Origin of the sequence: Helicobacter pylori, assembly GCF_011175115.1 — a bacterium.
Classification (GTDB): domain Bacteria; phylum Campylobacterota; class Campylobacteria; order Campylobacterales; family Helicobacteraceae; genus Helicobacter; species Helicobacter pylori_DF.
The window spans coordinates 87,586-145,256 of record NZ_SHOW01000001.1; the positions used below are offsets into that span (position 1 = coordinate 87,586).

The following is a 57,671-nucleotide window of genomic DNA, read 5'->3' on the forward strand; positions in this document are numbered from 1 at the left end:
TAGAGCCTTTAGTGGAAATGGTCAATTCTGTGGATATTTGGGACACGCAAGGTTATGGCTTTGAATTAGGCAAGGTGTGCATGCGCATGATCACTCAAAGCTCTGAATTGAACCGCTTCATGTTTGATGATGAAAACCGCGATTATAAATTAAAGCTTTTAGAAGAAGTTAAAAACTATTTGTTTTTAGAAAACGCCCCTGTAGCCTATGATAACGATTTGTTCAGGCTTAAAAAAATCGCTCTAGGGGGCGACCCTACTACAGAAACGATGGACAATATCTCTTCAAACGCGCAAACGCATTTGCTCTCTTTAAAAAAGCATGATTGCAGCGTTTATTACCAGGATAAAAAAGGGTTTTTAAGCTATTCTATGGGGGGTATTAGCGTGTTGGCTAACCTTTTTTTAACGCAAAATCCGGATTTTGATTTTTATATGGATGTGAACGCTAAAGGGAATGTGAGCTTAAGGGCGAATGGGAATTGCGATGTGTGCGAACTCAGTCAAATGTGTTTCAATGGGGGCGGGCATAGGAATGCGAGCGGGGGCAAGATTGATGGCTTTAAAGAAAGCTTTAATTATAAGGACATTAAAGAGCAAGTTGAAGAAATTTTCAATAACGCCTAACGCTAAAGTTAGCTGTTTGTAAAAAGCGTTGGTTATAAAAACTAAGAGTTTAAAACTCTTTTTGAAAGGTTTAAAAATTTCTATTTTATCATTTTGTATAAACTCATTCCTTTAAGGTAAAGGGGTATTTTAAAAACTATTCCCCTATATTCCCCTACAAACCCCCTAACCCCCAAAAGACCGCTTAAAAAGCTATCGCTTGGTTAAAATCAAGCCCTTTTATTATTGATTGTAAAAAATGTTTTTTTAATATTTTTAGGTTTTTTAATCCGTAATCACAGCCAATAGTGGTTTAAATTATCCCTCTATGTTATTGTTTTTATGTTGCGGGTATTTGGAGCATGTTAGGGTTTGGGGTAATAGCGGGTGGTTATCTTAAAAACGAGATAACCAACTATGAAACGATTAGTCATAGTTTTAATGGTTCTCGCAACGCCACTACACTAAAATTTCAGCACAAGCTTAAAATCTTGCCAGCGTTTTCTTTGTGTATTTTTCTTGTGTCCCATAAAAATCCCACAAAAATAAGACTTTGTCAATATCCAATGAAAACAGAGCCAAATCTTATATTTTTGTATTTTGATGGATATTTAAATCCATGAATTGATATGAATTTATTTGAGTGTTTTTTAACCAAAATACCCCACTAACCCAACTACAGATAAAATAATCACACCACCCAGCCAAACATAATATGATATTATTGCTATCGTTATTAAAATATTGTCAATGATCTCGCACCCACTCCACCCCATGACAACCAATCGCATTTTTTAGCAAAAAATTACGAAGTTTATTCTTCACATGCCGGTTTGGGGTAGCAAAAACGATAGCCTCTGCGCCTCACGGTTTCAACCGTGGAAATCCCCAAGGGTTTATCCATTTTTTGGCGGATTTGATTGATAGCCACTTCAATCACATTAGGGGTAACCATTTCAGGCTCTTCCCAAATAGCGTCTAAAAGCTGTTCTTTGGAGACGATTTGATCCCTATGCCTGGCAAGATGGGTCAGCACTTCAAAGGGCTTCCCTTTAACTTCAACCTCACGCCCCTTGTAAATAATCTTTTCTTCATCAGGGCTAATGGTCAAATCCCCAATTTCAATCACATTAGAACCCCAAAATCTCAAACGAGCCTCAATCCTTGCGACTAAAGCTTTAATGCTGCGGTAAGGCTTAGCGATATAATCGTCCGCGCCTTGCTCAAACGCATGGACTTCTTCTTCGCTTGTAGGGTTATCCGAAGAAACTAAAACAACGATAGAAGAATGCTTCTCCTTGATTCTAGAAACAAAACTTAAAGCGTTTTTATCGCTAACCATAACTAAGTCATAATTCCTAATATCCATAAGGTATTCCCCATCCTCTAAACTCTCTGTTACATCAGCCATAAAGCCTTTAACATTTAAGCCCTTTTCAATTTCTCCACCTAAAACAGAATTTTTTTCAATCAGTAGAACGCGCATGGTGTATGGACTCCTGCATTTAAGAGTAATTCAAGCACTGATTATATCATAATTTTAAATTAGTTTAAGAAAATATTAATAAAAGTTATCGCTTGATCAAAAACCCTTGATTATTGGTTGTAAAAAATGCCTTTGAGCGTTTTTATGGACAATTTTTAAAATCATTTGCTAAAAATCACCATTTTATTGTATAATTACAAATCCAACCATTCCTTATGGTTTGGTTGGCACCGCTAAGATTGAAGGGTCACCTCCCCCTCCTTTCCCTTTGTCTTGGCGGTTGTTTTTAACTCCTTGTTTTAATCCCTGTTTTTAACCGCTTGATTACGATTTTAAGATTTTGTTTAACTAAGCTTGATTTTTAGGTAAAAGCCTAAGGTATGCGATCTCGCTAGGGGCTAAAAACCTTAAAGGAATCCCCCAATACCCTGCCCCACTGCTCACATAAATTTGAGTGGTGGGGCTGTGCTTGTATAAACCATGTAAATAGGTTTGCGCCAACTTGACTAAAAGGCTAAAGGGAAAGATTTGCCCTGCATGGGTATGCCCTGAAAGCACTAAATCTACAGAGTGGCTTTCTTTGAGGCTTCTAATTTGTTTGGGCTGGTGGGCTAAAAGGATCGTGGGCTTACTCTCATTGCGCTTTTTTAAAGCTTTGTCAATATCAGGGGCAAAATTTTGATGCTTCCGTGCGAAATAATCATACACGCCGCACAAATTGATCCCCCCTAGATTCACGCATTCATTCCCTAAAATCGTCAAATTAAGCGTATTAAGAAACGATAAAATCGGCTCTATGCCATGATAATACTCATGATTTCCTGGCACATAAAAAGTGCCATGCGTGCTTTTAAGGTTGTTTAAGGGCAGTAAAAAAGATTTGACTTTTTCAATGCTTTCATCCACTAAATCCCCCCCAATCAGCACCATATCCACTTCTTTTTGATTGACTTCTTCTACAATGTAATCAACAAAATCTTTTTGCAACAAACTCCCCACATGCATGTCTGTGAGTAAAATAATCTTTAATTCTTTATCCAGCTTGTCTAAATAAATAGGGGTTTCTTTGATTTTAGGGCGGGCCAACCCTTCATAAAAGCCGCGCCAAAAATACCCTAATAACGCCAGATAAAACCCTAATTTTAAAAAGTTTTTTAAACCTTTACGCCTTGAAGGTAAGAAATCTATTTTTTCTACAGAGTAGGAAAACCCGTAAAAACTTAAAGAAAAAATAAACACAATAAAAGACACAAACGAACACGCTGAAGTCAAAACAAACAAATGGCTAGGCATAGTATTTCTATAAAAAGCAAAAGCCGCCTCGCCCGCACTCAAAAGGATAAAAAACCCTAAATAAGCGTATTGAGAGATTTTCTTTAAGGTTAAAAACGATTTCAACATCCTAAAAGAACTATAATTCAAAAGACACAAAACCAATAAAAACGCTATGGAGATCAGCATACCACCCTTTTTGTAGTCATAATGTTCTACTATATTAGCATATTAACGCTAATACACCCTTTAGGTTTCATCGTGCTATTTCCTTTTTTATCAGTCTCAATCCACACAGAAAAGAGAAAAGTATCCCTCCATTTAAAAGAGTGTGAGTTTGGATATAATAATAAAAAGTGTGCTTAAAACCATGAAAAAGGAGATGCGATGCAATTAGACAATGATTCAGAATTCGCTAAAAAAATCTTTAACCCTAACAGAGCGTTTGCCAAGCAAGCCAGGATTAAAAACATGTGCGAATATAAAGATTTAGTGCATGAAGCCAATGAAGATTATGAACATTTTTGGGGCGAGTTAGCCAAGCAAAAACTCACATGGTTTAAACCTTTTGATAAGGTTTTAAACAGCGATAACGCCCCTTTTTTCAAATGGTTTGAAAACGGCAAAATCAATGTTTCTTACAATTGCATAGACAGGCATTTAAAAGACAAAAAAAATAAAGTAGCGATCATTTTTGAAGGGGAAATGGGGGATTATAATGTCATCACCTACAGAAAACTCCACTCTGAAGTCAATAAAACAGCCAACCTTTTAAAAAACGAATTCAATGTCAAAAAAGGCGATAGAGTCATTATCTATATGCCTATGATTGTAGAAAGCGTTTATATGATGCTCGCATGCGCTAGGATTGGAGCGATCCATAGCATCGTTTTTGCTGGGTTTAGCCCTGAAGCCTTAAGGGATAGGATCAACGACACTCAAGCTAAATTAGTTATCACAGCGGACGGGACTTTTAGAAAAGGCAAACCCTATATGCTCAAGCCAGCCCTTGACAAGGCTCTAGAAAATAATGCCTGCCCTAGTGTGGAAAAAGCGCTCATTGTGATACGAAACGCCAAAGAGATTGATTATGTGAGAGGGCGCGATTTTGTCTATAATGAAATGGTCCATTACCAATCCGATAAATGTGAACCTGAAATGATGGACTCTGAAGATCCTTTATTCTTGCTCTATACAAGCGGATCAACCGGGAAACCTAAAGGCGTTCAACACAGCAGTGCAGGGTATTTGTTATGGGCGCAAATGACGATGGAGTGGGTTTTTGATATTAGAGATAACGATAATTTTTGGTGCACCGCTGATATTGGTTGGATCACAGGGCACACTTATGTGGTTTATGGACCTTTAGCTTGCGGGGCAACGACTTTGATACTAGAAGGCACGATGTCTTATCCGGATTATGGGAGATGGTGGAGGATGATAGAAGAATACCGCGTGGATAAATTCTACACTTCCCCCACCGCTATAAGAATGTTGCATGCTAAAGGCGAAAACGAACCTTTAAAGTATAATTTAGAATCGCTCAAAGTTTTAGGAACGGTGGGAGAGCCCATTAACCCTACGGCATGGAAATGGTTTTATGAAAAAATCGGTAACTCAAAATGCAGTATCGTGGATACTTGGTGGCAAACAGAAACAGGCGGGCATATCATCAGCCCTTTACCGGGAGCTACGCCTATAAGGGCCAGCTGTGCAACTTTACCTTTGCCTGGAATCCATGCAGAAGTTTTAAACGAAGACGGCACCAAAACAAAGCCTGGAGAGCAAGGGTTTTTATGCATCACTAAGCCATGGCCTTCTATGGTAAGAAACATTTGGGGCGATGAAAAACGATACATTGATAGCTATTTTTCTCAGATCAAGTTGAATGGGGAATATGTCTACCTCTCTGGAGATGGCGCTATCGTGGATGAAAACGGATACATCACTATTATTGGGCGCACAGATGATATTGTGAATGTGAGTGGGCATAGGATTGGCACGGCTGAAGTGGAGAGCGCTATTTCTAAACATGAAATGGTGGTTGAATGCGCGGTAGTGGGTATCCCTGATGCGATTAAAGGAGAGGGCTTGTTTGCGTTTGTGGTGCTGTGCGATGGGGCTAAATGCAATCTTGGCGAGAGTTTAGAATTGCTAAAAGAAATGAATCATATCTTATCCGTTGAGATTGGAAAGATCGCGAAATTAGACAATGTCATGTATGTGCCGGGTTTACCTAAAACCAGAAGCGGGAAAATCATGAGAAGGCTTTTGAAATCTATCGCCAAAAAGGAGCCCATCACTCAAGATTTAAGCACGCTAGAAGATGTGAATGTGGTTAAAGAAATAATGAGCATCGCTCAAATGGAGGAATGAAATCTAAAAAATGCTTTTTGGCGTTTTTTAGCTAAATAATAAGAGTCAATTTTAATCAAGCATCTCTTATAGAGTGCAGAAACGCTACCGTTTCGCGTTATTTCACCACTCAAAAAGCGTTTTAACTTTCTTTAAATCTTTATATTCCACGCTTTTGATAGCGTGATTCTCTAATTCAAAATCCGCGCTCCAATCGTTAGCGTCTTTAAGGACAGCTTGAAAGCTTTCTTTATTTGTGAGTTTGACTTCCACTTTTTCGCCTAAAGAAAGCTTGAAGTGTTTAGGGGTTTTAAGCGTTCTTTCTAACCCCATAGAGCTCACTTCTAAAATATAAGCGTCTTGAATAAAATCGCACACATCTAATAAGGGCGAAATCACCTCGCTCACTTGCTGGCAAATATCCAAGCTGACCGCCCCATTAGGGTTTTTAAGGCTCACCCTTAAAACATGCTGCTCATTTTCTTTAACCAAGCTCACATCATAAAGCAAATAACCCAAGCTTTCAATCACGCCCTCTATTTTCTCTTCTATTCTTTTAGTCATTATCTTTCCCTTTAGCGATTTCATTAAATATGGCGTCTAGGCGGAGCTGCTTTTCTAAACTATTGTCTAAAACAAAACTGAGTTTTGGGCATTTAAACCACCCGCTCGCTTGCAAAACAAATTGCCTGATCAAACCCTCAGCTTTTTTTAGTTTAGAAAGGATTTTATGATCTGATGAAAGCACAAACACCAAAGCGTGGTGTTTCCCTTTAGAGCATTCCACCTTAGTAACGCTTAAAGAATTCAACTCGCCATCATTCAAGCTCGCTAAAGCTTCTTGCAACAATTCTAAAAGATTGGATTCTAAGCGTTCTTTATGGGCGTTCATTAGAGGGTTCTTTTTTTATGGATTTCTTTATAGGTTTCAAACACATCGCCCACTTTAATCTCATTATAATTTTCTAGCATGATCCCGCACTCATAGCCCTTAGAAACTTCTTTCACATCATCTTTAAAGCGTTTCAAAGAAAGGATTTCGCCGGTGTGAATCACCACGCCATCCCTAATCAAACGTGCCTTAATGCCACGGGCGATCACCCCATCGCTCACCACACAACCGGCTATCGTGCCAACTTTAGGGATATTAAAGGTTTCCCTCACTTCCGCTTGCCCGGTATGCTCTTCTTCAATGATAGGACTCATCAAGCCTAATAACAACGATCGCATTTCTTCAATCAAGGCATAAATCACCGTGTAAGTTTTAATGCTCACATTGTATTCTTTAGCCTTATTTTTCACATTACCGGTGGGGCGGATGTTAAAGCCTAAAATCACGGCATGCTCACTGCTAGAAACTAGGCTCAAATCATTCTCAGTAATGCCCCCCACCCCTGAATGGATCACTTGAATCGCTACTTCTTCGTTATTGAGCTCCAACAAGCTGTTTTTAATGGCTTCTAAGCTTCCTTGCGTGTCCGCTTTAATGACTACAGGAATATTTTTCAATTCCTTATTAGCGACCATTTCTGAAAGCTCATCAAAAGACACTTTAGTGCTTTTACTCAAGGCTTTTTGGCGTAAATAAGTCGCCCTCTTTTGAGCTTGCAAGCGCGCGATAGAATCGTTTTCTACCCCTATTAAAACAGATCCCGCAGGCGGCACTTCGCTCAAGCCTGTGATGAGAGCCACCATAGAGGGTTTTAAATTTTGAATGCTCTTGCCTTGATCGTCAGTCATCGTTCTTACTTTACCAAACGCCGTTTCGGCAAAAAAACTATCCCCCACGCTCAAAGTCCCGCTTTGGACAATCACAGTGGCCACTGCCCCACGCCCTTTTTCCACGCTTCCTTCTAAAACAACCGCTCTAGCGCTACCCTCTTCTATGGCTTTTAATTCCATAATATCCGCTTGGATAAGAATGGTTTCTAATAGATTGTCAATGCCATCACCCGTTTTAGCCGAAACAGGGATAAACTCATACTCTCCGCCCCAATCCACAGGGTTATAGCCAAGCTCAGCGCATTCGGCTTTGAGTTTGTCCGGATTCACATTAGGCTTATCCATTTTATTCATCGCAAAAATCACAGGCACATTAGCAACCTTTGCATGCTCTAAAGCTTCAATAGTCTGTTGCTTCACCCCATCATCAGCCGCTATCACAATCACTGCAATATCTGTAACTTGAGCCCCACGATTACGCATCTGGCTAAAGGCTTCATGCCCTGGGGTGTCAATGAAAGACACCCACTTATCATTCTTTTCTACCATGTAAGCGCCAATGTGCTGAGTGATCCCCCCAGCTTCCGTGTGAGCGACTCTTTTATCACGGATTTTATCCAGCAGTGAAGTTTTACCATGATCCACATGCCCCATGATAGTCACCACAGGCGGGCGCTCTTTTTTCACCCCCTCTAGCACTTCTTCTACTTCAAATTCTTCTAAAGTGTTTTGAACAGAAATTTCTAAATGGAACTCTTCGGCTAAAATCTCTATGCTATCCTTATCCAAAAAGTCGTTTTTAGTTACCATAAGCCCTAAATTAAAGAGGGTTTTAATCACATCAGCCAGATTCAAATTCGCTTTTTGCGCGAATTCATAGACGCGCACTTCTTCAGGGATTGAAATCGCGCTTTGGATCACTTTTTGGCTGTTATCGTTACGGAATGCACGCTTTTTCTTGGATTGTCGTTTGATCCCGCTTTCATTCATCCAAGGGTTTTTTCTTTGGACACGCACCCTGTCGTTGATATTTTGGCGGATTTCTTTTTCTTCTTCTTCCTTATTGAGATTATCTTGTTCATGCAAATCAAACAATAAGATTTCATCGGTTTCATCATCATAAATATCATTGCCCTTAAAATCCCTCGCATCGCTCAAATCAATTTTATGGGATTTGTTGTTTTTGGCTGTGGGGGTGGCTTTGGGCTTACTTGGTTTTTTGGCTTTTTTAGCCTCTTGTTTGTCTTTTTCTTGCCATTCTTTTTTAATGTCTTCAAAAATAGCCGCCGCGCTTTGAGTGGGTTTTTTGCTTTCAGCTACGCTGTTTTCAGTTTCATTTTCTGTTTCATCGTTGCGTTTAATCACCCTAAAACCGGTACGCCTTTTAATGTTTTCATGGCGTTTGATCTCTTGCTCTTGCTTTTTAACTTCGCTGATTTCTTTTTTAACATTATTAACATTATTAACATTATTAACATTATTAATATTATTAGCGTTATTGGCGTTGTTAGCGTTACTTTGGGTGAGCTTGCTTAGGGCTTCTCGGCTTTTTTGGATTTCTTGGAGCTTTTGCTTGGCTTTTTCTATTTGAGAGTGGCTAACCGCTTTAGGGGTGTTTTCTACAGGGGGCGTTTGGTCTTCAAAAGTATTGACAATCTCTATCCCTCCTTTTTTTTTGGCAATGGGCGCAAGAGCTTCTTTTTTCTTTTCTTTAGTTTTTTTGGGCTTTGGCTGGCTTTTTGTTTCTTCTTTTTTAGGCGTTTTGGAAACCTTTTTGTTAAGAGGTTTGGGTGTAGCGGTTATATTCAAATCATCTTTATTGTCTTGTTCAGGATTTTTAGTGGGTTTATTGGCTTGTATTTGTTCTTTAATGCCATCCACAATGTATTTGTATAGCTTACCGGCTTGCTCTGGGGTCATTTTAGAATTTGTCTTAAGCTCTAAACCAATGTCTTTGGCTTGCTCGATCACATTTTTAAGCTCTTTTTGGGTCTTGCCAAGCTCGGCTAAAAATTCTTTTAAATCAACCATACCACTCATGCTATGCTTCTCTCCTTAATCCAAGTAATGATATTTTTGGTATCTTTTGGGGCGTTCTTTATTTTTGAAACCGCTTTCAACAACTTTTTTTCTCCATTTTTCAAACAATTTCCACACACATAAAAACTACGACCCTTCCCGTCAAACTCCACAATTTGATTTTCAAAGCTTTTCAAACGCAACAAACCCTTTTGAGGTTGGCGCATTCTGCACGCCACGCACATGCGGATCTTAATTTCAGTCTTTCTCAATAAGGACTCCATCATTGTCAAAATCTAAAACCGCTACCCTAAATTTAGGGAATTTCTTGCTCAAAACCTGCTTTAATTTAGGGGCGTCCTCTTCATAACACATGTTAAAAAACGACGAACCGCTCCCTGAAAGCGTGCTCATTAAGGCGTTATTTTCTAAAGCGAGCTTTTGGATCGCAAACAACACGGGATAAGTTTGCATGCGCTTATACTGGTGCATCCTGTCTTTAGAACAACAACGCAACAAATCCCATTTCCCTTGCGCAATCGCCATCGTCATCAAACTCGCATGCGAAAGGTTAAACACGCTTTCTTGCACGCTGTAACGCTTGGGCAAGAGGTGGCGCGATTGCTTGGTAGAAATGACCCTATTAGGGATCACCATCACCGCTTTTAAAAAAGAAGGGATTTTGGTTTTTAAACTTATCACTTTCTTTTTTTCCACAAACGCCGCATTATACCCCCCAAACACCGCCGGGGTGATATTATCCGGGTGGTTTTCATAAATTAAAGCGGTATTGAGAATGTTTTCTCTATCAAAAGGAAACCCTAAAAACGCAAACGCTGAAGCAACCGCACCCACAATCATTGCCGAGCTAGACCCCATGCCCCTTGTAATAGGGACTTTATTATGCAATAAAAATTTAAACGATCCGTCATTCCCATGCTTTTTTAAAATCTCATAAAACACTTTGGTGAAAATATTGTTGGTTAAAAACTTAGGAATCCCTTCACCCTCCCCAACCAATTTCACCGCATGAAAACTGCTAGGCTCAATAAAAAAACGATTGCGTAAATTCAAACTCAAACCCAAGCAATCAAAACCGGGACCTAAATTCGCACTTGTTGCAGGAACACTCACTACCAAATTTTAAACCCCTATTGTTGATACCCTTTCATTTTTAAAACTAGCATTATACACTAAATAGGAGGCAAAATGTAAAACGGCGTGTTCAATTGGGTGAATTTGTCTTTCTCTAAAAAAGAGGGTAACTTGAAATCTTTTGGCGCAATTTTCAAATCTTTAAAATCGGTCAGGCTTTCCCTTTCTTTTGAAACAAAGTATTTATTGACATACGCCAAAATGGGCGTGTTGTCGTTAAAATCAAAGCCTGTAGTTGAATAGAGTTCAAAGCCATGGATTAAAGCCAAAGTGTGTAAGAAAACATGCGTGAGTTTTAAACTAGTGAAACTGCCTGGCCCTTTAGCGTAATAAACCCCTTTAATCGCCGGTAAATCAGGGTAGATCGTGGGGTAAATGGCGGGGTTTTTAAAATCTTCAAATAATTGTGAAAAAACTCCCACTAAAGCTTCGCTTGTTTTTAGTTTGGAAGTGTAAGAAGCACATAAAAAATTGTTTTGATACACCCCAAGCAAAACTCTCTCGCCTAAAGAGATAAGTGCTAAATCCAATTCCAAAAAATAAGCCCTATTTAGGATTAAGCGAAAGCCTTTTGCAACGCAAATTCTTTAGCCGGATCCGTAGCGATCAAAACTTCGTAATTTTTAGCGTCCGCTAAAATGGCTTTAACCAACATGGAATTGAGCTTATGGCTCCCTGAAAAAGAAGTGTATTTGCCCATCACAGGCATGCCTAAGACCATTAGATCCCCCATAGCGTCTAAAATCTTGTGGCACACGAATTCCTTTTCGCACCTCAAGCCCTCTTTATTCAAAATGCTGTTTTCATCCAGCACGATGCAATTATTCAAACTCCCCCCTTTAGCCAAACCAATGGATCGCAAGTAATTCACTTCTTGCAAAAACCCAAAGGTGCGAGCTTTAGCGACTTGCTCTTTGTAAGCGGTTTTACTAAAAACGAAATGATGGGCTTGCTTAGCGATAACCGGATGGTTAAAATCAATCGCAAAATTCAAAGAAAGTTGGCTGTCTGGCTCAATTTTAACAAATTTATCGCCCTCTCTAACCTCAATAGCTTGCTTGATTTCCATCACCTTTTTAGGAGCGTCTAATTCTTTAATCCCTGCTTCATCTAAAAGCATGCAATAAGCCAAAGCACTCCCGTCCATGATAGGGATCTCTTCGTTATCCACAGAGATTTTAAGATTGTCAATACCATACGCATGGATAGCTGAAAGCAAATGCTCAATCGTAGAAATTCTAGCGTTATCCTTACCCAACACGGTTGCCATTTTGGTATCCACGATGTTTTCAGGTTTTAAGGGAAGCTTCACGCCTAAATCAGAGCGGTAAAAAACGATGCCTTGATTTTCTCCTAAAGGCTCTAAAACAAGCTTCACAGGAACGCCCTTGTGCAAGCCTATCCCTACTAATTCCACAGAGTGGTTAATGGTTGTTTGTTTCATAATACTTCCTTTATTTCTAGTATATCGTCATTTTTAGTGATTATTTTAATATTTTTATTTACCAAAAGCCGTTCAACCTCTTTTAGAGACAAAATTTTATTTTGAAAAACGATTTGAGCGCTCTTGACTTCTTTCAAAATCAAGCACTCTCCAAAGCACACAATCGCCCCTTCGCAAACCCCATAAACCGACACACAGCCCTCTGAAATAATCTTCGCTCCATTGTGGATATTACCCAAAAAAATAAGGTGATTAGCGCTATAAATCTCTTCCCCGCTCCTGATATGGCGCTCATAAATCGTTGTTTTAGGTTCTGTTTTAGAATGATTGGGTTTTGAATGATTGGTTTCTTCTTTTAAAGGCATGGTTTTGATATAACGCCCGTTTAAAGCGCGATTCGTTTCTAAAAACAAAAGCTGGTGTTTATGCAAAACGGCTTTGACTTCTGATTCAATATCGTATTTAAATATAATGAGAAAATACTGCAAAAGGGCATGGTTTTTTTCTAAAAATTCCATGACCGCCTCAGGCTCTTGCTTTTCAATTTCAAACGCATGCACGTTTTTTTGATTCGTTTTTAACATGACTATCCTTTCATTAAAAGCCGTTTGGCTTGCTCTATGGGGGCAATGATATTGGTTTTTATCCATTGCTCATTAAGCCATTCATTAGGCCGAACAAAAACCCCTTGCAAAAGCATCCCTAAATGCAACCCGCTCCCTAATTTCAAACCACTACTCCCTACGCTTTCATCATCTTTTAAATGCGCTAAAAAAACGCACAAACCTAAGCCATAGCAATCCATTAAACTATTACCATAAAAATCCAATTCCCCCTTAAAAACCCTCTTCACCGATGGATCAAACGCTAAAGATAAATCCTTACTGGGTATCAAATCCACCCCTAAATGCAAGAATTTAAACAACACCTGATTGTCCTTTAAAAACCGCCGATTTTCTAAAAAATTGCTTGTCATTTTAAAAGGCCCATTCAAGGGTTTTAGCGCTTGAAAATGGGAAAAATCCTTATAAAAATCCCCCTGTTCTAAAGCGATCTTTTGGATTTTTTCTAAATCTTTTAAGTGCGTGTTGGAAAATATTTCTAATAAAGTTTGTTCAGTGTGATTTTGAAATTTTTCTTGCTTTGCAACCTTATCTTTTAAGGCGTTTAAGTCTATATCCCTTTCCCTCAAACGATGGGTTTTTCGTTTGAACAATAAAGGGGTGGTATTAGAGTTATAGGCTTTATCTTTAGCGACAATGAACGCCTTAAAATCCTTATTCTCATAAGACCAAGGCACTAGAGCGATAAAGACATTACGCTGTTTGAATTCTAAAAGCCTGAACGCTTTAAAATCCTTTTTTTTGACGCGCACAAACGCTTGAGACAAATTCTTATCCAAAGCCTCAAAGATGACTATCGCGCTCCCTCCATAAGCGATGCTTGGGGAACGAGATAAAATCGTGATTAAGGGTTTTATCGTATCAATACACACTTCTTGTTTGAAAGACGCCTTATTGCCATTGAAAAAATTAGCATAGCTCCAATCATTAGCTTGAATTTCATATAAAAGGCACTTGTCTTCTAACCCCATGATTTCAGGCCTAATTAAAGGCACTTCTAAAGACTTGGGTTTATCCAATACCAGACTTTCTTTTTTATATAAGATCAAATTGTCTTTTGTGGTTACTTTTATCTCATAGCGTTTGATGCCCTTTGGGGCTGCTATTTTAATCTTAATGGGTTTTTTTAGATCCCAAAAAAGCGCTTCATTATTGTCATTGAGCACACCCTCTTTGTTGCTTAAACTAAAACTTAAAGCTTTGGTTTTTGTGATTAAAGCGTTAAAAATCAAATAACCCCCTAAAATCAAAACGACTAACGCTAAAATTTTAAACCCTAACCCCAAAATCAAGCCTCAAAAAATGAACGCATAATTCACTAATAAAAAACTGGATCGTTTGAACTGGTTGTTAGCTGAAATCAACAATCGTTCATCATTTTCTTTATTGTGATAAATCGCTCCCTCTTCTACTCCCATTCTCAAATAGCTAATCGGTAATTTTGCGCCAATCTCTAAGCGGTGTTTCCTATAAAGCGTTAAACTCACGCCCACATTAAAAGTATAATCCACTTCAATCAAAGATTTCCATAAAAAATTAGGGCTTGAATAACCCCCTACTACCAAATTCCTCCCGTTTTGATTAGGCTTGTCTTGATAAAGCATAAGCCCTATCCCAAAACCCGCATAAACGCCTAAAAAATGCTTTTTAGTCTTAAAATCTAAAGGCATGTCAAACAATAAATCGGTATTCATAGCCCCTAAAATATAAAAAAACGAGCCTACAGACTGCTTGAGCGCGTTCTCTCTTAACGCCCCTCCCCCAAGCAATAAATCCCCATAAAATCGTGTCCCAAAATAAGGCACAAAGTATTTTTGATACCCGAATTTAACGCTAATCATAGAAACAGGAGCGTTAATATTGATATTGTTTTTAAACGCACTAGGGGCATTCGCACCGTATTTATCGTTCATCTCCCCTTGATAAGACAAGTTAAGTTCCCCATAAGCATACCCACCCCCTAAAAACACCCCACTCTTATCATCGGCTATGGAAAAAGATTTGAGCAATTTTTTTCTTTTCTTTGAAGAAATCTTTGGGTAAGTTCGCTCTAAATATTCTTCTTCAAACTTATCCTTATCCATCTCTTTGGGTGAAACCCCTTTTTCGGTGAGCTGTCGCTTTAAATTGTTTATTTTTTCGTCTAATTGTTGGTTTTCTTCTTCTAAATTGTCATAATCTGTCGCTTGAAGTCCTATAATGAACGCCAGATAAACTAACCAGTATTTGAGTTTCAACCCTTGAGCCTTTACAATAAATAGTTGTAACTAATATAATAAATATTAGTGCTTTTAAAATAATATAAAAAGGTTTGCGAAGTTTCTTTTAAGGGAGGCATTTTTAAGGCTAATTCAAAACGGTGTTTGAGGTTAAGCGTCATGCTCACCCCTAAATTTAACACCAATCCAAAGGCGTTAGGCTGTGAATACCCTCTAATCTCTTTTAAATTTTGATACATCCCATTCCACCCCACTCCAACGCCTCCAAATATCCCTAACGCAAACCTTTTTTCTTTGTCAATAGGCTTATCCATCAATAGATCAATATTCAAGCTTGCAGTTTGATAAGAAGCCAAAGAATCGCTTTTAAACCCTTTCATCGCCCCCCCTAAATATTCCCCATAAAAGCGTAAGGCGCTAATCCCGTTAGCGAAATACTTTTGATACCCGCTCCTTAAACCATACAGCAAGGGAGAAGCCTGAATATTGCTTAAAAGTTCAAACTTCTCATAAGGATGAGCGCTAACCCCTATATCGCCAAGGATCACGCCTATAAAAAAACCGCTCTTATTTTTAGCCATTTGTTGGAATAAGATGGATTCATTCTTTTCATGCAATTCCCCTTTGAGCATGTAAAGCTGGCGTTTTTTCTTATGGATTTCTTCAAGCAAACTTTTTTCATCAATCTTTTTTGCCACTTCATTTTTTTCTTCAAACTCTAGCGTTCGGGCGCGTTTTTCTTCCAAAAGAATGGGAGCGTCTTTAGGGGTGTTTTCTTCAGTCGTGTTCGTTTCAGTCATGTTTTCTTTGGCGATATTCTCTTCAGCGCGCAAGCTTAAAATAAAACCAAAGCATAAAATGAGATTTCTTATTTTTTTAGAACACATATTGATACCCAATGCTTGCTATAGCTCCCCACCAAGTCTCTTTTGAAGAATTGGATTGCAAAAAAGGGAAATTATTCAAAATTTTAAATTCAAATTCAATGCGGTTTTTTTCTAATACCGTTAGAGCCAATCCTGCGTTAAAAGACATCCCCCATTCCGCCGTATAATTCACCCCATGCGCTACAACCCCCAAGCCTAAACCCATATACCCCCCCATATAAAGGTATTTCCCCACAAAAGGCAAAGGAAAATCCAATAAAAAATCCCCATTCAGCATGACCGATTGAAACCCCACGCTCCCAAAGCCCGCTTTCTTAGGAGCCCCTCCATAATATTGGATATAAATACGCCTGCCAATGATATTTGGCTTGACCAAGCGCGCAAAAAACGATGGCCTGAAAGTTTGATAGCCAAAACGCAAGCCATAAGCGAACAAATAATTTAAAATATTCCCCGTGATGCTAGAGCTATTGGTTTTAACCATGATTTCATGATTGTAAAAAAACCCGGTATTGATCCCTAAAATAAGCCCGCTTTTAGCGTTCGCTCTTTTTAAGTCTCTGATTAATTCTTCAACTTCTTTATCTTCATAGGCTTTATAATACTTGATATACTTGTAGTATTTTGGGTCTAGGGTGTCATAATCAAGTGCGTTCAATCCTGCACAAAATCCCATTAAAGACCATAAAATAACATGTTTTTTAAGACCCAAAATCGCTAAATCCCTTGAATTGTTTGTTAAAAGTTTCTTTCAATTATACTAAAATAATTAAAATGACCGGTTAAAATGGAGTAAAATTTTTACCCACCCCAATAAAGTCATGCTACAATGCCACTATATTTAACACTTAGGATTTCTAATGAGCATGCAAACCGCCCCAATTAAAAAAACCACTCTCAACCACCTCCAAGCTAAAAAAAATCAAGAAAAAATCATTGCTATTACCGCTTATGACGCGCTATTCGCTCAAATATTTGATCCGCTAGTGGATGTGATTTTAGTGGGCGATAGTTTGAATATGAGTTTTTTCAATCAAAACGACACTTTAAGCGCGAGTGTGGGAATGATGCTCTATCACACTAAAGCCGTGTGCGCGGGCGCTAAGACTCCTTTTATCATCACAGACATGCCTTTTGGAAGCTATAAAGATGAAAAAACAGCCCTAAAAAACGCCATTAGAGTTTATAAAGAAACCCAAGCGAGCGCGATCAAATTAGAGGGGGGGAAAGAAAAAGCGAAACTGGTTAAAACGCTCACTGATGAGGGCGTTATCGTGGTAGGACACATCGGCTTGATGCCCCAATTCGTGCGCCTTGATGGAGGTTATAAGATTAAGGGCAAAAATGAAGAGCAACAAAAAAAGCTTTTAGAAGACGCGTTGAGTTTAGAAGAAGCCGGAGTGGGTTTGTTGGTTTTAGAGGGCATAACCACCCCTATCGCTCAAACGATCACGCAAAAAATCAAAATCCCCACGATCGGCATAGGGAGCGGCAAAGATTGCGACGGGCAGATTTTAGTGTGGAGCGATATGTTAGGCTTTTTTGATAGCTTTAAGCCTAAATTCGTGCGAGAATACCTTAAAGGGAAAGAATTGATTCAAAACGCGATTCAACAATACGCTGATGATGTGAAAAAGGGAAACTTCCCTAACGAATTAGAAAGTTACCATTAAATGAAAGAACGGATAGTCAATTTAGAAACCTTGGATTTTGAAACTTCTCAAGAAGTGAGTTTGCGCCCCAATCTTTGGGAAGATTTTATCGGTCAAGAAAAGATTAAAAGCAACTTGCAAATTTCTATTTGCGCGGCTAAAAAACGCCAAGAAAGTTTGGATCACATGCTCTTTTTTGGCCCGCCCGGTTTGGGTAAAACTTCAATCAGCCATATCATCGCTAAAGAAATGGAAACCAATATCAAAATCACCGCCGCTCCCATGATAGAAAAAAGCGGTGATTTAGCCGCCATTTTGACTAATTTGCAAGCTAAAGACATTCTTTTTATTGATGAAATCCACCGGCTTAGCCCAGCGATTGAAGAGGTTTTATACCCGGCTATGGAAGATTTCAGGCTGGATATTATCATAGGCTCAGGCCCAGCCGCTCAAACCATTAAAATTGATTTACCCCCTTTCACCCTTATTGGCGCTACCACTAGAGCCGGAATGCTCTCTAACCCCTTAAGAGACAGATTTGGCATGAGTTTTAGAATGCAATTTTATAGCCCTAGCGAACTAGCCCTCATCATCAAAAAAGCCGCCGTTAAACTCAACCAAGACATCAAAGAAGAAAGCGCTGATGAAATCGCTAAAAGGAGTAGAGGCACGCCAAGGATCGCTTTAAGGCTTTTAAAAAGGGTACGCGATTTTGCGCTAGTCAAAAATTCAAGCTTGATGGATTTGAACATCACTTTGCATGCCTTGAATGAACTAGGCGTGAATGAATTGGGCTTTGATGAAGCGGATTTGGCGTATTTATCTTTGTTGGCTAACGCTCAAGGACGACCGGTGGGTTTGAACACGATTGCAGCGTCTATGAGAGAAGATGAAGGCACGATTGAAGACGTGATTGAGCCTTTTTTGCTCGCTAATGGTTATTTAGAGCGCACGGCTAAAGGTAGGATCGCCACGCCTAAAACCCACGCGCTTTTAAAAATCCCCACTTTAAACCCCCAAACTTTATTTTAATCTTGTTTAGAAAGAAAATTACACTACAATAACGATAAAATTTTAAAGGGTGTGAAAGTAGATTATTATGTTTGGCATGGGCTTTTTTGAAATCCTTGTGGTGTTGGTTGTAGCGATTATTTTTTTAGGGCCAGAAAAATTCCCCCAGGCTGTCGTGGATGTGGTGAAGTTTTTTCGTGCGGTTAAAAAAACGCTCAATGACGCTAAGGACACTTTAGATAAAGAAATCAATATTGAAGAAATCAAAAAAGAAACCCTAGAGTATCAAAAACTCTTTGAAAATAAAGTGGAGAGTCTTAAAGGCGTTAAGATTGAAGAATTAGAAGACGCTAAAATAACTGCAGAAAATGAGATTAAAAGCATTCAGGATTTGATGCAAGATTACCAACAAAGCCTAGAAAACAACGCACCCCCTAACCATTCCAATAAAGAAGTTTCCAATGAAGAAGCCTTAAATAAAGAAGTTTCAAGCGATGAACCTCCTAAAGAAGTCCAATTAGCAACCGATAACAACGCCAAAGAACACGACAAAGAAAAAGAGCATGTTTGAAGATTTAAAACCGCATTTACAGGAATTAAGAAAGCGTTTGATGGTTTCTGTAGGAACGATTTTAGTGGCGTTTTTGGGGTGCTTTCATTTTTGGAAAAATATTTTTGAATTTGTTAAAAATTCTTATAAAGGCACGCTCATTCAGCTCTCCCCTATTGAAGGGGTCATGGTAGCGGTTAAAATCAGTTTTTCAGCCGCTATCGTCATTTCCATGCCCATTATCTTTTGGCAATTGTGGCTCTTTATCGCTCCAGGGCTTTATAAAAATGAAAAAAAAGTGATTTTGCCTTTTGTGTTTTTTGGGAGCGGTATGTTTTTAATGGGGGCGGCGTTTTCTTACTATGTGGTGTTCCCTTTTATCATTGAATACTTAGCCACTTTTGGGAGCGATGTGTTTGCGGCTAATATTTCTGCGTCCAGTTACGTGAGCTTTTTCACGCGCTTGATTTTAGGTTTTGGCGTGGCGTTTGAATTGCCTGTTTTAGCGTATTTTTTGGCTAAAGTGGGCTTGATTACCGATGCGAGCTTGAAAGCGTATTTTAAATACGCTATTGTAGTGATTTTTATTGTAGCAGCGATTATCACTCCCCCTGATGTGGTGAGTCAAATCTTTATGGCATTGCCTTTAGTGGGGCTTTATGGGCTTTCTATTTTGATTGCCAAAATGGTCAATCCGGCTCCTAAAGACAACGAAAGCGATCACGAAAATGACACCAAAGAGCATACAAAGAGCGAGTCGTAGTTGAGAGAATTTGATTTAGAAAGCTATGATTATTATTTGCCTAAGGAATTGATCGCAAATTATCCCGTTTTGCCCAAAGAAAAGGCTAAATTACTCGTCTATGAAAGGCGTTTGCAAACAATCACGCACACCACTTTTGAGCATGTTTTAGACTTTTTCCCTAAAAACGCCCTTATTGTGTTGAACGACACTAAAGTGATTAAGGCTAGGCTTTTTGGATCTAAGCATGCCTTTTTGCCATCAAAAACGACCGAAGTGTTTTTCCACCGCTTTTTTAAAGGCAACACCGCTCTGACTCAAATCAAGGGCAAGATCAAAGCGGGGGATAAGATTTTTTTTGATGAAAATTATTACGCTGAAGTCTTAGAATTGCTTCATAACGGCCAGCGCTTGATCGCTTTTTATGACAATCAAACCCCCTTAAATCAAGAAAATATCTTAAAGCTTTTAGAACAATACGGGCATATGCCCTTACCCCCTTATATTAAAAGAGCGGATGAGAGTTTGGATGCGCATGAATACCAGAGCGTGTTCGCTAAACACATCGGCGCGGTGGCTGCCCCTACGGCGTCATTGCATTTTTCTCAAAATACCTTAGAAAAATTATTGAAAGATTTCAAGCACGCTTTTTTAACCTTGCATGTGGGGGCCGGGACTTTTCTTGGTGTAGAAACTAAGGATATTAGAGAGCATCAAATCCATACAGAAGTTTTGCATATTCCTAAAAAGAGCCAAGAAATTTTGCAAGAATCCCAAGAGATTTTATGCATCGGCACGACCGCTTTAAGGAGCGTGGAATACTTTAAGCGTTTAAAAAACCCTAATCAAGAATCGTTTGAATGCGATATATTCTTGCATCTTGCCAATCCTATCCAGCATGTCAATTATTTGCTCACTAATTTCCATTTGCCCAAATCAAGCCTTTTAATGCTTGTGAGCGCCATGATAGGCTTAGAAAAAACCAAAGAAATCTACAAAATAGCCATAGAAAAGAAGTATCGTTTTTATTCTTATGGCGATGGGATGCTGATTTTATGAACCCCTTATTGCAAGATTACGCGCGCATCCTTTTAGAATGGAATCAAACGCACAACTTGAGCGGTGCGAAAAATTTAAGCGAGTTAGAACCCCAGATCACAGACGCTCTAAAGCCCTTAGAATTTGTCAAAGATTTTAAAAGCTGCTTGGATATTGGGAGCGGGGCGGGACTTCCTGCTATCCCTTTAGCCCTTGAAAAACCTGAAACGCAATTCATTCTTTTAGAGCCAAGAATAAAAAAAGCGGCTTTTTTAAATTACCTTAAAAGCGTTTTGCCTTTAAAAAACATTGAAATCATTAAAAAGCGTTTAGAAGATTATCAAAATCTTTTACAAGTGGATTTAATCACTTCTAGAGCGGTCGCTAGCTCTTCTTTTTTGATAGAAAAAAGCCAACGATTCCTAAAAGATAAGGGGTATTTTTTATTCTATAAAGGCGAGCAGTTAAAGAATGAAATCGCTTATAAAACCACTGAATGCTTTATGCATCAAAAGCGTGTTTATTTTTACAAATCAAAGGAAAGTTTATGTTAAGAATCTTAATCCCCTTACTCATTATCGCATGGATTTTATGGCGTTTGTTTTTGAGGCAAAAACCCCACAAAAACGACCACAGAGACAACCACTCTTACACGCAACAAACCCCCAAAGAATTAGAAGATCACATGATTGTATGCTCTAAATGCCAAACCTATGTCTCTAGCAAAGACGCTATTTACAGCGGAGCGGTAGCCTATTGCAGTGAAACTTGTTTGAAGGATAAGAGGTAAACATGCTTATTTTAGGACACCCTTTAATCCCTAGCGCTCGTTTTGTTTTCATTAAAGACACCGATGCTATTCATTCCAACACCAATAACGATATAGTGTGTTTTGAAGCAAACCCAAAAAATTTGGAATTAGCTAAGTATTGCTGTGAAAATGGTGTCCATTTTAGCGTGATCTTTTTATCGCACAAGATAGAGACGGACGCCTTTTTTTTATTCAACGCTTTCAAACCGCTCTATTGTATTTTTAAGGATATTAAGCAAGCCATACTCGCCCAACAACACGCCACTAATTACTTGTTAGATAGCAAAATCTTGTTTTCTATGGATTTTAACGATACAGAGTCGTGGGAAATTTGCGCTAAAAATCAAATAGATGGCGTCATTTCTAAAGATTCACTCCTTTTGAAATAAGCCCTTTTTAAACAAATCTTAGTTATAATAAGCCCTTTTTAAGGGGAGATGTCCGAGTGGTTGAAGGAGCACGCCTGGAACGCGTGTAAGGTGCAAGCCTTCGAGGGTTCGAATCCCTCTCTCTCCGCCATTTAAAAATGCCACGAATGCGAAACAAAAAACAAAAAGCTCCTTTCAAACAAACTGCGTCTTTCAGGGGTTAGAAAGATTTTCATGCCAATTTCCACATCCACCTTATGATACAAAACGATCGTGCGAAACTGCACCCCAAATTTCCCGATAGCCCTAAAATAAGTGTTATGAAAATTGAAATCTTTCAATGAATCCCAAGTATTCACCACCAAATCTTTGACCTTATTATTGAGTATCCATGTGTTAGCGGCCAATTGCAAACCAAAGAAAAAAGCCCAGCGGTTGATAGGGTTTTTAGCGTAAGCGACCATAAAATCCCCTCCCACCCCATAAGTGAACATGTTCGCTTGCAAAGTGGAATCATTATTGAAAAGCACATTACCATAATCTATAAAGAAATAATACCTAGAATAAGCCCAATCGTTTTTAGGATTCACTTCATAGCCTTGAAGGATTGAAGCCCCTTGTAAAAGTTTGTTGGTGTTTAAGGGACGCATAAACACCGTGCCTATTTGATAAGAAGAAGACATGTAACTCAAATTTTCAGCATTTAAAATATTTAAAAAACTTATACCCAGTATTAAAATTCTTAAATAATACACTTACTTGTAAAATCCTTGTCTTTCTTTTTTCAAACCATCCAATACCCTTTATCGCGCTCAAAAGTTATTTTATTACTTTTAAACTATTATGATAGCAAACAAACTGAATTTTTTTACAAATGAGAACGCTCATTGAACGCTCCATTTAGCCAATGATTATTGTCGGTCAAGGTAATTTTAATCAAAACATGCTATTATTTGGAATGATTTATTATTATAAGGCGTTAGAGACGCTTTGGCTGTTTAAAAAGAGCCTAATTTAAATGCAATCTTAAAAGGAGAAGCACTTTGAAACTACTGGTAGTAGATGATAGCTCAACTATGAGAAGAATTATTAAAAATACACTTTCACGCTTAGGCTATGAAGACGTTTTAGAAGCTGAGCATGGGGTGGAGGCTTGGGAGAAACTAGACGCTAATGCGGACACTAAGGTGCTTATTACGGATTGGAACATGCCTGAAATGAACGGGTTGGATCTCGTTAAAAAGGTGCGCTCTGATAGCCGATTTAAAGAAATCCCTATCATTATGATCACCACAGAGGGCGGTAAAGCTGAGGTCATTACGGCTTTGAAAGCGGGCGTGAATAACTACATTGTGAAACCTTTTACCCCCCAAGTTTTGAAAGAAAAATTAGAGGTTGTTTTAGGGACAAACGATTGAGTGTTAGAATCAATGTATTATGAGTTTTTCTTTATCTTCCCTAAGGAGCGAGAGCTTTTTGAGAGCTTTCTTTTAGACACCACACACCTAGCCTTAGAAGAATCAAGCTTAGAAAATTTAAAAGCGTTTGACGATAAAGAAACCATTGAATTTATAAGCCAATCCAGTTGGCGTTATTTCGCCACTCATGACCCCCTAAAGGAAAATTTAAAAGAAAATTTAAAAGAAAAACCCCCACACCTCAAAAATTTCGTTATTTTACGCTCTGAAAAAAATTTGAGCGATTCGCTTTTTCCGGCGTTAAAAGCGTTTTGTTTGAATTTAAAACAAAACCTGCAAAGCGAGTTTGATTTTTTCTACCTTTCACGCAATCTGGCTTCAAAAGACTGGCTAGAAGCCTACAAACAAGCTATTTTGCCGGTGCAATGCGCCAAATTTTACATACACCCTAGCTGGCACCAAAAACCAAGCCATACCGCTATAGATGATTGCATAATGATCGATCCGGCTTTGGCCTTTGGATCAGGTCATCATGAAAGCACTTCTATGTGTTTGGAATTGCTCTCTGATCTTGATTTAAAGCGCAAAAACGCTTTAGATGTGGGTTGTGGGAGCGGGATTTTAAGCATCGCCTTAAAAAAACAAGGCGTTAGCGCTTTAGTAGCTTGCGATACGGATAGTTTAGCCGTTGAAGAAACCCTAAAAAATTTTAGCTTGAATCAAATACCCCTATTAGCGCAAGATAAAGTCATTTATGGATCTACGCAAAAAATTGAAGGGCGTTTTGATATCATTGTGGCGAACCTTGTCGCTGATGTGATTAAGAGTTTGTATAGTGAATTTGTGCGGCTTTGTAACCACACTCTTATTTTATCAGGGATTTTAGAAACCCATTTAAACTCTGTTTTACAGATCTATTATAATGGGTTTGAGGTTTTAGAGCAACGACAGCGTAACGAATGGGTCGCTCTAAAATTGCTTAAAAAACAATCAATAAATTAAGGATTATAATGAAACCAACGAACGAACCTAAAAAACCTTTTTTTCAAAGTCCCATTGTCCTTGCGGTTCTTGGAGGGATTTTACTCATTTTTTTTCTACGCTCTTTCAATTCTGATGGCAGTTTTTCGGACAATTTCTTAGCTTCTAGCACTAAAAATGTGAGCTACCATGAAATCAAACAGCTCATCAGCAATAACGAAGTGGAAAATGTGAGTATCGGTCAAACTTTGATCAAAGCCAGCCACAAAGAGGGCAACAATCGTGTGATTTATATCGCTAAACGAGTGCCTGATCTAACCTTAGTGCCTTTGTTAGACGAGAAAAAAATCAATTATTCTGGTTTTAGCGAATCTAACTTTTTTACCGACATGTTAGGGTGGCTCATGCCTATTTTAGTGATTTTAGGGCTATGGATGTTTATGGCAAACCGCATGCAAAAAAATATGGGTGGGGGTATTTTTGGCATGGGGAGCGCGAAAAAACTCATTAACGCTGAAAAACCCAATGTGCGTTTTAATGACATGGCAGGCAATGAAGAAGCCAAAGAAGAGGTGGTAGAAATCGTAGATTTCTTAAAATACCCTGAACGATACGCCAATTTAGGGGCTAAAATCCCTAAAGGCGTGCTGTTAGTAGGGCCTCCAGGAACCGGTAAAACCCTTTTAGCAAAGGCAGTAGCCGGCGAAGCGCATGTGCCGTTTTTCTCTATGGGAGGGAGCAGTTTCATTGAAATGTTTGTGGGCTTAGGGGCAAGCAGGGTTAGGGATTTGTTTGAAACCGCTAAAAAACAAGCCCCTAGCATCATTTTTATTGATGAAATTGATGCCATAGGTAAGAGCAGAGCGGCTGGAGGCATGATAAGCGGGAATGATGAAAGAGAGCAAACCTTAAACCAGCTCTTAGCCGAAATGGATGGTTTTGGGAGCGAAAATGCGCCTGTCATTGTTTTAGCCGCAACGAACCGCCCTGAAATCTTGGATCCGGCCTTAATGCGTCCAGGGCGCTTTGACAGGCAGGTTTTAGTGGATAAGCCTGATTTTAATGGCAGGGTAGAAATCTTAAAAGTGCATATTAAAGGCGTGAAACTCGCTAATGATGTGAATTTGCAAGAAGTCGCCAAACTCACCGCAGGGCTTGCAGGGGCGGATTTGGCGAATATCATCAATGAAGCCGCGCTTTTAGCGGGACGAAACAACCAAAAAGAAGTCAAACAACAGCATTTAAAAGAAGCGGTTGAAAGAGGGATTGCTGGGCTAGAAAAGAAAAGCAGGCGTATCAGTCCTAAAGAAAAGAAAATCGTCGCCTACCACGAAAGCGGGCATGCCGTGATTTCTGAAATGACTAAAGGGAGTGCTAGGGTGAATAAAGTTTCTATCATTCCAAGGGGCATGGCGGCTTTAGGCTACACCCTTAACACGCCTGAAGAAAACAAATACTTGATGCAAAAGCATGAACTCATCGCTGAAATTGATGTGCTTTTAGGCGGGAGGGCGGCTGAAGAGGTCTTTTTGGAAGAAATTTCTACCGGTGCGAGCAACGATTTAGAAAGAGCGACTGATATTATTAAAGGCATGGTGAGTTACTACGGCATGAGCAGTGTCAGCGGGCTTATGGTGCTAGAAAAGCAACGGAACGCCTTTTTAGGAGGCGGTTATGGAAGCAGTAGGGAATTTAGCGAAAAAACCGCAGAAGAAATGGATCTTTTCATTAAAAACCTACTAGAAGAACGCTATCAGCATGTCAAACAAACCTTAAGCGACTATAGAGAGGCGATTGAAATCATGGTCAAAGAATTGTTTGACAAAGAAGTCATTACAGGCGAAAGGGTGCGTGAAATCATCAGCGAATACGAAGCCGCCAACAATTTAGAAAGCCGTTTGATCCCTTTAGAAGAGCAAGCGAGTTAAGAGTGCGAGCTTACAAACAGATTTTTGATAAGGGTTTAAAGCCTTATGATAAACATTCTGTTTGTTTAAAGCTTTTTTTTAGATTTTGTTTTCTAAAAACCCGCACTTATCAACAGCGTTATAAAGCGTTTGTTTTAACGCTCTTTTTTTGTGAGTTTCTTAACGCTTGTAAGATTTTTCTTCTCGCAATTGATTTTAAAATCGTTTTTATTCCTAGTCTAAAAGCCAAGTTAAAAAGAATCTCTAATGCCTATTAACCCTCTCTATCTTTTCCCCAATCTTTTCACCGCTAGCAGTATTTTTTTAGGCATGATGAGTATTTTTTACGCTTCCAGTTACCAATTTGTCATGGCATGCTGGTTAGTGGTAGCGAGTCTTATTTTAGACGGACTTGATGGGCGTGTCGCAAGGCTTACCAACACCACCAGCAAGTTTGGTATTGAATTTGACTCCTTAGCTGATGTAATCGCTTTTGGAGTCGCCCCAAGCCTTATTACTTACTTTTATGTGGGGTATAATTTTGGGCGTATAGGCATGGCGGTGAGCGCGTTGTTTGTGATTTTTGGGGCGATACGATTAGCGCGATTCAATATCAGCACCAACACAAGCGATCCCTATTCTTTCATCGGTATCCCCATTCCTGCGGCGGCGGTATTGGTGGTGCTTTGCGTGTTATTAGATAACAAATACCATTTTTTAGAAAGCAATACCGAAAAGTTATTTTTGGGCTTTATTGTCTTATTAGGGGTGCTTATGGTGAGCAATATCCGCTACCCTAATTTTAAAAAAGTCAAGTGGAATCTCAAGCTTTTCATCTTAGTGTTGATCTTTTTATCGTTAGTGTTTGTGCGCCCTTTAGAGGCTTTGAGCGTGTTTATGGGGCTGTATTTGATTTATGGCATCATTCGGTGGCTCTTTTTAATGGTAAAAATTATTTTTAATAAAAATAAAAGCGCATGAAAGAATCTTTTTACATAGAGGGAATGACTTGCACGGCGTGTTCTAGTGGGATTGAACGCTCTTTGGGGCGTAAGAGTTTTGTGAAAAAAATAGAAGTGAGCCTTTTAAATAAGAGCGCTAACATTGAATTTAACGAAAATGAAACCAATTTAGATGAGATTTTTAAGCTCATTGAAAAACTGGGTTATAGCCCTAAAAAAACCCTCACAAAAGAAAAAAAAGAATTTTTTAGCCCTAATGTTAAATTAGCGTTGGCGGTTATTTTCACGCTTTTTGTGGTGTATCTTTCTATGGGGGCGATGCTCAGTCCTAGCCTTTTACCTGAAAGCTTGCTTACGATTAACAACCATAGTAATTTTTTAAACGCTTGCTTACAGCTTATAGGCACGCTCATTGTCATGCATTGGGGGAGGGATTTTTACATTCAAGGGTTTAAAGCCTTATGGCACAGACAGCCTAACATGAGTAGCCTTATCGCCATAGGCACAAGCGCTGCTTTAGCTTCAAGCTTGTGGCAATTGTATTTCGTTTATACGAATCAGTGGTCTTATGGGCATTATTATTTTGAAAGCGTGTGCGTGATTTTAACGTTTGTGATGGTGGGCAAACGCATTGAAAATGTTTCTAAAGACAAAGCTTTAGATGCTATGCAAGCTTTGATGAAAAACGCCCCAAAAACCGCCCTTAAAATGCACAATAACCAACAGATTGAAGTTTTAGTGGATAGCATTGTGGTGGGGGATATTCTAAAAGTCCTCCCTGGAAGCGCGATTGCGGTGGATGGCGAAATCATAGAGGGCGAAGGGGAATTAGATGAGAGCATGTTAAGCGGTGAAGCGTTGCCGGTTTATAAAAAAGTCGGCGATAAAGTCTTTTCAGGGACGCTCAACAGCAACACGAGTTTTTTAATGAAAGCCACGCAAGATAACAAAAACAGCACTTTGTCTCAAATTATAGAAATGATCCATAACGCCCAAAGCTCAAAGGCAGAGATTTCTCGCTTAGCGGATAAGGTTTCAAGCGTGTTTGTGCCAAGCGTGATCGCTATCGCTATTTTAGCGTTTGTGGTGTGGCTCATCATCGCGCCTAAACCTGATTTTTGGTGGAATTTTGGGATCGCTTTAGAAGTGTTTGTATCGGTTTTAGTGATTTCTTGCCCTTGTGCTTTGGGGTTGGCTACGCCTATGAGTATTTTAGTGGCGAACCAAAAAGCGAGTTCTTTAGGCTTATTTTTTAAAGACGCTAAAAGTTTAGAAAAGGCAAGGCTAGTCAATACGATCGTTTTTGATAAAACCGGCACGCTCACTAACGGCAAGCCTGTCGTTAAAAGCGTCCATTCTAACATAGAATTATTAGAGCTATTGAGTTTAGCGAATAGCATTGAAAAGAGCAGCGAACATGTCATTGCTAAAGGGATTGTAGAATACGCCAAAGAGCATGACGCCCCCTTAAAAGAAATAAGCGAAGTTAAAGTGAAAACGGGCTTTGGCATCAGCGCTAAAGTAGATTATCAAGGCGCTAAAGAAATCATCAAAGTGGGTAACAGCGAATTTTTTAACCCTATTAACACGCTAGAAATTCAAGAAAACGGGATTTTAGTGTTTGTGGGTAGAGCGATCAATGAAAAAGAAGACGAGCTTTTAGGGGCGTTTGTTTTAGAGGATTTGCCCAAAAAAGGCGTGAAAGAGCATGTCGCTCAAATCAAAAATTTAGGCATTAACACCTTTCTTTTAAGCGGGGACAATAGGGAAAATGTCAAAAAATGCGCGCTTGAATTAGGGATAGATGGTTATATCAGCAACGCTAAACCACAAGACAAACTCAACAAGATTAAAGAACTTAAGGAAAAAGGGCGGATCGTTATGATGGTGGGCGATGGCTTGAATGACGCCCCTAGCCTTGCTATGAGCGATGTGGCGGTGGTGATGGCTAAAGGGAGCGATGTGAGCGTGCAAGCAGCGGATATTGTGAGCTTTAATAACGACATCAAATCGGTTTATAGCGCGATTAAATTAAGCCAGGCGACCATTAAAAATATCAAAGAAAATTTGTTTTGGGCTTTTTGTTATAATAGCGTGTTTATCCCTTTAGCTTGTGGGATTCTTTATAAGGCTAGTATCATGTTAAGCCCGGCGATTGCGGGTTTAGCGATGAGCTTAAGCTCTGTGAGTGTGGTCTTAAACTCCCAAAGGCTAAGGAATTTTAAAATTAAGGATCATTGAATGAAAGTTACTTTTCAGGTGCCAAGCATTACTTGCAGCCATTGCGTGGATAAAATTGAAAAATTTGTGGGCGAAATTGAAGGCGTGAGCTTTATTGATGCGAGCGTGGAAAAAAAGAGCGTGGTTGTAGAATTTGACGCTCCAGCGACACAGGATTTGATTAAGGAAGCCTTACTAGATGCGGGGCAAGAAGTAATATAATAAAGGTGTGTGATATAGAAGTATCGGGTTAAAAAACGCAACATTCAGAAGGGTTGTTGTCTTTTAATACTTTGTTTGGGTGTTTTTACGCCCTTCAATGATGATTTATCATAACAATAAGGGAAAGAAATTATCGCATTTTCCTTTTCTCATTTCCATTTTTGATACAAACGAATCTGCTTGTTCAAGCCGCTAATTACACCACCAATAAAAGAAAGGGAGCTACGAGACAGATTGCTTCTGCATTGCGAACGAATCAGTTCACAGATTTTAACAAACAACATGCATAGCTCGTCAGGTTTCATGTTGCCAATAAGGCATAAGCCTTGTATGTATTCAATAGGGACAAGAATATGGGAGTGTTCGTCTTTTAAGTCATTGCCTAATCGCTGTGTTAAGCTATCCATGCCCTTTTGGATTACCTCATGCATTCTTTCTAAAACACAATATTCCCTTGCTGAAAAAGAACAAGATGAACGCATGCTTGTAAAGTCTGTTGCTTATTTTGCATAGCCTCTTTGTTAAGTCAGGTAATGATAAATAAAGATTTCTAATGTCTGGCATGACTATCCTTTATTTGCGGCTATCATATTTTATCAGGCGTTGCTTTAAAACGCTATGAGCTCTTTTGGCAAGATTCACCCATTCCTACACAAATTTCACTAAGATCATCCCGCTAAACGCGTTGTTTTTGTAAAATTCTATGCGATAGATCCTTTCTTGCTTGTCCAGTGAAAAGCGTTTTTGAAAATCTTTAAATTTAATCGTATAGCCCGTTTCATTAGGCTTACTTTCATTAGAAACGCTAAAACCAATCACATTCGCACGGATATTGTCCATAGCATGGATATAAAAACTCTCTTTCACTTCAATCACGCTCCCTATCTTAACCATTTGATCCTTATTGTCAATTTGCATTTTCACTTCTTCTAAAGAATGATCAAACTCTATGTAAAAGGGCGATAATCGTGTCATGAGCTTGTTGCCGTATTTTAAAAACACTTCTTGCTTGTTTTTGACTAGCCCTACAATGTAAGCGTTGCTCTCTATGGGGATTTGTGGGATTTTAGTGTTGCTAGGTAAAGGGAAATGATTGAGTTTAGGACGTAAGTTAAAAAGGGGCATTTTAGGCAGAGAGCCGATTCTTGCCCATAAGCTTTTATCGTTGATTAAGGCATGCACGCTGTTAGGGTTAAGCTCAAAATCGCGCTTAAAAGGGATATTGAGCTGATTGAGTAAGCCCTCAATGGCTTGCAAATGGTAAAACACCCTTGATTCTAGTGGGAGTTCTTTGCTGGCTTCATTGGCAAAAGCGCTCTTTTTTTGGTTGATCGCATAAAAAGTTAGGGCTTTTTGCATTTCTGTATCGCCTTGAGCAGTGTGCGTGTTTTTTAAATGGTATTTTTCAATGGGGCGCAATAGATGGGCGTTAATATTCTCAATCGTATTGTTAGCAAAGGCAAGCAAATTAGGGAATTTCGCCCCCTTAACCTCATCTTGATCAATGATAAAGCAATTCCCCCAACGCTTAGGATTGAGCATCGCATCAATATAAACAGGGCGATAATACCCACCGCCATCATGCAAATGCAAGACAGCATCCACGCTAGGCTTTGCAATCAAGGATTTGATTTCTTGGATAGTGGGGTATTCAGGGTCATTCTTGTCTAAAGCGGCGAATTTGCGGTTCATATCCCCATACAAGCCCCTATGATTTCTTAACATGGAAGGCTTATTCAATACCGGAACCACTTCCACCAAGCCTTTTAAAACGCTATAGTGCATTAAAAACAAATTAGTCGCATTAAACCCTCCAGGCTCATCGCCTTGAATCCCTGCTAAAAGCAACAAATGGGGGGCTTTGTCTCTATCCTCTACATTTGTAGGGGCTTTTTCTATCGTTTCTATCGCATGCAAAAACACCCAAGAATACAAGCCCCACACCAAAAGCCATATTTTTTTCATCCAATCTCTCTACTCTTTGAAACTAAAAGATCGCTAATTATACCTAAAAACCTTTTTAAGGGTGTTTTTTAAAGTTTCTATGAAAAAGGAACGAAAAATGCTTGTGAATGATCAATTCTATTTAAAAGGTTTTTTATGGATATTTTAAAAACTCTTCAAAAGCATTTGGGCGATGTTGAAACAAGCGATTTCAAAACCAATGCGATAGAAAAATCCCAACAAATCGCTAAATTCAGTAGAGACATGAAAAATATAAACGAGAGCGTTGGGGCGTTACAAGTCTTGCAAATCGCTTGCAAAAAGCTTTTCAATAAGAGCATGGGTTTAGAAGATAAAGACGCTTTGCAAGCTTCTATCATCAAACAAGAATTGCAAGAAATTGTAAAAAATTGCCAGTTTTTAGCCTCCCCTTTGTTTGACACTCAGCTCAACATTGCCATTAACGATGAAGTTTTTTCCATGATTGTGGATAATCCTTTGGATTTATTGGAAAATGTGGGCGGTTTTCAAGCTTATTTGGAAGAAAAATTAAACGAAATTAAGGAATTATTAGGTTATTTGAGCGAAAGCCTTTCAAACCCTAAAGCCTTTACGCCAAGTTTTTCAAATAAAAGCCTTAAAGATTTGTTGAGCGATAACTTGAGGGCTTAAAATCTAGCCTTCTAATTTAGAAAATTTGATTTTCCATAAGAAGAATGAGCCTAAAAACGCTATCACAAATAAGCCCACCAAGTAATAGCCCAAGTCTGTAAATTCCAAGCCTTGTAGGGCGCTTAAAAGGCGGTTTTCAAATTTTAAATGGAGTTTCTCGCTAACAACTTGAAAAAGCTCAATCAACCCAATAAAAAGCGCGATAAATACGCTTAAGGCGGTGATGGAGATGTTATAGTAGATTTTCCTTAAAGGGGTTTTGAACGCCCAATCATACGCCTTGAGCATGAACGCCCCATCTAAAGTGTCAAACAAACTCATGCCAGCGGCAAAAAGAATGGGTAAAGAGAGCATGCCCACCACACTCACTTTAATCGCGCTGCTAGAGAGAGCCAAAAGCGCGATTTCACTAGCGGTATCAAAGCCTAGCCCAAAAAGAAAACCCACAGGATAAATGTGCCACGACTTGGAAACGAAATTAAACAAGGGCTTAAAAAAGCGGTTGAGTAAGCCCCTACTCGTTAAAAGCCGTTCAATCTCTTCGTTTTGTTGCCGGCTCAAGCTTTCATTAGAATGCGATTTTTTGAAGATTTTTAATAGATCTATTAAAATAATCGCATTCAATAGCCCTATAATGAGCAAAAAAAGCCCAGAAACTAAAGTCCCCACTACCCCCCCTATTTCTTCTAGCATCGGCGTGTGCTCTTTAGCCCAAGCGATCGCAAACGCGCTGATGATGGTCATTAAAATCACCACGCTTGAATGCCCCATAGAAAAGTAAAACCCCACACCATAGGCGTTTTTGCCTTGTTGGGTGAGCTTTCTAATGGTGTTGTCTATGCAAGCGATGTGATCCGCATCAAACGCATGTTTTGCCCCTAGCATGTAAGCCATAGACGCCGCCGCATAAAACGAAGCGTTATTAGCCATAAAAAGTAACGCTAAACCCAATGCATGCAAGAACACAATCGCCAAAAAATAGGGAAACCACAATTTCATAACGCGCCTTTTTGTAAAAATAATATTTTTTGAATGATTGTAATATATTTTGTTAAATTAGAAAAGATTTGTTTTTTGTTTATTTTCTGCAAATTGCCCTAAAAAATTTTTAAGGGGAATGAGAGATTTTGAGTTAAAATCAATCGCTTCTTTTAGTTTTTCATATTCTTCTTTGTATTTTTCCTTTATTTTACCTTTACTATCAAAAATATCTAAATTCTCTAATCCAAGTGCTTCTAAATAGGCATGCCACTTACTTTTTCTTATGTTCTTAATCGGTTTATAATATTCTTTACTTTTAATGCATTCTAAGTATCCTTCAAAGCATTTAAGAAATTCATCGTGTTTAGCAATTTCTAATAATAGGGTTTCTAAATCGCCATCATCTTGATTGTTAGGGAATAAAAAGATTTGTTCTTTTGGAAAATCAATCCCTTTTTCTTTGAATTCTTTACGAATATGCTTAAGCTTGTTATCAAAACCTGCATCTCTTTCTTGGTTCTCTTTTTTTATGTCTGCATCAAAAATAATGCACACTTGTCTATATTCTTGGTTTTTATTCTTTAAAATATTCTCGATTCTTTTACAAAATTCATCTGAGAATAATTTATCTTTACCTTCTACATGGATTATATCAAAATGAGCTTGATCAAAATGATCTTCATTTTTCCAAACATCAAGACACCAACTTAGAAATTTTTTATCACTTTCTCCTTCTGTATAAATGAGTGTCTTTTTACTCATAATTATTTTCCTTAAACCTTTCTTTACCTCCAAAAAGATTGGCACCATTCTTGAAATAAAGAGATAAATTTTCTCCATAATAAGGCTCTGCAACGATTAAATCATCGTATTGTTCTAAGCAAAACAACTTAGTTTGATGTGCAAAATCCTTTTCTTTGATAACTTGATTTAAAATTTCTATAAATTCTTGGTTGTGGGTAGTCATAAACACTTGCAAATTACCATCTTTGTTGTCGTTGATAAAATCAATAACACACCTTAATAATAATTTCATGCGAGAAAAGTGTAAGCCATTCTCTACTTCATCAATATAAATCGTTTTTGCGTTATCAACCATAAAAACACTTACAATATACAAATATTTCTTCAAACCATCGCCAAATACAGATAGTGGGACTTTTTCTTTGATATTTTTCACTTTTAATTTGAGTTGGTTGTTGGTGTTAAAGCTAATAGATTGGATATTGTTATCAAATTGATTAAGATGTTTATTTAATTCTTCTTCTAATTGGTTGTTACTGCAAATTTTACTCACCGCTTGAATCATATGAGCTTGCCTGTAAACAACATCGCTAGGTATTATGGTAGCGCTTTCAAAGGGTAAAAGTTTTTGCAATTGATTAGGATCAAAATTCTTAAATTGCCTGTTGTAGCCTGACTGATTAGGAATTGGTGGGAAATTAGGAACTTTAGCAATATTTAAATGATCGTTATAGATTTCTTCATTATTTTTTTTAAGAGTGAAATTAAGCTGAGAGGGCATTTGAGTTTGTTCTGCTGTAGGTATTATTTGCGACTCTATTACCTTTTGGTTTTCACTGGCTATGAATTTTATTTGCAAGTCCAAGGTCTGATTGTTGTCTAAAGTTGTAACAATTTGTATTTCTTCCTTAGTGTCTAAACCATAAAACATTAAGCTTTTTGATTCTGATGTTAAAGGCTCTTTGCGTATATTGTCATAAATTTCTAATACATTAGTGCATGGGTGCATGGATTTACCTACCAAATAATACAACGCTTCTAACAAATTGGATTTGCCCGCATTGTTTTGGCCGGTGATAATATTAAGTTTGGTAAAACCATCAATTTGAGTGTCCTTAAAAGTCTTAAAATTTTTAATGCGAACAGATTGAATCATCGAACCCCTTTATCCAAACAAAAATTGATGCTAAATTTTCATATTATAACGCATGCGATTACGAAAAAATTTAATAGGAAATAAATAAGAAATCATAAAAATAAAAACATTATATAAATTATCCTATTTGGATTAGTTTTTCCCACCCAAAAATTTGACCCATTCGTCTCTATCAATCAAAAGCACTCCGTTAGCTTGAGCCAGTTTTTGAGCGGCCTGCGTGAAGTAGCTGTTGGTGATCACGCAAGCTTTTTCGCAAGCGTAGTAAGCTTTAGAAGAGACCACCTCTTGAATGGCTTTGGGCGAAACTTTATGCGAGTAGCGTTTAGCTTGAACCGCCCATTTGACGCCATCTTTTTCTACAATCAAATCCGCTCCATAATCGCCGCTTTTTTGAGTGATTGTAACTTCAAAACCCTTTGAAGTGAAAAAGATTTTGGAATATTCTTCAAATTCAAAGCCGTTCATGGCGTCTATTTTTTGCAAAATGCGTTTGAGTTGGCGCTTCTTATACGAAGAGATAACGCCTTGAAAAAGCACTAATATTGAAAAAACGCCAAGAATTGACAACAATTTTAAAAGCAAGTCATTAGCTGAAGTAGCTAATTTCAATTCTAAGGCTTTTTCCAATAAAACATGCCAAATTAAATAAATCCCTACTGAAAACAAAATGACAAAAATAAAGAATAAAATCTTTTTCATGCCTTAAAGCCACTCTGCATTTTCTATAGCGTTCAAACGCTTTTCTAAACCCTCCATAAGAGAATAGTAAGCCTTATTAAGGGCTTTGATTAAAGCGTTATGATAGGATTTGTCTTCTTGGGGAAAAAGAGAGGGGTTATCGCCCAAACGATTGGCGTAATAAACAGGCACGCTGAAAACGGTGGGGATCAAAAGGGTGTCAAACGGGCAAGCGGTTTGCGGGACGCATTCTAAAATCAAGCTCGCTTGAAGGTTTAAAAAACGCATGACGGATTTTGGGTCAGCGTTAGGCTCAATCGTCTTTTTAAGCCTTTCTTTAATGGCTTTTAAATCTTTAGGACTCTCTTCAAAAGAAAAAAAAACATTGCCTGAAACATTGAAAGTGAAAGCGCTTTTATCTTTTAAAAAATAAGCGATTTGCTGGGCGAGTGCTTTTTTAAATTCTTTTTGGTAAAAGGGCGGCACAAAATGGGCGTTAAAAAAGATTTTAGGGAGGGTTAAAGTGGAAGCGGTTTTTAAAGCACTATTTTTGGGGTAATTTTTATATTTTAAATGCAGAGTCGTTTTGTTGAAAAACTGACACCCTAGTAAAATAAAAACAACACCAACGCTTAAAACCCTTAGCATTCTGTCAAACGCCCATGCTCTAATTTCACATGCTTAGTGGCTAATTTTAGCGTGCTTGGGTTGTGCGAGATGAGAATAATCAAGCGGTTTTGTTTCAATTCTAAAATGCTTTGTTTAACGCTCTCTTCTGTGTTGTTGTCCAAAGCGGAAGTGGCTTCATCAAAGATTAAAACTTGAGCGTCTTTATACAAAGCTCTTGCAATGGCGATCCTTTGGCGTTGCCCGCCGCTAAGGTTAGTGCCAAATTCATCTAAAACGCTTTCTATCCCATGAGGCATTTTTTCCACAAAATCTAAGGCTTGGGCTTTTTTTAGGCATTCTTTGATCTTTATTTCATCAATTTCTAAGCCATACGCCACATTTTCAGCCACGCTCCCGTTAAAGATAAACACCCTTTGAGTGACAACGCTAATCTTTTCCCTCAAGGATTTTTGAGTGATGCTCTCTATTTTTTGATCATTGATGAAAATTTCGCCCTTGCTTGGCTCATAAAGGCGCAAGATTAAATTCACTAACGAGCTTTTACCGCTCCCGCTTTCGCCTTTTAAAGCGATGATTTCATTTTGCTGGAATTTCAAACTAATATCGCTTAAAACATAACGCTCTTGATCTTCTAGCGCATAAGCCAGCCATACCTCTTTAAATTCTATGGTGTGTATGGCGTCATCCAGCGTCAATTCCCCATCAATAATGACCGGCTCTCTTTCTAAAATCTCATGGATCCTATCGCTAGCGACTAAGGCTTCTTGAAAATTAGAAACAATCCTAGTTAGGCGTTTGATCGGCGTATAAAGCATAAAAAGGGCCGTGATGAAAGAAAAAAACGCCCCCACGCTAATATGACCCTTAATGACTTCATTCCCCCCTAAATAGATCACTAACGCTATCGCAATAGAGCCTAAAAATTCCATTAAAGGCGAAGAAATTTCAGCCACGGCGATGTTTTTGATACCGATTTTAAAAAACGCTTCATTTTCTTTCACAAAAGCCTTATGCTCTAATTTTTCGCCATTAGAGATTTTAATCGCTTCCACATTGTTAAAGACTTCGCTCAAACGAGCGGTGATTTTGGCGTTGCTCTCTTGGTGGGCTTTAGCGAGTTTTTTAACCTTACGAATGATTTTACTGATAGGAACGGCCGCTAGTGGCATGATCACTAGCCCCACTAGCGCTAATTTAGGGCTTTGATAGATCACCACCCCCACTAATCCAATAATCGTTAGCCCTTCTCTTAGGCTCTCTGAAAGGTAATTGGACAAACTCGCTCTGATCAAACCTATATCATTGGTGATCCTTGCGATCAATTCGCCCTTTTTAGTCTTGTTAAAAAAATCCATTTCCATTTTGAGAAGGCTTTCTAACATGGCGTTGCGTATTTTTTTGACAATATCAAGCCCAATAAAGTTAGTGAAATAAGTGCCAACATAGATGCCCCCACTCTTACCCAAATACGCCAAAATCACTAAAAAAGGTAGGATTTTGAGCATGTGAGTGTCTTTATTGATAAAAATTTCATCTAAAGTGGGCTTGACCAAATAAGTCCCCCAAGCCGTGCTTAAAGCCACCACTAAAGAAGAAAATAAAACCACTATAAAACTTTTATAATGCTCTTTAAGATATTTAGAATAACGCTTGAAAAAGAGTTTCAAATGCTTAACCTTTGGATTTGATTGAACTCTTATTATAGTGTTTTTATTAGGGGATTTTTAACGCTTTAATAAACAGCTTAAAGCGATTGATTAGAATTTAGCGCTAATGGTTGTCATCAAATGGCTCCTGTCTGAATAAAGCGCTTTAGAGCTGGGCGTGGGCCTGTAACTCCCCACCGTAAAGCCTGAATGCGTCATCACGCCCAAATATTCTAATTTCACGCTCGCTGTCAAACTCTTACTGATCTTATAGCCCACATTAACAGCCGCGCTCGCTTCATTGGCTAAAGCGCCGCTAGTCCAACGCCACAAAGTCCCCCACAGCCATTTTTTATGCACGCCCCCACCAAAAACCCAGCCAGAGACGGCATCAGCGGTTACCACATGGCTTAAGGCTTGCCCTATATCATAAACGCTATTGGTCCAAAAATCAATGCCTAGAGGGTTTCCTGTCGTGCCTATGTAAGCGTTTGCGTTTTTCCACACTTTATAAAACGCTCCCCCAAAATTAAATTCATTGTAATCAAATCGTTGCCTAATGAGCAGGCTTTGCCCGGCAGTACCCGCTTTCACAGCGTAACGATAAGTATCCCTTTTAAGGGGGGCATGGACAGGGAGCAAAATGTAAGCTTTTGTTTCTGATCTAAAGCCCACGCCATCAAAATTAGGGTTACTATCATAGCCTACAACCACCCCAGGGCTATAATAAGTCCCGGGCGAAAATTGGAAAAAAGGGCTGACGCTAACTCCTTTCCTTTCGTAAGTGTAATCCACTAAATGGATACCATAATTTAAAGTGCGCCCGTTTTTAATCACGGTTCTTGGAGAGTAAAAATCATAAATCCACTCCCCATAAGCGAACGCCCTACCCCATGAGCTAAACCACCATAATTTGTGGCTTCCTTCATTTTTATCCTTGACTTTAGCGCTGATTTCAAAACCTTGCGTGTAAGCGCTCATGTAAGGAGCGCTAGATTGGTAACGCCCCCCTTTAGCTAAAAAAATATCCTTATAGCGGTATTCTAAAAAAGCGTTATTCATCAAGTAATTACGGCGGATCTTATTGGCTCTAGCGTTCCCGCACGCTATAGAATCAATCACCTTGCCATCAGATCCAAGCGCGCACTCATGGATACTTGTGCCATCCAGCAAGGCCCTTTTACCCCCTAAATAGCCATCCCAATAACCGATGTAATTATAAATAACCGATCCGCCTTGATTGAATTTCGTGCTGTCATAAGCAATCCCACCGATTGTGCCACCGACTTTTCCCTCTAAAACATGCCCTTGATCTTTAAGGCCTTTGGATAAAAAATCCGCATAGATATTGCCCTGCCCTACAGCGGTTACAAAAGTCTCTGTAGGATAAATCCCCCTAGAAATATCAATCTTTTTTTTATTAAAGCCAACTTTAGAAAAGGACTCCGCCAAAACTTCAATTTTATAATCAAACGCTTGCAAAGAAGCGTTCAAACTCAAAACGTATAACCCACAAAAAACTTTATTCTTTAAAAGCGTGCTATTTTTCATTTTTTCCCTTTTAATAGCCAATACATCTTAAAGATTATGACTTAAAGACTATACAATTGATCTAAAAACAAAGAAGCGTAATCAAGTTATTTATTTACTTTAATTAACTCAACTATTTTAGATTATAACGAAATTTTTTTAGTTTCATCATAAAATGAGATAGAGTAAATCAAAATTTAATCAAAGTGGGATTTTTGCACTATTTTACAACCAAACTCATTTTCTTCATACAAAAACTCTTGTGAAACTCTTATATTGATTTTAAACAATGCTAAAAGCCTTTTTTAAGTTTTTAAAACTTAATTTATTAATAAAAACTCCAACACCGCCATGCGCATCGCCACGCCATTTTTGACTTGCTCTAAAACTTTAGATCGCTTGTCTTCTAACACCGCGCTTTCTATATCAATATCCCTATGCACCGGGCCTGGGTGTAAAATAATGACCTCTTTATTTTTAGCGTGATCATCTAGGCGTTTTTGGGTGATGCAATAAGCGTTGCCGTAATCTTTCAAGCTCGCAAAAATGGGCGCGTTGTGCCGTTCGGTTTGGGTCCTCAAACTCATTAAAATGTCAGCAAATCCTATCGCTTCTTCAACGTTATGCGTCGTTTTTAAAGAAACGCTAGGGAGCATGGAGCTTGGAGCGCACAGCATGATCTCAAGCCCTAGTCTTTGGAGCAATTTAATGTTACTATTAGCCACTCTTGAATTTTTCACATCGCCTATGAAAGCGATTTTCTTCCCTTTTAGATTTTCCAAACTGCCAAAATGCCGATAAAGGGTGAGCAAGTCTAATAAGGCTTGGGTAGGGTGAGCGCTTGTGCCGCTTCCTGCGTTAATCAAGGGGCATTGTGAAAATTCAGCCAATTTAAAAGGCGTGCTTGAAAAAGCATGCCGTGTGATGATAGCGTCAGGCTGCATGGCATGGATATTTTTAAAAGTGTCTATCAGAGTTTCACCCTTTGAAGTGGAGCTCGTTTGCATGTTTAATTTCACTATTTTTGCCCCTAACCTCAAGCTTGCGATTTCAAAACTAGACACCGTTCTGGTGGAATTTTCAAAAAATAAAGCCACGATGATTTTATTGTGCATTTTTTCTTTCGTTTCTAAAGATACGGCGTTAAAATCGTTCGCATAAACGCTCGCTTTGTTCAATAAAAGCTTGATTTCATCCAAGCTTAAATCGCTGGTTTGGAGCAAGTGTCGGCATTTTTTTGGCATAAAACCCCCTTTTAGTTATAATATAGATTTTATTTTAGCTAAAAATGGCATGGGTTTTAGCAAGGAATGGGCTTGAAAAATCTCTCAATACTTCTGGTGTTTTTATTCTTTTGTTTGGGGTGTGTGAGCAATTTTAATGAAGACACTTACACGCTAGACTTAGTTTTAGAAAAAAAGATCCAAGCCAGCAGGAAAGGCGAAATCACCCAAGATAATGTGCCTATTATCACGGCTATCGCTACGCATTTAAACGATGTGGATAGCGGCACTTACTACGATCATGAGTATTTTTTAGTGGAGATTTTCACGCAAAATAACGACTGGATAGATGATGGCTATATTTCTTATGAACTTTTTGGCACAAAACCTACAGGCTCAGAGCCTTTATGGGTGCGAGAAATCACAAGAGATGAATTTGATGGCATTTTAGAAACCACGAACAGGTGGAGTCGAGCCTTTTTGCTCGCTTTTGACAAATTGGATTATTTAGCGGTGCAAGAAGCCAAACTAGAGCTTGATGCCTATAGTTTAGGCAAAATTGTTTTTAATTTCGCTTACCAAGTCCCCTTACCTCAATTTTAATGCGCCTAGATTACGCCCTATTCAACCAGCATTTAGCAAATAGCAGAGAAAAAGCTAAAGCGTTGGTTTTAAAAAATCAGGTTTTAGTCAATAAAATGGTGGTTTCTAAACCCTCTTTTATCGTTAAAGAGGGTGATCAAATTGAACTCATCGCTCCCAATCTATTCGTTAGCAGGGCTGGGGAAAAATTAGGGGCTTTTTTAGAAGATCATTTTATAGATTTTAAAGAAAAGGTTGTTTTAGACGTGGGAGCGAGTAAGGGGGGCTTTAGTCAAGTGGCTCTTTTAAAAGGGGCTAAAAAGGTGCTTTGCGTGGATGTGGGGAAAATGCAATTAGATGAAAGTTTGAAAAACGACCAACGCATAGAATGTTATGAAGAATGCGATATTAGAGGGTTTAAAACGCCAGAAACAATTGATTTAGCGCTTTGTGATGTGAGCTTTATTTCTTTATATTGTATTTTAGAAGCGATTTTGCCTTTAAGCGGTGAATTTTTAGCGCTTTTCAAACCGCAATTTGAAGTGGGCAAAGCAGTAAAACGCAATAAAAAGGGGGTAGTGATGGATAAAGAAGCCATTTTGAACGCTTTAGAAAACTTTAAAAACCATTTAAAAACAAAGGATTTTCAAATTTTAACGATCCAAGAAAGCTTAGTGAAAGGGAAAAACGGGAATGTTGAATTTTTTATCCATTTCAAGCGAACCTGAGATTAAAAGCCTAGCTATCGGTAAATTTGATGGCTTGCATTTAGGGCATCAAGCCCTTTTTAAGGAATTAAAAGATCCCAAAGCCCTTTTAATCATAGAAAAAAAACATTACACTAAAGGCTATTTAACCCCCCTAAAATACCGCACTAAACTCGTGGGCATGCCTTTATTTTTTGTGTATTTAGAAGAGATTTCACAATTAAACGCCCTAGATTTTTTAGAACTTTTAAAAAAGAAATTCCCCAACTTAGAACGCCTGGTCGTGGGTTATGATTTCAGGTTTGGGCATGGGAGACAAAATGACGCTTTATTTTTAAAAGAGCGTTTTGAAAAAACCATTATTGTGCCTGAAGTGAAAGTCCAAAACATTAGCGTGCATTCTAAGATGATCAAACTAGCTCTAAGTCATGGCGACTTACTTTTAGCTAACAAGCTCTTAGGCCGATATTATGAAGTGTGTGGGGAAGTCATTAGCGATCAAGGTTTAGGGCATAAAGAATTAGCGCCTACTTTAAATATCAAAACCAAAGATTTTATCCTCCCTAGCTTTGGGGTGTATGCGAGTTTAGTGAGAATAAAAGATCAAATTTATCAAAAAAGCGTGAGTTTTATAGGCGATCGCTTAAGCACGGATCAACATTTCGCCATAGAATGCCATGCAATTGACACTATCATAGAAAACCCGCCTAAAGAAATCGCTTTGCGTTGGGTTCAAAAAATACGAGACAACAAGCGTTTTAATTCTTTAAAAGAGCTTAAAAATCAGATCCAACAAGACATCTTAATGGCCAAAGAGATTTTGAGATAATTTGTGTTAAAATGGCTCTTAAAAACCTTAAAAATGGAAAAATTTGATGCGATTGAGTAACGCTGACTTAGAACGATTAAAAAGCATGGCGAACACGCTTCGCTTTTTGTGCGCGGACATGATAGATAAGGCTAATAGCGGGCATCCGGGCGTGTGCTTGGGGCTAGCTGATGTGATGGTGGTTTTAAGTTTGCATCTCAACACTAACCCCACTAACCCTAAATGGCTCAATAGGGACAGGTTGGTTTTTAGCGGAGGGCATGCGAGCGCGTTAGCGTATAGTTTGTTGCATTTGTGGGGCTTTGATTTGAGCCTAGAAGATTTAAAGCGTTTCAGGCAATTACACTCTAAAACCCCAGGACACCCCGAATTACACCACACCGAAGGCATTGAAATCACGACAGGCCCTTTGGGGCAAGGTTTTGCTAACGCTGTGGGTTTTAGCATGGCGAGCCAATACGCTCAAACCCTTTTAGATAAAGAAGCGATTTCTCATAAAGTCTATTGCTTGTGTGGGGATGGGGATTTGCAAGAAGGCATTAGTTATGAGAGCGCTTCTTTAGCTGGGCACCTTCGCCTTGATAACCTCATCGTGATTTATGATAGTAATCAGATAAGCATTGAAGGTGCTATTAATATTAGTTTTAGCGAACAGGTTAAAACACGCTTTTTAGCGCAAAATTGGGAAGTTCTAGAATGCGATGGGCATGACTATCAAGCGATTTATGATGCTTTAGAAGAAGCCAAAAAATCCCATAAACCCACGCTTTTAATCGCTCATACGATTATTGGTAAGGGGGCTGTTGGCTTAGAGGGGAGTGAAAAAACGCATGGCTCGCCTTTAAATAAAGAAGTGTTAAAACAATCCAAAGAAAACGCTCAAATCAATCCTAGTGAAAGCTTTATCATTAGCCCAAAAAACAAAATGCATTTTGAAGAAGTGAAAGTTAGGGGCGTTAGTTTAGAAGCCTTATGGGAAAAATCCTTAAGCCCTAAAACAAAAGAAAAAATCCATGCGTTAAAGGATTTTGATTTTAGCGCCATCCATTACCCCACCTTTAAAAAAGGCGAATCTTTAGCCACGAGAGTGAGTAACGGCATGATTTTAAACGCTATCGCTAAAGAATGCGAGGGCTTTTTAGGGGGGAGCGCGGATTTAGCCCCCTCTAACAACACGCAATTAAAACACTCTGGCGATTTCCCTTTAGGGCAAAACTTGCATTTTGGGATCAGAGAGCATGCCATGGGGGCTATCACTAACGCTTTAGCGGCGTATGGCTTGTTTGTGCCTTTTTGCGCGACCTTTTTTGTGTTTAGCGATTACTTGATGCCCAGCATTCGTTTGAGCGCTTTAATGAAACTGAAAGCCCTTTTTATCTTCACGCATGACAGCATTGGTGTGGGCGAAGACGGAGCCACGCACCAACCCATAGAGCAATTGAGCCATTTGCGCGCTTTGCCCAACTTCTATGCTTTCAGGCCTAGCGATGCTTTTGAAAATACCGCTTGCATGCAAATAGCGTTAAATTTGAACGCTCCTAGTGGGCTTATTTTATCACGACAGAATTTACCCGTGCTTGATGAGGTTTCTAAAGAGCAGGTTTTAAAAGGGGCGTATGTTAAACACCATTCTAAAGATCCCATTATCACGCTCGTTGCGAGCGGGAGCGAGGTGTCTTTGGCTTTAGAGAGCGCTAAAATTTTAGAGCGAGAAAACATCCCCACTCAAGTGGTGAGCGCGCCTTGCTTTGATTTATTGATAGAGCAAGATGAAAGCTATCTTAAAGAACTCTTTAAGGGTAAGGTTTTAGTGGTTGAAGCGAGCCGTGCGATAGAGTGGTATCGTTTTGCGGATAAAATCATTGGCATGGATTCTTTTGGGAGCTCAGCAAAGGGCGATAAACTCTTTGAAAAATTTGGCTTTAGCGTTGAAAACATTACCGCTCAAGCGAAAAGATTACTCAACGCATGAACTTAGAAAAACTTTTTTTAGAAAAAACCCCCTTGTTTGTTTTTAGCTCCACTAGGCGTTTAAAACATTTCTATTTAGAGCAAGGCGAAGGGTTTTTGCCTAGCGCAATGAGCATGGGGAGTTTTTTTGAACAGGCTTTTTACATCCCTAATAAAAAGAAAATCCCTAAAAACGCGCGCCAAATCTTAATGATAGACACCATTAAAGCCATCGCTAAAGAAAAAAAATCCATTCTTGAAGGGCTTTTGCTTTTTGAAAACAGCTTTTTAGGGTATTTGGAAAGCACTTCTTTTTTGTTTGATTTGTTTGATGAGTTAAGTTCTGCTTATATCAAACTCAATGAGCTTTCTTCTAAAGACATTTACTTGGATTATGAAAAGCATTTAGAAGTCTTAGAAATGATTTATGACCGCTACATTAAAAAACTAGAAGAATTAGGCTTTTACGACAAAATCATGCAAGAAAAGCCCGCCATTTTAAAAGAATTTTTTGAGCATTTTTCCTCCATTGAATGGCATTTAGATGGCTTTATGAGCGTTTTTGAAAGGCAATGCCTATTAGAAGTGGCCGAATTAGTGCCTATCACTTTACACCTGTCATGCGATAAATACAATCAAAAATTCTTGGAATTTCTCAATCTCAAATTAGAGACAGATTGCGATTATTCCATTGATTTTAAAACCCAAAAGATCCTTTCTCAAACTTTTAATGATCAAAAAATAGAGCCAAAGCTTTATGCTAACTCCAGTTATTTAAAACAAGGTGCTTTAGTTTTACAAACCATAGAAGAGTATTTGCAAAAAGATAACGACCCTAATAAAATGGCGATCATCACGCCTAATGCGGATTTTTTACCTTTTTTAAAACTCTTAGACAAAAACAACAATTTGAATTTCGCTATGGGCTTAGGGGCTAAAAACAGCCCTTATTATACAGAGCTTGTAAAAATCTTAGAAGATTTACAAACAAGCGATTTTAATTTAAGCGGATCTGCTCTATTAGATTTAGAAAATATTACCCTTGCGCTTTTAGAACAACAAAGCTCTAAAGAAAAAGTGCCCTTGAAAGAAGCGCATTCTCAAATCATGCACCAGTATCATCTTCTAAAAGACACGCTTCAAAACTACAGCCTTAAAGATTTATTGCATTTGTATTTGCAAGAATTTGAAGCCAACTTCCGCTTAGACGATTCTAGTGGAGGCAAAATACGAGTCATGGACACTTTAGAGACAAGGGGCATGCAATTTGATAAAATCGTTATTGTAGATTTCAATGAAACTTGCGTGCCAAGCCTTAAAGATTGCGATTTGTTTTTGAACTCTGCTTTAAGGAAATCGCTCAACCTCCCCACTTTATTGGATAAGAAAAATTTGCAAAAACACTATTACTACCAGCTCTTTAAAAACTCTAAAGAAATAACGCTTTCTTATATAGAGAGCGAAACTTCAAAAGTCTCTAATATGCTTTTGGAATTAAATTTGCATATAGAGCCTATCAAAGACGCTTACACACTTTTTGCACCAAGTCCTTTAAAAGACTACCAAGAAGAAGAAATCAAAGCCGCTATCCCTAAAGATTTTAGCTTTAGCGCTAGCTCATTGAACGCTTTTTTAACTTGCAAGCGCCGTTTTTATTACCATTACATTAAACGCTTCAAAGAAAGCCCTAAAGATGAAAATAATAGTGCTGTGGGCAGTTTGCTCCATGAACTTTTAAAAGAATCTTATGAAAAAGACAAAAACCCCTATGCATTAGAAGAGAGGCTTATTTGGCTCTTAGAAACAAGAGAAAACATTACCCCTAAAGAGCGTTTAGACACTCTTGTAGCGCTCAAAAAAATCCAAGCTTTTTATCTTAAAGAAAAAGAACGCTTTAAGGCAAAAATCAAAATCCTTGATCTTGAAAAAAGCTTTGAAACAACCATTCAAGGCGTTGCGTTTAAAGGTCGCATAGACAGGATTGACAAAACGGCTGACAATGAGATTATTTTATTGGATTACAAATTCAAAAGCGATTTGAAATTAGACAACATGAGTAAAACACAAAGAAGAGGCTTAAGCCCCATAGAAATCGCTCAAATCAGCACCGATTATCAAATGGCCATCTACGCGTTTGCCCTTAAAAATCTGGGTTATAAAGAGCCTATAAAAGCCTTTTTTTATGACTTAAGAAAGGGCGAGTTGCTAGAAGAAGACGAGCTTATTTTACAGGCTAAAATGGATCATTTGGAATTTTCTCTTATCCCCAAGCTCAAACAAGAAATTGATTTTGAAAAAACTTTAGAAGTTAAAGATTGTGAGTATTGCTCTTTTAAAGACATGTGCAACCGATGAAATCTAAAAAACTTTATTTGGCTTTAATCATAGGGGTTTTATTAGCGTTTTTAACCCTATCTTCATGGCTGGGTAATAGCGGTTTAGTGGGGCGTTTTGGGGTATGGTTTGCCGCACTCAATAAAAAATATTTTGGGTATCTTTCATTCATTAATTTACCCTATTTAGCGTGGGTTTTATTCCTTTTATACAAGACTAAAAACCCTTTTACAGAAATCGTTTTAGAAAAAACTTTAGGGCATCTATTAGGCATTTTATCTTTGCTCTTTTTACAATCTAGCCTGTTGAATCAAGGGGAAATCGGCAACAGCGCGCGTTTGTTTTTACACCCTTTTATAGGGGACTTTGGGCTTTATGCACTGATAATGCTTATGGTAGTTATTTCTTATTTGATTTTATTCAAATTGCCCCCTAAAAGCGTTTTTTACCCTTATATAAACAAGACACAAAGCCTTTTAAAAGAGATTTACAAACAATGCTTACAGGCTTTTAGCCCTAATTTTAGCCCAAAAAAAGAGGGTTTTGAAAACACCCCATCAGATTCTCAAAAAAAAGAAACCAAAAACGAAAAAGAAAACCTTAAAGAAAACCTTATTGATGAAAACCACAAAACCCCTAACGAAGAATCGTTTCTAGCGATCCCTACCCCCTATAACACGACTTTAAACGATCTAGAGCCGCAAGAAGGCTTAGTCCAAATTTCCCCAAACCCCCCCACTCATTACACCATTTACCCTAAAAAAAACCGATTTGATGATTTGACTAACCCCACTTTAAAAAAAACCCAACAAGAAACCAAAGAAAGAGAACCCATGCCTAAACAAGAAACTCTTACGCCCGCCACGCCCAAACCTATCATGCCCGCACCTGCACCCAACACAGAAAATGACAACAAAACAGAAAACCAAAAAACCCCCAACCACCCTAAAAAAGAAGAAAGCCCACAAGAAAACGTGCAAGAAGAAATGATAGAAGAAACGATACAAGAAAATCTCAAAGAAGAAGAAAAAGAAACGCAAAACGCTCCAAACTTTAGCCCACTAACCCCCACCAGCGCTAAAAAATCCGTTATGGTTAAAGAATTGAGCGAAAATAAAGAGATATTAGACGGGTTGGATTATGGCGAAGTGCAAAAACCCAAAGATTATGAGCTTCCCACAACGCAATTATTGAATGCGGTTTGTTTGAAGGACACTTCTTTAGACGAAAACGAGATTGACCAAAAAATCCAGGATCTATTGAGCAAGCTGCGCACCTTTAAAATTGATGGCGATATTATCCGCACTTATTCAGGCCCTATTGTAACCACTTTTGAATTCCGCCCAGCCCCTAATGTTAAGGTGAGTCGCATTTTAGGCTTGAGCGATGATTTAGCGATGACTTTATGCGCTGAATCCATCCGCATTCAAGCCCCCATTAAGGGTAAAGATGTCGTTGGCATTGAAATCCCTAACAGCCAAAGCCAAATTATTTATTTAAGAGAAATTTTAGAGAGCGAATTGTTTCAAAAATCCAGCTCGCCCTTAACCCTAGCTTTAGGCAAAGACATTGTGGGTAACCCTTTCATCACGGATTTAAAAAAGCTCCCCCACTTGCTCATCGCTGGCACAACAGGAAGCGGTAAGAGCGTGGGCGTGAATGCGATGATCTTATCCTTACTTTATAAAAACCCCCCCGATCAACTCAAATTAGTGATGATCGATCCCAAAATGGTAGAATTTAGCATTTATGCGGACATTCCTCATTTGCTCACGCCCATTATCACCGACCCTAAAAAAGCTATCGGGGCTTTGCAAAGCGTGGCTAAAGAAATGGAACGCCGGTATTCTTTAATGAGCGAATACAAGGTTAAAACCATTGATTCTTATAATGAACAAGCCCCAAGTAACGGCGTTGAAGCGTTCCCCTATTTGATTGTGGTGATTGATGAATTAGCGGATCTCATGATGACAGGGGGCAAGGAAGCGGAGTTTCCTATCGCTAGGATCGCTCAAATGGGGCGCGCGAGCGGCTTGCACCTCATTGTAGCGACCCAACGCCCAAGCGTGGATGTCGTAACCGGCTTGATTAAAACCAACTTGCCTTCAAGGGTGAGTTTTAGGGTAGGTACTAAGATTGATTCTAAAGTGATTTTAGACACCGATGGGGCGCAAAGCTTGTTAGGAAGGGGCGATATGCTCTTTACCCCCCCAGGAACAAACGGGTTAGTGCGCTTACATGCCCCCTTTGCCACTGAAGATGAAATCAAAAAAATCGTGGATTTTATTAAAGCCCAAAAAGAAGTGCAATACGATAAAGATTTCTTGCTAGAAGAATCGCGCATGCCTTTAGACACCCCTAACTATCAAGGCGATGACATTCTAGAAAGGGCTAAAGCGGTGATTTTAGAAAAAAAGATCACTTCTACGAGTTTTTTACAACGCCAATTAAAAATCGGCTACAACCAAGCCGCTACCATTACTGACGAATTAGAAGCTCAAGGCTTTTTATCCCCAAGAAACGCCAAAGGCAACAGAGAGATTTTGCAAAACTTTTAGGCTTTGTTTTCATTGAATGTTGGCAATAAAAACATTATTTTTAATTTTTAAAAAACTTTTCTCAATGATACAAACGATACCAACCTTCCATCTATTAATCAAATATTATCTGTGGTTTCCCTAACTCCTAGTAAAATTACCTAAAAATTTCATATTCAAGGATAGCCATGAGTCCCCAGATTCAACCCGCCACCAAAAAACCCTTAAAATCCCTTTTAGCCGCTAGTTCCGGTAATTTAGTGGAATGGTATGACTTTTACGCTTATGCGTTCTTAGCGCCTTATTTCGCTAAGGAATTTACCCACACGAACGACCCCACTTTAGCACTAATCTCAGCTTTTTTGGTTTTCATGCTAGGGTTTTTCATGCGCCCTTTGGGGAGTTTGTTTTTTGGTAAATTGGGGGATAAAAAGGGGCGTAAAACTTCTATGGTGTATTCCATTATCCTTATGGTGCTAGGCTCTTTTTTGCTCGCATTGCTCCCCACTAAAGAAATCGTAGGGGAATGGGCGTTCTTGTTTTTATTATTAGCTAGGCTTTTACAAGGCTTTAGCGTTGGAGGAGAATACGGCGTGGTCGCTACTTACCTCTCTGAATTAGGCAAGAATGGTAAAAAAGGTTTTTATGGCTCTTTTCAATATGTAACTTTAGTGGGAGGGCAACTCTTAGCTATTTTTTCGCTCTTTATCGTTGAAAACATTTACACGCATGAGCAAATCAGCGCGTTCGCTTGGCGTTATTTGTTCGCTTTAGGGGGTATATTAGCCTTGCTCTCGCTCTTTTTAAGAAATATCATGGAAGAAACCATGGATAGCAAAACAACTTCCAAAACCATTATTAAAGAAGAAAGAGGCAGTTTAAAGGAATTGCTCCACCATAAAAAAGCCTTAATAATAGTCTTTGGGCTAACTATGGGAGGGAGTTTGTGTTTTTATACTTTTACGGTGTATTTAAAAATCTTTTTAACCAACAGCTCATCATTCAGCTCTAAAGAAAGCAGTTTTATCATGCTTTTAGCGCTCTCTTATTTTATCTTCTTACAACCCTTATGCGGGATGCTGGCTGATAAAATCAAGCGCACCCAAATGCTGATGGTTTTTGCTATCGCAGGGCTTATTGTAACGCCCGTTGTCTTTTATGGCATCAAGCATGCTAGTGGCGTGTATGAAGCCCTATTTTATGAAATGCTTGCATTGAGCGCGATGAGTTTTTACACTTGCATTGCTGGGGTCGTTAAAGCGGAATTATTCCCTGAACATGTGCGAGCGCTTGGCGTGGGTTTAGCCTATGCAATTGCAAATGCGCTTTTTGGAGGGAGCGCGAGTTATGCAGCGTTGCAATTCAAACAACATGGTTTTGAATGGGGGTTTGTGGGCTATGTCATGTTTAGTATTGTTATCTTTATGGTTATGGTTATCCTATTCCCTAAAAAAACCTATTTGGAATAAATCCTGGTTTTTATTTAATTTTTGCTATAATTTTTCCTTTTAAAAGGATTCTTGTATGCAGAATGGGTATTATGCAGCCACAGGAGCTATGGCGACACAATTTAACCGCTTGGATTTAACCTCTAATAATTTGGCTAATTTAAACACCAATGGCTTTAAAAGAGACGATGCGGTTACAGGCGATTTTTTAAGGCTTTACCAACAATACCGAGAGCAACTGCCCTTAGAAGATCAAACTAAAGCGAGCGCGAAGTATTTAAACCGCAATCTCAATCGTGTGCCTATCCTATCAGAAATCTATACCGATAGGAGTCTTGGTGCGTTTGAAGGGACGAATAACCCCCTAGATTTTGCCCTAACAAGCCCTAACCTCTATTTTGCGATACAAACTAATGAGGGCGTCGTTTATACCAGAGACGGGCATTTCAGCGTGGATAAAGACGGCTTTTTGGTAACCCTTAATGGCTTTAAGGTGCTTTCACGCTCTGGATTGAACGAAAAAGGAGGGATCATGCTCATGCCTGACGCTGAAATTGAAGTGGATCAAAATGGCGGAATCACTTTTAGGGATAATGAAGCCCAGATTCAAGCGGGCGCGTTGGCTTTAGTGAGTTTTAGCGAACCAAAAAACCTTAAAAAAATAGGGCAAAACCTTTATACCTATCAAGGCGAAGGCGTCCATCAAGTCTCTGACTCTGGCGCGTTAAGGCAATACATGCTAGAAAAAAGCAATGTCAATGCGGTGCGTGAGATGAGCGCTTTGATTGAAATCAACCGCTTTTTAGACATGTATTCTAAAGTGCTAAAAACCCATCAAGATGACATGAACGCTGAAGCGATCAACAAACTCGCCACAAAAGCTTAAACTTTTGGCGATTTTAAAATCCATAGGAGAGTTTTTACGATACCTTAACTCCCTAATAACGCTTTTTTAAAAGCCTTATTAATCTTTTTTGTATAGCATTAGTTTTAAAAGAGTTTAAAGAATTAAATGCCTTTTCTTTTGTAATCGCTTGCAAAGTAGACGGTAACGCAAGCTTCTCTTTATAGTTGCTAACTATTCAACAATAATTCAATTTTAATTATTTATTATTTCGTTTGTTGTTTAAAACGCTCTTTTTTGTGGTATTCTGTAAGCAAACGCCCCCATTTTTCTTGTTATGGTTCTTGTGTTTTAAGCTCGTTTGTGATAAGATCTAATCTCATTAAGGTTTGAGACGCTATAGCCGTTTCTGTAATGGTTAAAGAGTGTCGGCTTGGTCTCTAATTCCCTTAATGTTTTTATCGCCCCGTTAAAATCAAGCTTTTTTATTATCAATTTTCTTGCTCATGGATGTGATTTTATATTTTTACTCCAACGCCAAGTCAATCAAAATCTGCCAATTCTCTTTATAGTGTTGGAGTTGCGACAAGCTCTTTGTGTTGCCCCATTCTTGTATGTCTTCAATAGGGATAATATAGCATTCGCTCGTGCGAGTGTCTATCCCTAAAATCAAATCGCAATCTTTTTTGGTGTATTTGTAAATGCGTTTAAGAGCATTCCTATCAATTTGAACCCCACTCCTATAGCCCCCTGTAAAATTCAAAGTTATTTTATTTGCCCTATTAAATGGTATTCTAAAATGCTTTTTTGCTTCCTCTCGCATGCCTTAAATTCTAAATGCTTTAAGGGGTTAGCAATGGATAAAAGATGGGGTTTTTCACTTAAATTCAATACCACCACAAGCACATAATCATGGCTATAAGTTTGTGCTTGTTCGTATTCTTTTTGGGTCAATCTCAATGCCCCTTGCTTTTCTCTAATCCCCTTAACTTCCACTAAAAACGCCTGCTTGTTGGTTTGAATATAGAAATCATACCCATCGCCAAAAAGACGCATGTCTTTTAAACTCCCACAAGAAAACACTTCTATATTTTTATAGTGGTTTAAAAAATACAATTCGGCTTCTAAACCCGTTTCTTGCATGCTTTTATAGCGGGTTTTAAGGTAAGCGTTAGGGGTAATGCCTAAATCTTTGATTCCGTATTGTTCTTGCAAAAACAATTTCACAATATGGCTAAAACCTTTAGCGTCTTCATCTTTAAACAAACTATCAATCCATAATTTTCTATGGATATAGGCATCGCCTTTTTGCCACCAACCTTTGCGTTTGTTAGGAAAAAAATAATCAAATAAATCCATGCGATTTTTGATAACGCCAGTCGTGTCAGCTAGGCCAATTTGGACGCAATATTCAAAAAAAGCGTTTTTAGTAGAAAAGCCAAATTCTTTAATAAAGTCATTATCAAATTTTGCCAAAGCATAGCCTATGAGATTTAAAATTTCATAGTTCTTGTGTTTTGCCACAGAAGCTAAACGCCCTAATCAATCTTTAATATCGCTAAAAACGCTTCTTGGGGAAGCTCCACCTTACCGATAGCTTTCATGCGTTTCTTGCCCTCTTTTTGCTTTTCTAAGAGTTTTCTTTTTCGTGTAATATCGCCCCCATAGCACTTAGCCGTTACATTCTTACCGACAGATTTAATCGTCTCCCTGGCGATGATTTTATTCCCCACGCTCGCTTGGATAGCGACTTCAAAAAGCTGTCTTGGGATAAGCTCTTTCATCGTTTCCACTAAAGCGCGCCCCTTTTCATACGCCTTGTTTTTATCTATAATGATAGAAAGCGCATCCACCACATCGCCTGCCACCCTCACATCTAACTTCACCAAATGAGCCTCTCTGTTTTCTATAGGCTCATAATCAAAGCTCGCATACCCTTTCGTGCAAGATTTGAGCTTGTCATAAAAATCCATCACAATTTCATTGCTCGGCAAGGAATAAGTAAGCATGACACGAAACTGGTTTAAATATTCCATTTTTTCTTGAATGCCTCTTTTATTGTTCAATAACTGCATTAAATTACCCAAAAATTCACTCGGCGTGATGATCGTCGCCCTAACAAAAGGTTCTTTGATGCAAGCGATATGGTTTTCAGGGGGCAATTCGCTAGGGTTTTGGACGTATTTGATGCTATTATCCGTCAAATGCACTTCATACACCACCGTGGGAGCGGTAGCGATGAGGTTAAGGCCAAATTCCCTTTCCAGTCTTTCTTTGATCACTTCCATGTGCAATAACCCTAAAAAGCCCACCCTAAAGCCAAAGCCAAGTGCCACCGAGCTTTCAGGCTCAAAATTCAAAGCGCAATCGTTAAGCTGGAGTTTCAATAACGCTTCTCTTAAATCTTCAAACCGGTCCGTTTCTATAGGGTAAAGCCCCGCAAAAACAAAGGGTTTAGCCGGCATAAAGCCTTCAATGGGTTTAGGGGTAGGGTTTTTAGCGTCTGTGAGCGTATCACCCACCGCAATATCCGTAACGCTTTTTAGCCCCAAACTCACAATGCCAATCTCGCCACATTCTAAACTTTTGGTAGGGATTTTTTTCAAAGGGTTAGGATAATATAGCCCTAAAACGCCGTGTTTTTTACCCGTCCCCATCACTAAAATTTCTTGCTCGGTATTAATGCTCCCATTCATGATACGCACTAGTGCTAACGCCCCTAAATAATTGTCAAACCATGAATCATAAATGAGCGCTTTTAAGGGAGCGTTAGGATCACCGCTAGGGGCAGGAATGGTGGTAATGATTTTTTCTAACAAATCTTTAATGCCTAGCTTAGCTTTAGCGCTCACTTCATTAGCGCTAGAGCAATCAATCCCTATCGTGTCTTCTATATCCTGTTTGACTTCTAGAACATTCGCATTAGGCAAATCAATTTTATTAATCACCGGTAAAATCTCTAAATTGTTATCTAAAGCGATGTAAGTGTTTGCAATGGTTTGCGCTTCCACGCCTTGAGTGGCATCCACCACCAATAACGCCCCTTCACACGAACACAAAGAGCGAGACACTTCATAGCTAAAATCCACATGCCCTGGGGTGTCAATGAGGTTTAAAACGTAATCCTCCCCCTTAAAAGTGTAATTTAGGCGCACGCTTTGAGCCTTAATCGTAATGCCCCTTTCTTTTTCAATATCCATCGTGTCCATCACTTGGCTCGTCATCTCTCTGTTACTGATAGCGTTGCATTCAAAAATCAAACAATCCGCTAAAGTGCTTTTACCATGGTCAATGTGGGCGATAATGGAAAAATTGCGGATATTCTTCATTGGCGTAGGCGTCTTTTCTTTCATCTCTCTTGTCCTAAATCTTTTAAAATAGCGTCAGTCAAACTCTCTGTGTCTAAGCCTAAGGATTTTTCCACTAAAGCGGTGTTCCCATGCATGATAAATTCATCCATGATTTCAAAGCTTTTAACAGGCTTTAAAATATTTTGTTCGCTCAAAAATTCTAAAATCGCGCTAGCCACCCCCCCAAGCTTGTAATTATCGCTAAAAACATAGAGCTTTTGATAAGGGGCAATAATCGCGCTTAAATTTTGATCTAAAGGTTTAAGGAATCTCAAATCCAAGAGTGCGCATTCTATGTTTTTTTCTTTTAAAGCCAGTTGGACTAAATGCGCTCTCCCCACGCCATTACCATAGCCAATGAGTAAAATTTCGCCCTCTTTTTTCAACAATTCGCTTTGGCCTAAAACAAAACCGCTAGGCTCAAAAACCCCCTCTTTTAGTGCAAACGACCCCCTAGGGTAGCGGAACGCGCAAGGGCTTGAATCATGCTCATTAGCAAAACGCACGGCGTTTTTTAAAGTCTCATTGTCTCGTGGGGCAAAAATGACCATGTTAGGGATAGAGCGCAAATACGACACGTCTAAAAGTCCTTGGTGCGTCTCGCCATCTTCGCCCACAATCCCAGCCCTATCAATGGCCAATTTAATCGGTAGGCTAGAAATGCAAGCGTCATGCACAATGGAATCATAAGCCCTTTGCAAAAAAGTAGAATAGATACTCACAAAAGGTTTAAACCCCTCTTTAGCCATAGCGCTGCTAGAAGTTAAAGCGTGTTGTTCAGCGATAGCGACATCAAAAAAGCGCAAAGGGTAAGCGTCAATGAGTTTGTCTAATCCTGTGCCGCTAGGCATCGCAGCGGTTACGCCTACGATTTTTTCATCTTTCTTGGCCAATTCTAAAAGGGTGTTAGAATACGCTTCAGTGGGCGATAAAATCGCGCTTTTGGATTTTTTAGACAAACCGGTATCCAAATCAAAAGGCCCCACCCCATGCCATTTTTCATAGTGCCCTTCAGCGATTTTATAGCCTTTGCCTTTTAAGGTTTGTGCATGGATTAGCACCGGTTCTTTAAGCTCTTTGGCTAATTTCAAGGTTTCAATAATCGCGCTCAAATCATGCCCGTTAATAGGACCTATATAGTTAATGCCCAATTCTTCAAAAAACACGCCCGGGGTGATGAGTTTAAAAGATTCTTCAAAACGGCTCGCTAAGTAATTCACGCTTTCAGGTAAGGTGCTTAAGATTTTTTTAACTTTAGAGCGGAAAGACTGGTAAAACGGGCCTTTCATCAGCTGGCTAAGGGCTTTGGATAAAGCTCCAATAGGCGTGCTGATACTCATTTCATTATCGTTCAAAATCATGATCATGGGGTATTTCCTATCGCCCAGTTCGTTTAAGGCTTCATAAAAAATCCCTGCGCTAATACTCCCATCGCCTAGTAAAGCAATAGGCATGCCTAACGCTTGTTTCAAACAAAAAGCTTTAGCCACCCCCACGCCTATAGACACCGAAGTGGAACTATGCCCGGCGATAAAATAATCGTATGCGCTCTCGCTGGGTTTAGTAAAGCCGCTCAAACCCTTGAATTGCCTTAGAGTGCTAAAGCTTTCAAAGCGCCCGGTTAAGAGCTTGTGAGCGTAAGCCTGGTGCGAAGTGTCAAAAATAAAAGGGTTTTTTTGGCAATCAAATAAGGCATGCATGCCCACAATCAGCTCCACAGCCCCTAAAGAAGAGCTTAAATGCCCTCCATTAGCGCTCACCACTTCTAAAATACGACTCCGTAGCGTTTGACACACCAACTCCAAGCCTGCAATATCATTAGGGTTTAAATCAAAAGTTTTATTTTGCAAAATCACACCTTAAAATTTTCCAACACGCTTTCTTTGAGCGTTTTAAAGCGCTCCATCAAATTCCCATCAAGACTCCCGTTAGAGCTAGTGATCATAACGCCTCCTTTAGAAATAGCCTCATTGCTCTCCAATTTGATTTTGGAAGCGTTTTGCAAACGCTCGTTTAAATAAGGGTAATCCAAGGGATTGACCTTTAAATGAATATCCGTTGCGTCTAAAACGTTTTTTAAAAGCTCTTCAGCCAAAGCAAGGGCTACTTTTTGGCTGTTGTCTTCCACTTCTTTAAGGATCACTTCTTTAGCTATATCTATCGCAATCGCGCTCAATTCCTTTTCTAAAGCCATTAAATGATCTTGTGATTTTT

Annotated in this window: 57 protein-coding genes and 1 tRNA gene (2 of these 58 only partly in view); 28 read left to right on the forward strand and 30 right to left on the reverse strand. The window is 38.8% G+C overall.

All coding sequences use genetic code 11. The features are described from left to right. Together EXS92_RS00415 and EXS92_RS08100 are read left to right on the forward strand one after the other, a co-directional pair. A protein-coding gene (locus EXS92_RS00415) for a 3',5'-cyclic-nucleotide phosphodiesterase (RefSeq protein WP_165515114.1) crosses the window boundary here: on the forward strand, positions 1 to 626 show its 3' portion. The gene continues 418 nt to the left of window position 1, outside the view; 626 of the gene's 1,044 nt are visible here — the last part of the coding sequence; its start codon lies off the left edge, out of view; its stop codon occupies positions 624 to 626. A 341-nt stretch (positions 627 to 967) separates the two neighbouring features. Next, on the forward strand, positions 968 to 1,228 hold the full coding sequence (locus tag EXS92_RS08100) for a hypothetical protein (RefSeq protein ID WP_080228778.1): 261 nt from the start codon (positions 968 to 970) through the stop codon (positions 1,226 to 1,228). A 191-nt stretch (positions 1,229 to 1,419) separates the two neighbouring features. Here EXS92_RS08100 and hsrA read toward each other — a convergent pair whose 3' ends face one another. Both hsrA and EXS92_RS00425 read right to left on the reverse strand, forming a co-directional pair. Next, positions 1,420 to 2,091 carry a response regulator-like transcription factor HsrA gene (gene hsrA, locus EXS92_RS00420; protein WP_001264984.1) on the reverse strand — a complete coding sequence of 224 codons (672 nt, stop codon included), beginning with the start codon at positions 2,089 to 2,091 and terminating at the stop codon, positions 1,420 to 1,422. A gap of 348 nt (positions 2,092 to 2,439) precedes the next feature. Then, on the reverse strand, positions 2,440 to 3,552 hold the full coding sequence (locus tag EXS92_RS00425) for a metallophosphoesterase (protein ID WP_165515116.1): 1,113 nt from the start codon (positions 3,550 to 3,552) through the stop codon (positions 2,440 to 2,442). A gap of 198 nt (positions 3,553 to 3,750) precedes the next feature. Here EXS92_RS00425 and acs point away from each other — a divergent pair, with 198 nt between their 5' ends. After that, positions 3,751 to 5,739: an acetate--CoA ligase gene (gene acs / locus EXS92_RS00430; protein ID WP_120896235.1), complete on the forward strand. Its 1,989-nt coding sequence runs from the start codon at positions 3,751 to 3,753 to the stop codon at positions 5,737 to 5,739. A gap of 102 nt (positions 5,740 to 5,841) precedes the next feature. On the opposite strand, the gene EXS92_RS00435 is transcribed toward acs, so the two are convergent. From EXS92_RS00435 to EXS92_RS00490, 12 genes are read right to left on the reverse strand one after another with little or no spacing between them, the layout of a single operon-like run. Continuing rightward, positions 5,842 to 6,282 carry a ribosome maturation factor RimP gene (locus EXS92_RS00435; RefSeq protein ID WP_108399450.1) on the reverse strand — a complete coding sequence of 147 codons (441 nt, stop codon included), beginning with the start codon at positions 6,280 to 6,282 and terminating at the stop codon, positions 5,842 to 5,844. Further along, positions 6,275 to 6,610, reverse strand: coding sequence for a 30S ribosome-binding factor RbfA (gene rbfA / locus EXS92_RS00440; protein WP_000991153.1), 336 nt, complete (start codon positions 6,608 to 6,610; stop codon positions 6,275 to 6,277). Before rbfA ends, EXS92_RS00435 begins: the two co-directional genes overlap by 8 nt. Beyond that, the gene (infB, locus tag EXS92_RS00445) at positions 6,610 to 9,480 is read right to left on the reverse strand and encodes a translation initiation factor IF-2 (protein WP_165515118.1); all 2,871 of its coding nucleotides are present in this window, start codon (positions 9,478 to 9,480) and stop codon (positions 6,610 to 6,612) included. The genes rbfA and infB overlap by 1 nt, the downstream gene beginning before the upstream one ends. Beyond that, positions 9,477 to 9,731, reverse strand: a complete 255-nt coding sequence (locus EXS92_RS00450; RefSeq protein ID WP_187216859.1) for a DUF448 domain-containing protein — start codon at positions 9,729 to 9,731, stop codon at positions 9,477 to 9,479. The genes infB and EXS92_RS00450 overlap by 4 nt, the downstream gene beginning before the upstream one ends. After that, on the reverse strand, positions 9,718 to 10,599 hold the full coding sequence (gene thrB / locus EXS92_RS00455; protein WP_165515120.1) for a homoserine kinase: 882 nt from the start codon (positions 10,597 to 10,599) through the stop codon (positions 9,718 to 9,720). Before thrB ends, EXS92_RS00450 begins: the two co-directional genes overlap by 14 nt. 53 nt (positions 10,600 to 10,652) lie before the next feature. Further along, positions 10,653 to 11,150 (reverse strand): tRNA threonylcarbamoyladenosine biosynthesis protein TsaB, encoded by a 498-nt coding sequence (locus EXS92_RS00460; protein WP_165515122.1) that lies wholly within the window; start codon positions 11,148 to 11,150, stop codon positions 10,653 to 10,655. A 20-nt stretch (positions 11,151 to 11,170) separates the two neighbouring features. Next, a complete protein-coding gene (lpxC, locus tag EXS92_RS00465) occupies positions 11,171 to 12,058 on the reverse strand; it encodes a UDP-3-O-acyl-N-acetylglucosamine deacetylase (RefSeq protein WP_165515125.1) in 888 nt (295 codons plus the stop codon). Then, positions 12,055 to 12,642: a septum site-determining protein MinC gene (gene minC / locus EXS92_RS00470; RefSeq protein WP_165515126.1), complete on the reverse strand. Its 588-nt coding sequence runs from the start codon at positions 12,640 to 12,642 to the stop codon at positions 12,055 to 12,057. Before minC ends, lpxC begins: the two co-directional genes overlap by 4 nt. Positions 12,643 to 12,644: 2 nt before the next feature. Continuing rightward, positions 12,645 to 13,967, reverse strand: coding sequence for a M23 family metallopeptidase (locus tag EXS92_RS00475; protein WP_165515129.1), 1,323 nt, complete (start codon positions 13,965 to 13,967; stop codon positions 12,645 to 12,647). A gap of 9 nt (positions 13,968 to 13,976) precedes the next feature. Next, positions 13,977 to 14,918 (reverse strand): outer membrane beta-barrel protein, encoded by a 942-nt coding sequence (locus EXS92_RS00480; protein ID WP_120980763.1) that lies wholly within the window; start codon positions 14,916 to 14,918, stop codon positions 13,977 to 13,979. Between the two features lie 11 nt (positions 14,919 to 14,929). Then, positions 14,930 to 15,787, reverse strand: coding sequence for an outer membrane beta-barrel protein (locus EXS92_RS00485; protein WP_165515130.1), 858 nt, complete (start codon positions 15,785 to 15,787; stop codon positions 14,930 to 14,932). Then, positions 15,777 to 16,499, reverse strand: coding sequence for a hypothetical protein (locus EXS92_RS00490; RefSeq protein WP_165515133.1), 723 nt, complete (start codon positions 16,497 to 16,499; stop codon positions 15,777 to 15,779). Before EXS92_RS00490 ends, EXS92_RS00485 begins: the two co-directional genes overlap by 11 nt. Positions 16,500 to 16,647: 148 nt before the next feature. On the opposite strand from EXS92_RS00490, the gene panB reads away from it, so the two are divergent. The 9 genes from panB (at position 16,648) to EXS92_RS00535 (ending at position 22,110) form a co-directional block, all read left to right on the forward strand. Beyond that, positions 16,648 to 17,460 (forward strand): 3-methyl-2-oxobutanoate hydroxymethyltransferase, encoded by an 813-nt coding sequence (panB, locus tag EXS92_RS00495; RefSeq protein ID WP_165515135.1) that lies wholly within the window; start codon positions 16,648 to 16,650, stop codon positions 17,458 to 17,460. Next, on the forward strand, positions 17,461 to 18,471 hold the full coding sequence (ruvB, locus tag EXS92_RS00500; RefSeq protein ID WP_000664490.1) for a Holliday junction branch migration DNA helicase RuvB: 1,011 nt from the start codon (positions 17,461 to 17,463) through the stop codon (positions 18,469 to 18,471). A gap of 67 nt (positions 18,472 to 18,538) precedes the next feature. After that, on the forward strand, positions 18,539 to 19,021 hold the full coding sequence (gene tatB, locus EXS92_RS00505) for a Sec-independent protein translocase protein TatB (protein WP_000467608.1): 483 nt from the start codon (positions 18,539 to 18,541) through the stop codon (positions 19,019 to 19,021). After that, the gene (gene tatC, locus EXS92_RS00510; RefSeq protein WP_079363020.1) at positions 19,014 to 19,763 is read left to right on the forward strand and encodes a twin-arginine translocase subunit TatC; all 750 of its coding nucleotides are present in this window, start codon (positions 19,014 to 19,016) and stop codon (positions 19,761 to 19,763) included. Before tatB ends, tatC begins: the two co-directional genes overlap by 8 nt. Further along, a complete protein-coding gene (gene queA / locus EXS92_RS00515; RefSeq protein WP_165515137.1) occupies positions 19,764 to 20,801 on the forward strand; it encodes a tRNA preQ1(34) S-adenosylmethionine ribosyltransferase-isomerase QueA in 1,038 nt (345 codons plus the stop codon). After that, positions 20,798 to 21,334 (forward strand): 16S rRNA (guanine(527)-N(7))-methyltransferase RsmG, encoded by a 537-nt coding sequence (gene rsmG, locus EXS92_RS00520; protein ID WP_165515140.1) that lies wholly within the window; start codon positions 20,798 to 20,800, stop codon positions 21,332 to 21,334. The genes queA and rsmG overlap by 4 nt, the downstream gene beginning before the upstream one ends. After that, a complete protein-coding gene (locus tag EXS92_RS00525) occupies positions 21,328 to 21,570 on the forward strand; it encodes a PP0621 family protein (RefSeq protein ID WP_165515142.1) in 243 nt (80 codons plus the stop codon). Before rsmG ends, EXS92_RS00525 begins: the two co-directional genes overlap by 7 nt. Before the next feature lie 2 nt (positions 21,571 to 21,572). Continuing rightward, positions 21,573 to 21,980 carry a hypothetical protein gene (locus EXS92_RS00530; protein ID WP_165515144.1) on the forward strand — a complete coding sequence of 136 codons (408 nt, stop codon included), beginning with the start codon at positions 21,573 to 21,575 and terminating at the stop codon, positions 21,978 to 21,980. 42 nt (positions 21,981 to 22,022) lie between these two features. Further along, a tRNA-Ser gene (locus tag EXS92_RS00535) sits at positions 22,023 to 22,110 on the forward strand. A 1-nt stretch (position 22,111) separates the two neighbouring features. On the opposite strand, the gene EXS92_RS00540 is transcribed toward EXS92_RS00535, so the two are convergent. Next, positions 22,112 to 22,714 carry an outer membrane protein gene (locus EXS92_RS00540; RefSeq protein ID WP_000291621.1) on the reverse strand — a complete coding sequence of 201 codons (603 nt, stop codon included), beginning with the start codon at positions 22,712 to 22,714 and terminating at the stop codon, positions 22,112 to 22,114. Positions 22,715 to 23,002: 288 nt separating this feature from the next. Between EXS92_RS00540 and EXS92_RS00545 the strand changes: the two genes are divergently transcribed. Genes EXS92_RS00545 through copP form a run of 7 tightly spaced genes read left to right on the forward strand, consistent with a single transcriptional unit; the run spans position 23,003 to position 29,669 of the window. Beyond that, on the forward strand, positions 23,003 to 23,377 hold the full coding sequence (locus EXS92_RS00545; RefSeq protein ID WP_000772151.1) for a chemotaxis response regulator CheY: 375 nt from the start codon (positions 23,003 to 23,005) through the stop codon (positions 23,375 to 23,377). 12 nt (positions 23,378 to 23,389) lie between these two features. After that, complete coding sequence (gene prmA / locus EXS92_RS00550; RefSeq protein WP_165507791.1) at positions 23,390 to 24,379, forward strand: 50S ribosomal protein L11 methyltransferase; 990 nt, start codon at positions 23,390 to 23,392, stop codon at positions 24,377 to 24,379. 8 nt (positions 24,380 to 24,387) lie between these two features. Further along, positions 24,388 to 26,286: an ATP-dependent zinc metalloprotease FtsH gene (gene ftsH, locus EXS92_RS00555; RefSeq protein WP_000805308.1), complete on the forward strand. Its 1,899-nt coding sequence runs from the start codon at positions 24,388 to 24,390 to the stop codon at positions 26,284 to 26,286. 2 nt (positions 26,287 to 26,288) lie between these two features. Next, positions 26,289 to 26,543 carry a hypothetical protein gene (locus tag EXS92_RS00560; protein ID WP_165515146.1) on the forward strand — a complete coding sequence of 85 codons (255 nt, stop codon included), beginning with the start codon at positions 26,289 to 26,291 and terminating at the stop codon, positions 26,541 to 26,543. Next, positions 26,533 to 27,246, forward strand: coding sequence for a CDP-diacylglycerol--serine O-phosphatidyltransferase (gene pssA, locus EXS92_RS00565; RefSeq protein WP_001122197.1), 714 nt, complete (start codon positions 26,533 to 26,535; stop codon positions 27,244 to 27,246). The genes EXS92_RS00560 and pssA overlap by 11 nt, the downstream gene beginning before the upstream one ends. Next, positions 27,243 to 29,468 carry a copper-translocating P-type ATPase CopA gene (gene copA / locus EXS92_RS00570; RefSeq protein WP_165515148.1) on the forward strand — a complete coding sequence of 742 codons (2,226 nt, stop codon included), beginning with the start codon at positions 27,243 to 27,245 and terminating at the stop codon, positions 29,466 to 29,468. Before pssA ends, copA begins: the two co-directional genes overlap by 4 nt. Then, positions 29,469 to 29,669, forward strand: coding sequence for a copper-binding metallochaperone CopP (gene copP, locus EXS92_RS00575; RefSeq protein WP_000869075.1), 201 nt, complete (start codon positions 29,469 to 29,471; stop codon positions 29,667 to 29,669). It begins immediately after the preceding gene. A gap of 149 nt (positions 29,670 to 29,818) precedes the next feature. On the opposite strand, the gene EXS92_RS00580 is transcribed toward copP, so the two are convergent. Both EXS92_RS00580 and csd4 read right to left on the reverse strand, forming a co-directional pair. Next, positions 29,819 to 30,100, reverse strand: coding sequence for a hypothetical protein (locus EXS92_RS00580; RefSeq protein ID WP_000545241.1), 282 nt, complete (start codon positions 30,098 to 30,100; stop codon positions 29,819 to 29,821). Between the two features lie 217 nt (positions 30,101 to 30,317). After that, positions 30,318 to 31,634: a DL-carboxypeptidase Csd4 gene (csd4, locus tag EXS92_RS00585; protein ID WP_165515151.1), complete on the reverse strand. Its 1,317-nt coding sequence runs from the start codon at positions 31,632 to 31,634 to the stop codon at positions 30,318 to 30,320. Between the two features lie 135 nt (positions 31,635 to 31,769). Here csd4 and EXS92_RS00590 point away from each other — a divergent pair, with 135 nt between their 5' ends. After that, the gene (locus tag EXS92_RS00590; RefSeq protein ID WP_165515153.1) at positions 31,770 to 32,285 is read left to right on the forward strand and encodes a flagellar FLiS export co-chaperone; all 516 of its coding nucleotides are present in this window, start codon (positions 31,770 to 31,772) and stop codon (positions 32,283 to 32,285) included. 3 nt (positions 32,286 to 32,288) lie between these two features. Here the strand turns inward: EXS92_RS00590 and EXS92_RS00595 are convergent, their stop codons facing one another. The 8 genes from EXS92_RS00595 to pyrB form a co-directional block, all read right to left on the reverse strand. Beyond that, positions 32,289 to 33,284, reverse strand: a complete 996-nt coding sequence (locus EXS92_RS00595) for a HoxN/HupN/NixA family nickel/cobalt transporter (protein WP_165515155.1) — start codon at positions 33,282 to 33,284, stop codon at positions 32,289 to 32,291. A gap of 57 nt (positions 33,285 to 33,341) precedes the next feature. Further along, positions 33,342 to 34,028 (reverse strand): DUF3226 domain-containing protein, encoded by a 687-nt coding sequence (locus EXS92_RS00600; RefSeq protein WP_165515158.1) that lies wholly within the window; start codon positions 34,026 to 34,028, stop codon positions 33,342 to 33,344. Beyond that, the gene (locus EXS92_RS00605; protein WP_165515160.1) at positions 34,021 to 35,166 is read right to left on the reverse strand and encodes an ATP/GTP phosphatase; all 1,146 of its coding nucleotides are present in this window, start codon (positions 35,164 to 35,166) and stop codon (positions 34,021 to 34,023) included. Before EXS92_RS00605 ends, EXS92_RS00600 begins: the two co-directional genes overlap by 8 nt. 132 nt (positions 35,167 to 35,298) lie before the next feature. Then, positions 35,299 to 35,868 carry a restriction endonuclease gene (locus tag EXS92_RS00610; RefSeq protein WP_165515162.1) on the reverse strand — a complete coding sequence of 190 codons (570 nt, stop codon included), beginning with the start codon at positions 35,866 to 35,868 and terminating at the stop codon, positions 35,299 to 35,301. A 3-nt stretch (positions 35,869 to 35,871) separates the two neighbouring features. Continuing rightward, positions 35,872 to 36,495, reverse strand: a complete 624-nt coding sequence (locus tag EXS92_RS00615) for a neuraminyllactose-binding hemagglutinin family protein (RefSeq protein WP_165515164.1) — start codon at positions 36,493 to 36,495, stop codon at positions 35,872 to 35,874. Beyond that, positions 36,489 to 38,144 carry an ABC transporter ATP-binding protein gene (locus EXS92_RS00620; RefSeq protein WP_165515166.1) on the reverse strand — a complete coding sequence of 552 codons (1,656 nt, stop codon included), beginning with the start codon at positions 38,142 to 38,144 and terminating at the stop codon, positions 36,489 to 36,491. The genes EXS92_RS00615 and EXS92_RS00620 overlap by 7 nt, the downstream gene beginning before the upstream one ends. 90 nt (positions 38,145 to 38,234) lie before the next feature. After that, positions 38,235 to 39,674 (reverse strand): outer membrane beta-barrel protein HofB, encoded by a 1,440-nt coding sequence (gene hofB, locus EXS92_RS00625; RefSeq protein ID WP_165515168.1) that lies wholly within the window; start codon positions 39,672 to 39,674, stop codon positions 38,235 to 38,237. A gap of 299 nt (positions 39,675 to 39,973) precedes the next feature. Continuing rightward, positions 39,974 to 40,897, reverse strand: coding sequence for an aspartate carbamoyltransferase (gene pyrB, locus EXS92_RS00630; protein WP_165515169.1), 924 nt, complete (start codon positions 40,895 to 40,897; stop codon positions 39,974 to 39,976). 66 nt (positions 40,898 to 40,963) lie between these two features. Between pyrB and EXS92_RS00635 the strand changes: the two genes are divergently transcribed. The 8 genes from EXS92_RS00635 (at position 40,964) to EXS92_RS00670 (ending at position 52,149) form a co-directional block, all read left to right on the forward strand. Then, positions 40,964 to 41,479: a hypothetical protein gene (locus EXS92_RS00635; RefSeq protein WP_000523513.1), complete on the forward strand. Its 516-nt coding sequence runs from the start codon at positions 40,964 to 40,966 to the stop codon at positions 41,477 to 41,479. Beyond that, positions 41,479 to 42,186: a 23S rRNA (cytidine-2'-O)-methyltransferase TlyA gene (gene tlyA, locus EXS92_RS00640; protein WP_165515171.1), complete on the forward strand. Its 708-nt coding sequence runs from the start codon at positions 41,479 to 41,481 to the stop codon at positions 42,184 to 42,186. The genes EXS92_RS00635 and tlyA overlap by 1 nt, the downstream gene beginning before the upstream one ends. Continuing rightward, the gene (locus EXS92_RS00645) at positions 42,152 to 42,994 is read left to right on the forward strand and encodes a bifunctional riboflavin kinase/FAD synthetase (RefSeq protein ID WP_207625100.1); all 843 of its coding nucleotides are present in this window, start codon (positions 42,152 to 42,154) and stop codon (positions 42,992 to 42,994) included. The genes tlyA and EXS92_RS00645 overlap by 35 nt, the downstream gene beginning before the upstream one ends. Before the next feature lie 46 nt (positions 42,995 to 43,040). Beyond that, a complete protein-coding gene (tkt, locus tag EXS92_RS00650) occupies positions 43,041 to 44,966 on the forward strand; it encodes a transketolase (protein WP_165515173.1) in 1,926 nt (641 codons plus the stop codon). Beyond that, a complete protein-coding gene (gene addB, locus EXS92_RS00655) occupies positions 44,963 to 47,299 on the forward strand; it encodes an ATP-dependent deoxyribonuclease AddB (protein WP_165515175.1) in 2,337 nt (778 codons plus the stop codon). Before tkt ends, addB begins: the two co-directional genes overlap by 4 nt. After that, the gene (locus EXS92_RS00660; RefSeq protein WP_165515178.1) at positions 47,296 to 49,836 is read left to right on the forward strand and encodes a DNA translocase FtsK; all 2,541 of its coding nucleotides are present in this window, start codon (positions 47,296 to 47,298) and stop codon (positions 49,834 to 49,836) included. Before addB ends, EXS92_RS00660 begins: the two co-directional genes overlap by 4 nt. A gap of 167 nt (positions 49,837 to 50,003) precedes the next feature. Then, positions 50,004 to 51,284: an MFS transporter gene (locus EXS92_RS00665; protein WP_165515180.1), complete on the forward strand. Its 1,281-nt coding sequence runs from the start codon at positions 50,004 to 50,006 to the stop codon at positions 51,282 to 51,284. 55 nt (positions 51,285 to 51,339) lie between these two features. Continuing rightward, on the forward strand, positions 51,340 to 52,149 hold the full coding sequence (locus tag EXS92_RS00670; RefSeq protein WP_165515183.1) for a flagellar hook-basal body protein: 810 nt from the start codon (positions 51,340 to 51,342) through the stop codon (positions 52,147 to 52,149). A gap of 484 nt (positions 52,150 to 52,633) precedes the next feature. On the opposite strand, the gene EXS92_RS00675 is transcribed toward EXS92_RS00670, so the two are convergent. The 5 genes in view from EXS92_RS00675 to fliH are tightly spaced (at most 20 nt apart) and all read right to left on the reverse strand, a layout consistent with a single transcriptional unit that may run on beyond the window. Then, positions 52,634 to 52,870, reverse strand: coding sequence for a hypothetical protein (locus EXS92_RS00675; protein WP_165515185.1), 237 nt, complete (start codon positions 52,868 to 52,870; stop codon positions 52,634 to 52,636). A gap of 2 nt (positions 52,871 to 52,872) precedes the next feature. Then, positions 52,873 to 53,631 carry a protein NO VEIN domain-containing protein gene (locus EXS92_RS00680; protein WP_079298377.1) on the reverse strand — a complete coding sequence of 253 codons (759 nt, stop codon included), beginning with the start codon at positions 53,629 to 53,631 and terminating at the stop codon, positions 52,873 to 52,875. A gap of 14 nt (positions 53,632 to 53,645) precedes the next feature. Continuing rightward, positions 53,646 to 55,436 (reverse strand): translation elongation factor 4, encoded by a 1,791-nt coding sequence (gene lepA / locus EXS92_RS00685; RefSeq protein ID WP_165515532.1) that lies wholly within the window; start codon positions 55,434 to 55,436, stop codon positions 53,646 to 53,648. A 20-nt stretch (positions 55,437 to 55,456) separates the two neighbouring features. Continuing rightward, positions 55,457 to 57,307 (reverse strand): 1-deoxy-D-xylulose-5-phosphate synthase, encoded by a 1,851-nt coding sequence (gene dxs / locus EXS92_RS00690; RefSeq protein ID WP_165515187.1) that lies wholly within the window; start codon positions 57,305 to 57,307, stop codon positions 55,457 to 55,459. A 2-nt stretch (positions 57,308 to 57,309) separates the two neighbouring features. Continuing rightward, positions 57,310 to 57,671 carry the final stretch of a flagellar assembly protein FliH gene (gene fliH, locus EXS92_RS00695; protein WP_000056242.1) on the reverse strand. Its footprint extends 415 nt past the window's final position, so 362 of the gene's 777 nt are visible here — the last part of the coding sequence; its start codon lies beyond the right edge, outside the window; its stop codon occupies positions 57,310 to 57,312.

Bases quoted from the DNA above. Each gene is read 5' to 3' on its own strand.
- EXS92_RS00590 (WP_165515153.1), top strand. From the start codon at position 31,770: ATGGATATTTTAAAAACTCTTCAAAAGCATTTGGGCGATGTTGAAACA.
- addB (WP_165515175.1), top strand. From the start codon at position 44,963: ATGAACTTAGAAAAACTTTTTTTAGAAAAAACCCCCTTGTTTGTTTTT.
- EXS92_RS08100 (WP_080228778.1), top strand. From the start codon at position 968: ATGTTAGGGTTTGGGGTAATAGCGGGTGGTTATCTTAAAAACGAGATA.
- acs (WP_120896235.1), top strand. From the start codon at position 3,751: ATGCAATTAGACAATGATTCAGAATTCGCTAAAAAAATCTTTAACCCT.
- hofB (WP_165515168.1), bottom strand. From the start codon at position 39,674: ATGAAAAATAGCACGCTTTTAAAGAATAAAGTTTTTTGTGGGTTATAC.
- hsrA (WP_001264984.1), bottom strand. From the start codon at position 2,091: ATGCGCGTTCTACTGATTGAAAAAAATTCTGTTTTAGGTGGAGAAATT.
- infB (WP_165515118.1), bottom strand. From the start codon at position 9,480: ATGAGTGGTATGGTTGATTTAAAAGAATTTTTAGCCGAGCTTGGCAAG.
- tkt (WP_165515173.1), top strand. From the start codon at position 43,041: ATGCGATTGAGTAACGCTGACTTAGAACGATTAAAAAGCATGGCGAAC.
- rsmG (WP_165515140.1), top strand. From the start codon at position 20,798: ATGAACCCCTTATTGCAAGATTACGCGCGCATCCTTTTAGAATGGAAT.
- EXS92_RS00530 (WP_165515144.1), top strand. From the start codon at position 21,573: ATGCTTATTTTAGGACACCCTTTAATCCCTAGCGCTCGTTTTGTTTTC.
- tatC (WP_079363020.1), top strand. From the start codon at position 19,014: ATGTTTGAAGATTTAAAACCGCATTTACAGGAATTAAGAAAGCGTTTG.
- EXS92_RS00595 (WP_165515155.1), bottom strand. From the start codon at position 33,284: ATGAAATTGTGGTTTCCCTATTTTTTGGCGATTGTGTTCTTGCATGCA.
- lpxC (WP_165515125.1), bottom strand. From the start codon at position 12,058: ATGAAACAAACAACCATTAACCACTCTGTGGAATTAGTAGGGATAGGC.
- EXS92_RS00635 (WP_000523513.1), top strand. From the start codon at position 40,964: ATGGGCTTGAAAAATCTCTCAATACTTCTGGTGTTTTTATTCTTTTGT.
- EXS92_RS00425 (WP_165515116.1), bottom strand. From the start codon at position 3,552: ATGCTGATCTCCATAGCGTTTTTATTGGTTTTGTGTCTTTTGAATTAT.
- EXS92_RS00580 (WP_000545241.1), bottom strand. From the start codon at position 30,100: ATGCATGAGGTAATCCAAAAGGGCATGGATAGCTTAACACAGCGATTA.
- EXS92_RS00600 (WP_165515158.1), bottom strand. From the start codon at position 34,028: ATGAGTAAAAAGACACTCATTTATACAGAAGGAGAAAGTGATAAAAAA.
- EXS92_RS00670 (WP_165515183.1), top strand. From the start codon at position 51,340: ATGCAGAATGGGTATTATGCAGCCACAGGAGCTATGGCGACACAATTT.
- EXS92_RS00605 (WP_165515160.1), bottom strand. From the start codon at position 35,166: ATGATTCAATCTGTTCGCATTAAAAATTTTAAGACTTTTAAGGACACT.
- EXS92_RS00485 (WP_165515130.1), bottom strand. From the start codon at position 15,787: ATGTGTTCTAAAAAAATAAGAAATCTCATTTTATGCTTTGGTTTTATT.
- minC (WP_165515126.1), bottom strand. From the start codon at position 12,642: ATGTTAAAAACGAATCAAAAAAACGTGCATGCGTTTGAAATTGAAAAG.
- EXS92_RS00525 (WP_165515142.1), top strand. From the start codon at position 21,328: ATGTTAAGAATCTTAATCCCCTTACTCATTATCGCATGGATTTTATGG.
- ruvB (WP_000664490.1), top strand. From the start codon at position 17,461: ATGAAAGAACGGATAGTCAATTTAGAAACCTTGGATTTTGAAACTTCT.
- tlyA (WP_165515171.1), top strand. From the start codon at position 41,479: ATGCGCCTAGATTACGCCCTATTCAACCAGCATTTAGCAAATAGCAGA.
- EXS92_RS00645 (WP_207625100.1), top strand. From the start codon at position 42,152: ATGTTGAATTTTTTATCCATTTCAAGCGAACCTGAGATTAAAAGCCTA.
- pssA (WP_001122197.1), top strand. From the start codon at position 26,533: ATGCCTATTAACCCTCTCTATCTTTTCCCCAATCTTTTCACCGCTAGC.
- ftsH (WP_000805308.1), top strand. From the start codon at position 24,388: ATGAAACCAACGAACGAACCTAAAAAACCTTTTTTTCAAAGTCCCATT.
- pyrB (WP_165515169.1), bottom strand. From the start codon at position 40,897: ATGCCAAAAAAATGCCGACACTTGCTCCAAACCAGCGATTTAAGCTTG.
- panB (WP_165515135.1), top strand. From the start codon at position 16,648: ATGAGCATGCAAACCGCCCCAATTAAAAAAACCACTCTCAACCACCTC.
- rbfA (WP_000991153.1), bottom strand. From the start codon at position 6,610: ATGAACGCCCATAAAGAACGCTTAGAATCCAATCTTTTAGAATTGTTG.
- EXS92_RS00435 (WP_108399450.1), bottom strand. From the start codon at position 6,282: ATGACTAAAAGAATAGAAGAGAAAATAGAGGGCGTGATTGAAAGCTTG.
- copP (WP_000869075.1), top strand. From the start codon at position 29,469: ATGAAAGTTACTTTTCAGGTGCCAAGCATTACTTGCAGCCATTGCGTG.
- prmA (WP_165507791.1), top strand. From the start codon at position 23,390: ATGTATTATGAGTTTTTCTTTATCTTCCCTAAGGAGCGAGAGCTTTTT.
- lepA (WP_165515532.1), bottom strand. From the start codon at position 55,436: ATGAAGAATATCCGCAATTTTTCCATTATCGCCCACATTGACCATGGT.
- EXS92_RS00615 (WP_165515164.1), bottom strand. From the start codon at position 36,495: ATGCTAAGGGTTTTAAGCGTTGGTGTTGTTTTTATTTTACTAGGGTGT.
- EXS92_RS00610 (WP_165515162.1), bottom strand. From the start codon at position 35,868: ATGAAAAAGATTTTATTCTTTATTTTTGTCATTTTGTTTTCAGTAGGG.
- csd4 (WP_165515151.1), bottom strand. From the start codon at position 31,634: ATGAAAAAAATATGGCTTTTGGTGTGGGGCTTGTATTCTTGGGTGTTT.
- EXS92_RS00665 (WP_165515180.1), top strand. From the start codon at position 50,004: ATGAGTCCCCAGATTCAACCCGCCACCAAAAAACCCTTAAAATCCCTT.
- EXS92_RS00660 (WP_165515178.1), top strand. From the start codon at position 47,296: ATGAAATCTAAAAAACTTTATTTGGCTTTAATCATAGGGGTTTTATTA.
- copA (WP_165515148.1), top strand. From the start codon at position 27,243: ATGAAAGAATCTTTTTACATAGAGGGAATGACTTGCACGGCGTGTTCT.
- tatB (WP_000467608.1), top strand. From the start codon at position 18,539: ATGTTTGGCATGGGCTTTTTTGAAATCCTTGTGGTGTTGGTTGTAGCG.